Annotated in this window: 38 protein-coding genes; 17 read left to right on the top strand and 21 right to left on the bottom strand. The window is 67.5% G+C overall.

All coding sequences use genetic code 11. The features are described 5' to 3' along the window. Positions 1 to 115: 115 nt before the first annotated feature. The 3 genes from SP5_RS02050 to SP5_RS02040 all read right to left on the bottom strand — a co-directional run bounded on the left by SP5_RS02050 (position 116) and on the right by SP5_RS02040 (position 5,136). Complete coding sequence (locus SP5_RS02050) at positions 116 to 2,509, bottom strand: hypothetical protein (RefSeq protein ID WP_042483385.1); 2,394 nt, start codon at positions 2,507 to 2,509, stop codon at positions 116 to 118. A gap of 210 nt (positions 2,510 to 2,719) precedes the next feature. Then, positions 2,720 to 3,583: a glutathione-dependent disulfide-bond oxidoreductase gene (gene yghU, locus SP5_RS02045; RefSeq protein WP_042483382.1), complete on the bottom strand. Its 864-nt coding sequence runs from the start codon at positions 3,581 to 3,583 to the stop codon at positions 2,720 to 2,722. Between the two features lie 74 nt (positions 3,584 to 3,657). Next, on the bottom strand, positions 3,658 to 5,136 hold the full coding sequence (locus tag SP5_RS02040) for an ArnT family glycosyltransferase (protein ID WP_042483408.1): 1,479 nt from the start codon (positions 5,134 to 5,136) through the stop codon (positions 3,658 to 3,660). Positions 5,137 to 5,440: 304 nt separating this feature from the next. Here SP5_RS02040 and SP5_RS02035 point away from each other — a divergent pair, with 304 nt between their 5' ends. The 5 genes from SP5_RS02035 to SP5_RS02015 are packed head-to-tail and all read left to right on the top strand — an operon-like array spanning position 5,441 to position 10,960. Next, positions 5,441 to 6,340 carry a glycosyltransferase family 2 protein gene (locus SP5_RS02035; protein WP_241823576.1) on the top strand — a complete coding sequence of 300 codons (900 nt, stop codon included), beginning with the start codon at positions 5,441 to 5,443 and terminating at the stop codon, positions 6,338 to 6,340. Beyond that, positions 6,315 to 7,115 carry a ChbG/HpnK family deacetylase gene (locus SP5_RS02030; protein ID WP_042483379.1) on the top strand — a complete coding sequence of 267 codons (801 nt, stop codon included), beginning with the start codon at positions 6,315 to 6,317 and terminating at the stop codon, positions 7,113 to 7,115. The genes SP5_RS02035 and SP5_RS02030 overlap by 26 nt, the downstream gene beginning before the upstream one ends. Positions 7,116 to 7,159: 44 nt before the next feature. Beyond that, positions 7,160 to 7,681, top strand: coding sequence for an RNA polymerase sigma factor (locus SP5_RS02025; RefSeq protein ID WP_042483377.1), 522 nt, complete (start codon positions 7,160 to 7,162; stop codon positions 7,679 to 7,681). Next, positions 7,678 to 8,625, top strand: coding sequence for a FecR family protein (locus SP5_RS02020; protein ID WP_042483373.1), 948 nt, complete (start codon positions 7,678 to 7,680; stop codon positions 8,623 to 8,625). Before SP5_RS02025 ends, SP5_RS02020 begins: the two co-directional genes overlap by 4 nt. A 31-nt stretch (positions 8,626 to 8,656) precedes the next feature. Beyond that, entirely contained in the window at positions 8,657 to 10,960 is a 2,304-nt protein-coding gene (locus SP5_RS02015; protein WP_052811369.1) for a TonB-dependent receptor, read from the top strand. On the opposite strand, the gene SP5_RS02010 is transcribed toward SP5_RS02015, so the two are convergent. The 18 genes from SP5_RS02010 to SP5_RS01925 form a co-directional block, all read right to left on the bottom strand. Continuing rightward, on the bottom strand, positions 10,938 to 11,834 hold the full coding sequence (locus SP5_RS02010) for a glycosyltransferase family 2 protein (protein ID WP_042483368.1): 897 nt from the start codon (positions 11,832 to 11,834) through the stop codon (positions 10,938 to 10,940). The genes SP5_RS02015 and SP5_RS02010 overlap by 23 nt on opposite strands. Further along, positions 11,831 to 12,745 carry a polysaccharide pyruvyl transferase family protein gene (locus tag SP5_RS02005; RefSeq protein WP_042483365.1) on the bottom strand — a complete coding sequence of 305 codons (915 nt, stop codon included), beginning with the start codon at positions 12,743 to 12,745 and terminating at the stop codon, positions 11,831 to 11,833. The genes SP5_RS02010 and SP5_RS02005 overlap by 4 nt, the downstream gene beginning before the upstream one ends. Then, the gene (locus SP5_RS02000) at positions 12,742 to 13,818 is read right to left on the bottom strand and encodes a glycosyltransferase (protein WP_042483362.1); all 1,077 of its coding nucleotides are present in this window, start codon (positions 13,816 to 13,818) and stop codon (positions 12,742 to 12,744) included. The genes SP5_RS02005 and SP5_RS02000 overlap by 4 nt, the downstream gene beginning before the upstream one ends. Next, a complete protein-coding gene (locus SP5_RS01995) occupies positions 13,815 to 14,726 on the bottom strand; it encodes a glycosyltransferase family 2 protein (protein ID WP_042483359.1) in 912 nt (303 codons plus the stop codon). Before SP5_RS01995 ends, SP5_RS02000 begins: the two co-directional genes overlap by 4 nt. Continuing rightward, positions 14,723 to 15,868, bottom strand: a complete 1,146-nt coding sequence (locus SP5_RS01990; protein ID WP_042483358.1) for a glycosyltransferase — start codon at positions 15,866 to 15,868, stop codon at positions 14,723 to 14,725. Before SP5_RS01990 ends, SP5_RS01995 begins: the two co-directional genes overlap by 4 nt. Further along, positions 15,865 to 17,880, bottom strand: a complete 2,016-nt coding sequence (locus SP5_RS01985) for an HAD-IIB family hydrolase (protein WP_042483355.1) — start codon at positions 17,878 to 17,880, stop codon at positions 15,865 to 15,867. Before SP5_RS01985 ends, SP5_RS01990 begins: the two co-directional genes overlap by 4 nt. A 137-nt stretch (positions 17,881 to 18,017) precedes the next feature. Next, the gene (gene budC, locus SP5_RS01980; protein ID WP_042483352.1) at positions 18,018 to 18,782 is read right to left on the bottom strand and encodes a meso-2,3-butanediol dehydrogenase; all 765 of its coding nucleotides are present in this window, start codon (positions 18,780 to 18,782) and stop codon (positions 18,018 to 18,020) included. Positions 18,783 to 18,901: 119 nt separating this feature from the next. After that, positions 18,902 to 19,954 (bottom strand): patatin-like phospholipase family protein, encoded by a 1,053-nt coding sequence (locus SP5_RS01975; protein WP_042483348.1) that lies wholly within the window; start codon positions 19,952 to 19,954, stop codon positions 18,902 to 18,904. A 131-nt stretch (positions 19,955 to 20,085) separates the two neighbouring features. Continuing rightward, positions 20,086 to 21,996, bottom strand: coding sequence for an alpha-L-fucosidase (locus tag SP5_RS01970; protein WP_042483344.1), 1,911 nt, complete (start codon positions 21,994 to 21,996; stop codon positions 20,086 to 20,088). 23 nt (positions 21,997 to 22,019) lie between these two features. After that, a complete protein-coding gene (locus tag SP5_RS01965) occupies positions 22,020 to 24,332 on the bottom strand; it encodes a GH92 family glycosyl hydrolase (protein WP_042483341.1) in 2,313 nt (770 codons plus the stop codon). Next, a complete protein-coding gene (locus SP5_RS01960) occupies positions 24,329 to 25,753 on the bottom strand; it encodes a glycoside hydrolase family 125 protein (protein WP_042483340.1) in 1,425 nt (474 codons plus the stop codon). The genes SP5_RS01965 and SP5_RS01960 overlap by 4 nt, the downstream gene beginning before the upstream one ends. Continuing rightward, on the bottom strand, positions 25,750 to 28,266 hold the full coding sequence (locus SP5_RS01955) for a glycoside hydrolase family 3 C-terminal domain-containing protein (protein WP_042483337.1): 2,517 nt from the start codon (positions 28,264 to 28,266) through the stop codon (positions 25,750 to 25,752). Before SP5_RS01955 ends, SP5_RS01960 begins: the two co-directional genes overlap by 4 nt. Further along, on the bottom strand, positions 28,263 to 30,848 hold the full coding sequence (locus SP5_RS01950; RefSeq protein WP_042483333.1) for a beta-mannosidase: 2,586 nt from the start codon (positions 30,846 to 30,848) through the stop codon (positions 28,263 to 28,265). The genes SP5_RS01955 and SP5_RS01950 overlap by 4 nt, the downstream gene beginning before the upstream one ends. 293 nt (positions 30,849 to 31,141) lie before the next feature. Next, on the bottom strand, positions 31,142 to 32,155 hold the full coding sequence (locus tag SP5_RS01945) for a DUF3667 domain-containing protein (protein WP_084220523.1): 1,014 nt from the start codon (positions 32,153 to 32,155) through the stop codon (positions 31,142 to 31,144). An 82-nt stretch (positions 32,156 to 32,237) separates the two neighbouring features. Beyond that, complete coding sequence (locus tag SP5_RS01940; RefSeq protein WP_042483326.1) at positions 32,238 to 33,869, bottom strand: Na+/H+ antiporter; 1,632 nt, start codon at positions 33,867 to 33,869, stop codon at positions 32,238 to 32,240. Between the two features lie 316 nt (positions 33,870 to 34,185). Further along, positions 34,186 to 35,214: a glycosyltransferase family 4 protein gene (locus SP5_RS01935; protein ID WP_042483323.1), complete on the bottom strand. Its 1,029-nt coding sequence runs from the start codon at positions 35,212 to 35,214 to the stop codon at positions 34,186 to 34,188. A 19-nt stretch (positions 35,215 to 35,233) separates the two neighbouring features. Continuing rightward, positions 35,234 to 36,121 (bottom strand): UDP-2,3-diacylglucosamine diphosphatase, encoded by an 888-nt coding sequence (locus tag SP5_RS01930; RefSeq protein ID WP_157013545.1) that lies wholly within the window; start codon positions 36,119 to 36,121, stop codon positions 35,234 to 35,236. Positions 36,122 to 36,402: 281 nt separating this feature from the next. Further along, on the bottom strand, positions 36,403 to 39,186 hold the full coding sequence (locus SP5_RS01925) for a TonB-dependent receptor (protein ID WP_042483320.1): 2,784 nt from the start codon (positions 39,184 to 39,186) through the stop codon (positions 36,403 to 36,405). Between the two features lie 286 nt (positions 39,187 to 39,472). On the opposite strand from SP5_RS01925, the gene SP5_RS01920 reads away from it, so the two are divergent. The 12 genes from SP5_RS01920 to SP5_RS01865 all read left to right on the top strand — a co-directional run bounded on the left by SP5_RS01920 (position 39,473) and on the right by SP5_RS01865 (position 55,759). Continuing rightward, positions 39,473 to 40,219 (top strand): copper homeostasis protein CutC, encoded by a 747-nt coding sequence (locus tag SP5_RS01920; protein WP_157013544.1) that lies wholly within the window; start codon positions 39,473 to 39,475, stop codon positions 40,217 to 40,219. A 116-nt stretch (positions 40,220 to 40,335) separates the two neighbouring features. Further along, positions 40,336 to 41,073 (top strand): GntR family transcriptional regulator, encoded by a 738-nt coding sequence (locus SP5_RS01915; RefSeq protein ID WP_042483397.1) that lies wholly within the window; start codon positions 40,336 to 40,338, stop codon positions 41,071 to 41,073. Next, entirely contained in the window at positions 41,066 to 42,106 is a 1,041-nt protein-coding gene (locus SP5_RS01910; RefSeq protein ID WP_042483317.1) for an SIS domain-containing protein, read from the top strand. Before SP5_RS01915 ends, SP5_RS01910 begins: the two co-directional genes overlap by 8 nt. Next, positions 42,103 to 43,242 carry an N-acetylglucosamine-6-phosphate deacetylase gene (nagA, locus tag SP5_RS01905; protein WP_042483313.1) on the top strand — a complete coding sequence of 380 codons (1,140 nt, stop codon included), beginning with the start codon at positions 42,103 to 42,105 and terminating at the stop codon, positions 43,240 to 43,242. The genes SP5_RS01910 and nagA overlap by 4 nt, the downstream gene beginning before the upstream one ends. Continuing rightward, positions 43,239 to 46,142, top strand: coding sequence for a beta-galactosidase GalA (gene galA / locus SP5_RS01900; protein ID WP_042483310.1), 2,904 nt, complete (start codon positions 43,239 to 43,241; stop codon positions 46,140 to 46,142). The genes nagA and galA overlap by 4 nt, the downstream gene beginning before the upstream one ends. A 55-nt stretch (positions 46,143 to 46,197) precedes the next feature. Then, complete coding sequence (ptsP, locus tag SP5_RS01895) at positions 46,198 to 48,648, top strand: phosphoenolpyruvate--protein phosphotransferase (RefSeq protein ID WP_042483307.1); 2,451 nt, start codon at positions 46,198 to 46,200, stop codon at positions 48,646 to 48,648. Continuing rightward, the gene (gene nagE, locus SP5_RS01890; RefSeq protein WP_174435495.1) at positions 48,645 to 50,348 is read left to right on the top strand and encodes an N-acetylglucosamine-specific PTS transporter subunit IIBC; all 1,704 of its coding nucleotides are present in this window, start codon (positions 48,645 to 48,647) and stop codon (positions 50,346 to 50,348) included. The genes ptsP and nagE overlap by 4 nt, the downstream gene beginning before the upstream one ends. Positions 50,349 to 50,493: 145 nt before the next feature. After that, complete coding sequence (locus SP5_RS01885; RefSeq protein WP_245613367.1) at positions 50,494 to 51,255, top strand: IclR family transcriptional regulator; 762 nt, start codon at positions 50,494 to 50,496, stop codon at positions 51,253 to 51,255. A gap of 163 nt (positions 51,256 to 51,418) precedes the next feature. Then, positions 51,419 to 52,504 carry a DUF475 domain-containing protein gene (locus SP5_RS01880; RefSeq protein WP_042483387.1) on the top strand — a complete coding sequence of 362 codons (1,086 nt, stop codon included), beginning with the start codon at positions 51,419 to 51,421 and terminating at the stop codon, positions 52,502 to 52,504. A 177-nt stretch (positions 52,505 to 52,681) separates the two neighbouring features. Continuing rightward, positions 52,682 to 53,374, top strand: a complete 693-nt coding sequence (locus tag SP5_RS01875) for a Crp/Fnr family transcriptional regulator (RefSeq protein ID WP_042483305.1) — start codon at positions 52,682 to 52,684, stop codon at positions 53,372 to 53,374. Next, a complete protein-coding gene (locus SP5_RS01870; protein WP_042483303.1) occupies positions 53,371 to 53,571 on the top strand; it encodes a hypothetical protein in 201 nt (66 codons plus the stop codon). The genes SP5_RS01875 and SP5_RS01870 overlap by 4 nt, the downstream gene beginning before the upstream one ends. Before the next feature lie 70 nt (positions 53,572 to 53,641). Further along, the gene (locus tag SP5_RS01865) at positions 53,642 to 55,759 is read left to right on the top strand and encodes a M3 family metallopeptidase (protein WP_042483301.1); all 2,118 of its coding nucleotides are present in this window, start codon (positions 53,642 to 53,644) and stop codon (positions 55,757 to 55,759) included. Positions 55,760 to 55,859 lie beyond the last annotated feature (100 nt).

Raw genomic sequence — 55,859 nt, 5'->3', positions numbered from 1 at the left:
CTCCAGCCTGAGCACAGTCGAAGGCCGGGGAATCCCCGGAGCGGGGTGGCTTTGCCTTGAATCCCACGAGCCCCTCCCCTTTCGGGGAGGGGGGGGCATCTCATGCCATTCCGCTTTATGGCCTCTGGACCAGCGTAAACACCACCCCCGGCGCATCCCGCAGCGTCACGTACAGCACCCCATTCTGCATCGGCGGCACCGTCAACCGCGCCGCCGTGAACCCCGGCGGAACGCTCACTGCTGCGCCCATGTCGACACTCGCCGCCACCCGGTCGATCAGGAACAGGTCGCGCCCCGCCATCTGGCATCCGTCGGCGGCACAGGTGATCGCATCGATCCCCGGCAGCCTCACCAGCGTGGCGAGCGGACTCCAGTCGCCCTTGATGCCCCCGCGCACCACCCGGTAGCGTAAGGCCCCCGCCGCCGCCGGACCCAGCCGTGCCGGATCGAGTGTCGCAACAGCGATGTCGGGCGAGGACAGCCGCACGTCGTGTCCGCCCTCCAGCGTCACCGACGCGCTGCCATCCGCCGTGCCGACCTCGATCGCGTCGGTCGGGGCCAGCCGGGTGCCTTCGCCTGCCCGAACCGAGAAGGTCAGGCGGCTATTGTCGGGCAGGATCGTCTCGTCCTTGGTGGCCAGCGTCACCGCGCCCGCCGCCGCCTTGGGGGTCAGGCTGCGCGCGATCAACGTCGCGGCGGGGCGGGGCGGGGCGGTGGTGATCGGCACCGACAGGGTGCGCCCATCGGTCAGCCGGACTTTCGCGCTCGTGCCCGAGGGCGGGCGACCATCGGCGGCGGTGGCGACCAGCCGGTCGGTATCGCCCTCACGCGTAAGGCCGTCGGGCGAGAGACGGACGTCACCGATCTCGACCCCGGCAATCTCATCCAGCCGCTGTCCGGTCAGCGTCGCGAAGCGGTCTCCCCTGGCCAGCGTCACCGTGTCGATCCGGCTGGCCGGTGAAAAGGCGCGCAAGCCGACCGTGCGCGGCGCGGCGTCGCCGATCTGCTGGACCTCCAGCGTCACGTCGCCCGCCCGCGCCGCTTTCAACGGCAGGGTGACGGTGATCCCGTCCGCGCCGCGCAAGGTGAAGGGCACCGACTGCGGGGCGGCCGAGCCGCTGCGCATCGTCACGCCGGTCACGCAGGCGGCGGCCGGGCCGGTCAGCGCGACGCTGTTGTCACGCCCGACGACCAGGCTCTGTCCGCTGTCGTCCGTGCGCCACTCCCCGCTGCCCGGGAATTGCAGGGTGAAGTTCGGCCCCTCGAAACTGTCGAAGCCCCAGTCGCCGTGCAGCTTGGCGGACACCTTGCCGGACAAGGCGCCCGAAGGCAGCGGATCGGTCAGGACATAACCCCCGCGATCGGCGCGCGCGCGGACGGGCAGGTCGAGCCGCTTGCCGTCGGCGGTGGTGATCGACACCATCATGTTGCGCGCGAACGCGGTCGAGTAGATCAGCGGCGCACCCTCGACCGGCAGGACCAGGCCCGGCCGCGCCCCGCAGAGCGGGACGTCGCCGGTGACGCGCAGACGCGGCGGACTGACCGCGTCGATGGCGGGCATGGCGGCGACCAGCACCGATTTGGGCTTGGCGAAGGAGGGCGCGGCGTTGAGCAGCAGCGCCATCCGGTCGCCGTCGCGCGTCGCCAATGTGGGCAGATAGCCGAATTGCGGATTGCCGAACGCGCCGAACACCCGCGCAATGTCGCGGACCACGGCGATATAGGGGCTGTAATAGCCCAGTCCGGCTTCGCGCGTATAGCTGACCTGCAAGGCCAGATCGGTCGGCGCGCCGATCAGCGTGTCGGTCATCGAGCTGCTATGGATGTCGGCCAGTACCAGATTTTCCTGGTTTTCGAGCAGACAGGCGGCCTGCAACTCGATCACCTTGGCCAGGCAGTCGGGGTTCAGCTTGATCGCTAGGCTGTTCGACAGAGCGGGCGCTAGGGTGCGCAGGAACTCGGGGTGGCTGTTCTCCTGCGCGCGGATCGCCGCGACGAAGGCGTTCAGCCGCGAACGGTCGAGCGAGGCCTGGTTCAGGTCCTGCACCGCGCGAACGAACTCGCCCGGCCGGTCGCGCACCGCATCGACGATGGTGCCCGATGCGCCACCCGTCTCCGGCACCAGGAACAGCGCCATCTGCCGTGCGCCCTTGGGCACGGTCAGGGTCAGGCGGCGGTCCTTGTCCTTGGGCTTCCAGGTCTCGGCCGACTTCACCCAGTCCTTGGGCGGCGGGTTGGTCGCGCCGCTCAGGAAGGCGGAGAAGAGGATGTAATGCGCCCGCTGGTCCTGCGGCAGGTCCGCCTCGATCGTCAGCCGGTCGCCGGTGGCGAGGTTGGGCACCTCGGCGATGGGCAGTGTGCGGTCGCCGCGCGTGACGGAAATACGCAAGGCTGGCCCCGGCAGGTCGAAGGGTGCGGGGTCCGCGGCGCATAGCGGGCTTTCGACCAGGGCGGCCGCCGCGAGCGCCACCGCCATCAGCGGGCGCGGAAAGGGAAGGCGAGGGAGCATGGCGGGACTTAAGGCGCAGTCGGCGGCAGGGATCAAGCCATTCGCGGCAGATGACATGCGGGCGTCACGTTGCAAATCCTCCCCGCTTGCGGGGAGGGGGACCATGCGCAGCATGGTGGAGGGGGCGTGCAGCACATGATGCGCCTCGCGAAGATCCCCCTCCGTCAGCCCTTCAGGCTGCCACCTCGCCCTTGCAGGGGAGGACAAGTTTCAACCGAGCTTGTCCGCCGTCTTCGTCTCGAAATCGCTGGCGTCATGACGCTCGGCCAGCTGTTCGGAGGGCTCGCCGAAGGTGCGGTTGACCATCCGTCCCCGCTTCACCGCTGGTCGGGCGGCCATCTCGCGCGCCCAGCGCAGGACATGGGGGTATTCCTGAACCTGAAGAAACTCGGCGGCGTTGTAGAGATCACCCAGCACCAACTGCCCGTACCAGGGCCAGATCGCCATGTCGGCGATGCTGTATTCGTCGCCCGCTACGAAGGCGTTATGCTCCAGCTGGCGGTTGAGCACGTCGAGCTGGCGCTTGGCCTCCATCGCATAGCGGTTGATCGGATATTCGATCTTCACCGGCGCATAGGCATAGAAATGGCCGAAGCCGCCGCCCAGGAACGGCGCGCTGCCCATCTGCCAGAACAGCCAGGACAGGACTCGCGCCTTGGCCGCCGGTTCGGTCGGCAGGAACGCGCCGAAGCTTTCCGCCAGATGGGTCATGATCGCGCCGGACTCGAAGATGGCGAGCGGCTCGGCCCCCCGCCGGTCGACCAGCGCCGGAATCTTGGAATTGGGATTGACCGCGACGAAGCCGCTGCCGAACTGGTCGCCATTGGCGATGCTGATCAGCCAGGCGTCATATTCCGCCCCCGCATGACCGGCGGCGAGCAGTTCCTCCAGCAGGATCGTGACCTTCACCCCGTTGGGCGTGCCCATCGAATAGAGCTGGAGCGGATGCTCACCGACCGGCAGGTCCTTGTCGTGCGTCGCCCCGGCGACGGGACGGTTGATGGCGGCGAAGCGCCCGCCGCTCTCCTTGTCCCAGGTCCAGATGGCAGGCGGGGTATAGGCGTCGTCGCTCATGGCTCTTGGCTCCAGCTTTGTCCGGCGCGGGAGATGGGCGGCGGCGATGGCAAAAACAACCGCGACCGTGCCTTTTATTTCGCTGGCGGAACGGGCAGGTCGCGGCGGACGTACAGCAGTTCATGCCGCTCCTCGCGCGGGACCGTCATGACCAGCCGATAGTCGCGTGCCAAAGCGCCGGAGACCTGGGCCTGCGTCGCGGCATTCCAGGGCGAGAAGGGATCGTCGAGCGTCACGATGGCGGGCGGACGCCGGGCGAGGATGCGGGCGACCTCGGCGCTTTCGTCGATCCCGATTGCGCCGCGCTCCGCCTCATAGGCCAGCGAGGAGGGAAAGGCGTAAGCGGTCGGAATGCAGCCGCCCGACAGATGGTAAAGGCTGGAGTCGCCCGCAAAGACATAAGGGCATTCGCGCCCGTCCACCGCCGCCATCGCCTTCGCCATGCGGCGGATGCCGTCGCCCTCGCCCGGGTCGTTGGTGGCGGAGTGGAAGACGAACAGCGCGGCCCCGATCGTGAACACCGCAACCACCGCCTTTCGGCTGAGCGCGAAGGCCGGGGCGGCGGCGAGCGCCAGCGGGGCGACCAGCGGCAGGGCATAATGGTCGAAAAACGCCCCGATCATCGCAAAGGCCACCAGTGCGAAGCCCAGCCAGATGCGGGTCAGCGTCAGCGCCGGATGCTTCGGCCCCTGGCGCCAGCTATAGAGCGCACAGGCGATCAGCGGCAGCAGTTGCCCGCCGATCCCGGCAAGCCGCCCGATGATCTTGGCCGCCGGATAGCCGCGCCGCAGCGTGATCGAGGTGAAATTGGCGAACCAGAAGGCGTCGAATGCCGCTGTATCCCCAAGCCAGAAATACAGCACGACCAGCGCGGTGGGCAGCAGGCCGAGCACCATCCAGGCCAGTGCCGCCAGCACCACAACCACGACGCCCGCCCGCGCCCGCCAGAGATACCAGAGATGCGCAAGGCCGAAAAACGCCCCCTCGACCAGCGGGGTATATTTGATCTGGATCGCGATGCCCGCCAGCAGACAGGCGATGGCGCCGCTGACGATGATCGCGCCGACCGCGCGCCGCTCGGCCAGGCGCGGCAATTCCAGCGTCAGCACCGCAGCGGCGGTCATCGCCAGATTGTAGAAGACCGGCGACTGGCCGCTTCCCCCGCTGAGCAGCGGCAGCCACAGGATATAGGCGGCCCCCGCCGCCAGTCCCGCCGGGAAGCCGAGCCCCATGCGCCGCGCAGCCAGCCAGACGAGCCAGCCGGTAGCCGCGGTGCAGGCCGCGCCGACCAGCTGATAGGCCAGGAACCCGTCACCCGGCAGCAGGCGGAAGCTGGCGAACAACAGGAACAGCCCCGGCGGCTTGCGGTCCCACAGATCGATATAGAGCCGTGCGCCGTGCAGGATGCGATCGCCGACCAGCAGATAATATTGCTCGTCGACATGGGCGACCGGATTGCCGAAGTCGCGCATCCGGGTCAGCACGGCAAAGGCCAGCAGGACCAGCGCCGCGCCGATCGGTCGGTTCAGGAACAGATTGAACCTAAGCGGCATCGAAAAAGCCGGGCGGGCGGGCGTCATTTCCGTCATCACGAACCCTGTTGGAGAATGGGCGACAGGCGGAACGAAGCCCCACGGATCCGCCCGGTGCGGCTCGCCCATGTCATCGACACCGGGGCCTTCGCAAAGAAAATCGACATGGTTCCCGGCCGAGTGAAAATATTTTCAGCCACCATGTCCGGTTTGGCGGGGATTGCTCCGTCTTAGCCATGAACATCTCTGGCTGCGGCGCTGGCCGCCGCCGGGCGGGGGCTTCGGCCACCGGGTGACTTGGTCGTTTTAAGGGCGGGGTGGGGTAATGCTGCTCGATGCGGAAGGCGCGGCTTGGCGGAATGCCAAAGCCTGGGCTCAGGCGGGGAAGACGGAACGGACGGGCGCCTATGTCGCGCCGTGCTGGACCGTGGTCGTGCCCTTTTTCAACGAAGAGCGCGATCTGGCGGCCACGCTGGAGAGCCTGGCGGCGCAGACGGTGCGGTTCCGCCTCGTGCTGGTCGACAATGGCTCGCTCGACGCCAGCGCGCGGGTGGCGACCGATACCTGCGAGCGGCTGGGGCTTGATCATATCCTGTTGCATCAGGGCCTGCCCGGCAAGATCAACGCGCTGCACCTCGGCCTCGACCATGTGCATACGCGCTTCGTCGCGACCTGCGATGCCGACACCTATTATCCGGCCGATTATCTGGCGCAGGCGCAAGCCCTGCTGGAGCGGCCGGGCTGCGTCGTCGCCGGGGCCTATTTCATCGCCCCCCAGGACGGGGAAGCGGAGCGTCGCCGCGAGTCCGCCGCGATCCGGCTGGCGGCGCGCTTCCTGCCGCGCCAGTGCCATGCGGGCGGGGCGGGCCAGGCCTTTCGCACCGAGGCGCTGAAGGCGGCGGGCGGGTTCGACGCGCGCCGCTGGAATTACGTGCTGGAGGATCATGAGGTCATCCACCGCGTCATGCGCCACGGCACCATGGCCTATGCCGATGGCTTCTGGTGCGTCCCCTCCGACCGCGAGCGCGACCGGGAGTCGATCCGCTGGACGCTGACCGAGCGGCTGGTCTACAGCGTGGCGGCGCCGTTTGCGGGGGACTGGTTCTTCTACGATTTCCTTGCGAAGCGACTGCGCGCGCGGCGGCTCACGACCGAGCGGATGCGCGAGCGGGCCTATCAGCAACTGGCGGGGGTCGTGGGTGAACCGGCTTATTCTCTGCGCTGACGATTTCGCCTTTTCCACCGACGACAGTCTGGTCATTGCCGAGCTGTTGCGCTCGGGAAAACTGAACGCGACGAGCTGCATGACCCTCCGTCCGAACTGGATGGAGGACAGCGTGATGCTGCGTTCGGTGCCGCAGAGCGCGCAGATCGGCCTGCACCTGACCCTGACCGAGGAAGCGCCGATCCACCCCAATGGCTTTACCCGCGACGGGTTGATGCCGGGGATCGATCCGCTGACGCGATTGGCGTCGCGCGGGCAGCTCGATCCGGCCGAGATCACGCGCGAGGTCGAGGCGCAGTTCGACCGTTTCGAGGCGGCGATGGGCCGTCCGCCCGCCTTTGTCGACGGGCATCAGCATTCGCACGCGCTGCCCGGCGTTCGCCCGATCGTGCTGGCGATCACCCGACGGCGCGCGCCCGACGCGTGGGTGCGTACCTGCGAGGACCGGCTGATCGGCTTGCTGGGGCGGCCCTGGCGCGGCAAAGCGATCGGCAGCGCCTATCATTCGCGCGGCCTGACCCGCGCGGTGGAAGCGGAGGGCCTGCATTGCAACGAGGGGTTTGCCGGGCATTACGGGTTCGACGGGCGCTTTGCCGAGGCGTTGCCGCGCTTTCTGGACCATGGCGGGGCGGAGCATCTGGTGATGTGCCATCCCGGTGCGGGCAAGCGGGCGGGCGACGTGATCGCGGCGGCGCGGCGCGACGAAGCCGATGTCTTGCGCGCCGTTTCGGTGTCTGACATGGCGGCGCAACGCGGGCTGGCCTTCGCCGCCTGACACGAGGGCGGTCTTTGGGTAATCAGGGTCTGGAAGGCCGGTTCATGGAGGCGCGCCCGCTGCTGCGTCGCCTGCTCGCCGCCCGGCTTGGCTCGCCCGACGAAGCGGAGGATGCGCTTCAGGACCTGTGGCTGCGCGTATCGGGGCTGGACGCCGGACAGATCGAGCAGCCCATTCCCTTTCTCTGCCGCATGGCGACCAATCTGGCGACCGACCGCCGCATTGCCGCTGCCCGGCGCGGCGTGCGGGAGGGGGCGTGGGAAGAGGTCCAGCCGCAATCCGCCGAATATGCCGATCCCGAACGGATCGCATCGGGCCGCAGCGAGCTGGCCCAGGCCCATGCGATGATCGCCCGGATGCCCGACCGGATGCGCGAGGCCTTTACCCTGTTCCGCTTCGAGGAACGGCCGCAGCGCGACATTGCCGAACGGATGGGCATCACCGTCAGCGCCGTCGAAAAGCTGCTCCGCCGCGCCTATCAATTTTTGCAAGAAAATCGTGAATTGGAGGGTGCGGATCAGGCGTGTCGGCGTCGTCCTGACAGTGGAAGGAGCGGGGACGAGTGACGCGGGAGGAACAGGCGATCGACTGGCACGTCCGGCAGCGCGACATGAGCGCGGCCGAATGGGATGCCTTTGCGACCTGGCTGGAGGACAGCCCGGCCAATGCGCGCGCCTATGACGCGGTGGCGATGGCCGATGCCTTGCTGGTCGCCCCCGTGGCCGAACCGGAACCCGTCATTGCCGAGCCACCGCTGGAGGCCCCGGTCGCTGCCAACGACAACAGGGGGTGGGGTCGTTGGTGGTTGATGGGCGGCGTCGCGGCCGCCGTCGCGCTGATCGCGGGGCCGGTGCTGATGCAGGCGCACCCCGACATCCGGGTCGAACAGACCCGGCCGGGCGAGACGCGGGTCATTGCCCTGAACGACGGCACGCAGGTCGAATTGGCGGGGGGATCGCGGCTTCGGCTCGACCGCAACGACATGCGGGTCGCGACGCTGGAGAGCGGACAGGCGCTGTTCCGCGTTCGGCACGACGCCTCCGCTCCTTTCGAACTCCGCTCCGGCGACGTTGCCATCCGCGATGTGGGGACCGTGTTCAACGTCCGGCGTGAGGGGGCTCGGCTGGATGTGACGGTTGCGGAAGGGGCGGTGGCGCTCGCACCCCGCGGGCAGACGGTGCAGTTGACCGCCGGGCAGGGGGTACGGCTGGACGAGGCGCGGGGCAGATTGCGCCGCGTGCGGGTCGATCCGGCGATGGTCGGCGGCTGGCGTCGCGGCCTGCTGGATCTGGACGGCGATACGGTCGACACGATTGCTGCACGATTGCAATCCGCCTATGGCATGCGGATCGCGGTGGAGGGGCCGTTGGCGAAACGCAGCGTCACCGGGCTGGTCCGGGTGACGGGCGACGCCAGCCGGGACGTTCCACGTCTTGCGAAGCTGATCGGAGCGGAGTGGCGCCAGAGCGGTGGGGACTGGATTTTGCGGGCGTCGGACGGGGTTCATTGAACGCGGCCTGTTGGTCGCGACTGCCCTTGCCTTGCCCGTCGCCGGTCGGGCGCAGGCCATCGGTGCAGCGGCATCAGGTCGGATCGTCCTGGCCCCGGCACGGCTCGATTTCGCGCTGCGCGAACTGGCGCGGCAGGCTGGCATCACCGTCGTCGCCACCGATCCCCGCCTGGGGGAGGTCCGCACCCGCGCGCTGACCACCGGCGCGCCGCCCGCCAGAGCCTTGGCGCAATTGCTGCGCGGGACCGGCTATCGTGCCATCGCGATCGATGCCGTCAGCTTCCGTATCGTCGGATCGCCGCGTCCCCCATCCGCCAGCCGTCCTCCGCCCGCCGTTCCACCGCCTGTCGGCCGGACCGGCGACATCATCGTGACCGCCAGCAAGCAGGGCACCGAGCTGGCCCGCTATCCGGGCAGCGTATCAGTGATCGGGCGCGGCGTGGCGCTGCCCAACGGATCGATCGACCTCAGCGATGTCGCAGGCCAGACGCCGATCCTTCAGACCACCGCGCTGGGGCCGGGGCGCAACAAGCTGTTCATCCGGGGCATTGCCGACAGCAGCTTCAACGGTGCGACCGAGTCCACCGCCAGCCTGTATCTCGACGAAGTGCAGATTGCCTTTGCCGGACCCGATCCGGGGCTGAAACTCTACGATATCGGTGAGGTCGAGATTGCCGAAGGGCCGCAGGGCGCGCTGCACGGCTCGGGCGCGATCGGCGGGATCGTTCGCCTGACCTCCAACCCGGTCTCGCTGACCCGCGACGGCGGACGGATCGAATGGGGTGGCGCGCTGACCGGGGGCGGGGCGGCGAGCAACGACGTGGCGGCGGTCGCCAACAAGGTGCTGCTGGCGAATACGCTGGGCGTCCGGCTGGTCGGTTATCACGCGGTCGATGGCGGCTATATCGACAATCTGCGGACCGGCGCGCGCAACATCAACCGGGTCCTGACCAGCGGTTTGCGCGGCACGCTGGCCTGGAATGTCGGGGGCGGCTGGCACGCCGAGCTGGGCGGCGGCACCCAGTCGATCGTGTCGCGCGACGCACAATATGTGCTTGGCGAGGACGCGCTGGCCAGCCGCTCGGCGATCGCCCAGCCATTCTGGAGCGATATGCGGTTCGGGCGGCTGCTCCTGTCCAAACACTGGGCAAGCGGGCTGCAATTCGTCTCGGCCTCGGGCCTGGTGAAAGGCGCGTCGTTCGAGCAGTTCGATGCCAGCACCATCCTGCCGCGCGGATCCTATCAGCTGAACAGCGGCAAGACCCTGTTCTCGCACGAAAGCCGTGTGTCGCGACGGCTGCCCGGCGGCGGGTCCTGGGTGGTCGGCATCAATTTCGTGTCGGACCAGTCGGTGATGGGGCGGTCGCTGACCCTGCGTCAGGGGGTGCGGCCGGTGATCGGCGTGACCAACGTCACGCGCAGCGGTGCGGTGTTCGGCGAGGCGACGCAGCCCGTAACCGGCCGCTTGTGGCTGACGCTGGGCGGGCGCGTGACCGCCGCGCGGGTCGACGGCGAACCGTCGATCACGCCGCGATCCAGGAATTTCGTACGAGGGCGGTCGACCACGCGGGTCGATCCGACCTTCGGATTTTCCTGGGCGCTGGGCGGCGACTGGACCGCGTTCGGGCGGTATCAGTCCGGCTTCCGCACCGGCGGCCTGGCCGTCGCGGCAGGTGTCGGGCGGGTTGCGAACTTCGAGGCGGACTCGATCCAGATGGTCGAGGCGGGCCTGCGCCATGTGCGTCGCGGCGCGACCGGACTGTCGGCCTCGGTCAGCCTGTCGCACGCGCGCTGGAAGGCGATCCAGGCCGATCTGCTCAACCGGTCTGGGCAGCCGGTGACGAGCAATATCGGCGACGCCCGCGTCGACGCGCTGGAGGGCTGGATCGAATGGGTGCCGCAGCGCGACTGGCACCTGACCGCGGCGATGTTCGTGGCAGACAACGAGGTCACGGGTTCGACCGCCGCGCTCAGCCGCGCCAGCAACCACCGCCTGCCGGAGACGCCCAGCATCTCGGCCCGGCTGGGGCTGGTCCGCAATGTCTCGCTCGGCCGCGATACGGTGCTGTCGACGCGCGGGGAGCTGGCCTTTGTCGGTCCGTCGGTGCTGGGCGTCGGTGACATGTTCGACGTGCGGCAGGGCGGTTACGGTGTCGCCAATCTGGGACTGACCGCACGGCGGGGCGGTTATGCTCTGGCGCTGACGCTCGACAATCTGCTCGACGAGCGGGGCAATCGCTTCGCCTATGGCAATCCGTTCCTGCTGGGGCGGCGCAATGTCTCGACGCCGCTGCGTCCGCGCACCGTGGGGGTCAGGCTGAGCGCGGATTTCTGAACGCCGTGCGGCCATAGGCGGCAAGGCCCGCCAGCACATGGCGCAAACGAAAGGCGTGGAAATGCCGGATCGTCGGCACCGGCCCGGCAAAGCGCTCGCGCAGGTTGCGGACGTCCGCCGCCAGCCAGCGGCGGACCCGGCTGTCGGTCATGACATGCTTGGCGTAAAGCGCTCCGTCGCCAAAGCCGTATCCCGCGAGGAGCGCGACGGCTTCGTCCTCCCGGCGGCGGCCATGATGATGGTCGACCACGAAGCCGGGGTCATAGCGGATCGACAGGTCCAGCGCCTGCGCGCGCAGCAGGAAGTCGGTATCCTCGGCGGCGCGGAACGGCGCACCCGCCCCGAAGCGTTCGTCGAACGGCCCGACCATGTGGCCGACATCGGCAGTGAAGGCCAGATTGGCGCCCATGACGAAGCCGCCGGGAAAGCTGCCCGGCTCGGCGATCATCGGATGATCCTCCAGCTTGACGGTCAGCAGCAGGTCGGCGGGGTCGCCGCGCAGGATACGCCCCCCGATGATGACGGGGGCGGGCTGCCCCGCAAAGGCCCGGGCCGCCTGCGCGAAATAATCGGGGTGCAGTACGCAGTCATCGTCGGTCATCGCGACGATCCGCCCCCGCGCCGCCCGAAGCGCCCGGTTGCGGGCGCGGGCCAGGCCGGGCAGCGGTTCCGACAACAAACGCACGGGAAAGGGCCTGTCTATCGCCCAGTGCCGGATCACCGCCGCCGTGGCGTCGGTCGAGCCATTGTCGACCAGGATCAGTTCGACCGCGCCGCTACCCGGATGCCGGGCGGCGGCATCGACCGAGGCGAGCGTGGCGGCGAGACTGCGGCAGCGGTTGCGGGTGCAGATCAGCAGGCCGATATCGATCATCCCGCGATCATCTCCGCCGCCTCCTGCGAAGACCGGGCCTGTCGGACGAGCGGGCTTTGCGCCGTCCATGCGCTTATATAGGCGCAGACCTTGCCATAGTCATTGTCCAGCACGACGTGGCGGACGCCGAGCAGCAGGGCCAGAATATGGCCGTGCAGGCGATCGGTGACGATCCGCTCCCCGCGGGCGAGCAGCTTCAGCCCGCGTTCGACGCGCTCCCGTGCCCGCTCGGTCGGAGCGGACGCCGCCACCGGCGGTTCGTCGAGCCAGTCCAAGGCGACCGTATCAGGCAAGCTCAACAACGGCGTGTCGTCACGCGCCGCGCGTTCGGCGTCGGAGCGGAGCAGCATCAGCGCGCGGCAATCCGCCGAAACCGGTCGCTCGATGCGGCCCAGGCCGAAGGCGGAGTCGGGGGCGAGCGTACTGGGGCAATGGAAATGGCGGCGGGCCAGGTCGAGGCTTGCCGTGTCGCGGACATACAGGTGAAAGTTCGGATGCCTGTCCACCAGCGCGGCGAAGCGGTCGCGATGGGCTGGGTCGCGAAAGTGGATCGACTGGGGCAACTGGACGATCCGGCGATCGGGAAAGCGTTCGATCAGCTGTTCGCGAAACTGCTGGTGATGCGGCCAGATGTCGCCCAGATTCCCGCCGCCATGGATCAGGATCGGCCCGGTGGGGCAGGCGGCGCGGAAGGCCGCTTCGTCGAAATCGTCCCAGCGGCAGACATAGGCCGGATCACCCGAGCCGACCGCGTGAAGCAGCGCGATCTCCCCCAACCAGATCGCGCTGTCCCCCACATTGGGATGGTCGGGGAAATCGACCAGCGCATAGGGCTCTCCCGGCGTGACATGGCGGCGATACAGGTCGAGCAGTCCCTCTCTCTGGCCTGCGATCACATCATCCTCGCTCACGCCGCGATGGCACTCGGCAAGGCGCCCCGGACGCTGGCGTAAAGCGCCTCGCAACGGTCGAGCCACAGGTCGCGGGCGAAATGCGCCTCTACCCGGCGACGGGCGGTGTGGCGCGGGATGGCCATGGCCCGGATCAAGGCGTCGGCCAGCGCGGTGACATCCCCGGCCGAGGCGATGCATCCGGCCTCGCCCACGACTTCGCGCGCCGCGCCTGCATCGAATGCGGCGACGGGCAGGCCGCACGCCATCGCCTCGATCGCGACCAGCCCGAACGGCTCGTCCCAGCAGGGGGTGAAGAGGAACACCGATGCACGGCCCAGTTCCCGCGCCAGGCCCGTGCCGTCGAGATGCCCGCCATAGCGGATGCCGCCGCCCAGCAGCGGCTCGACCTCGGCGGCGAAATAGTCCGGGTCCTCGACCGCGCCGAACAGGGTCAACGCGACGCCCGCTTCCCGCGCGGCGCGGACGGCGAGATGCGTGCCCTTGTTGGGGGTGATCCGCCCGCACCACACCGCTTCGCCATTGCCCTGCTCGGCAAAGGGCCAGGCGGCCGGGTCGATGGCATTGTGCAGGACCGAGGCCTCGGGCGGCGCGCCGTTCGGCCACCAGGCCTGCAACTGGCGGGCGGAGGTGACGGTCAGCCTGTGGGTCGGGCTGGGGCTGATCGACACGAAATGGTGGAGCGCGTCATAGGGCGGCACGTGCAGCGAAGTGACGGTCGGGACCTGCGCAGTCCGGCGTTGCTCCAGCGGGAAGCGGTGCAGGCTGTTGTTATGCACCACGTCGAACCCGCCGCGCGCGATCCGGTCGCAGGCGGCGGCATAGCCCGCATCGACATGCGCGATCAGCTCGGGCTTGCCGCGATGCTCGGCCCAGGGGAAGATGGCTTCGTAATGGACCGGCAGGACCGGATCGAGGGTGAAGCGCGGGTCGCTGTCGCCACTGGCGAACAGCACCACCTCATGCCCACGCGCCGCCAGCCCCTCGGCCAGATACCAGCCATGCGCTTCCATGCCGCCCAGGAAAGGCTGGCGGATCGGCTGGCGGACATGGGCGAGAAGGGCGATCCTCATGCCGCGACCCGGGCAGCCTCGCGCTCCTCCAGCAGACGGATGACGCTGGCCGTATTGGCATAGGGCTGGTGGCTCTGTTGTCCGGTCAGGGCGAGGTCGTCCTCGTCGGGACGCCGCAGGATCTGGATGGGGCGGCCGGGCGTATCGTCGATCAGGCCCATCAGGCGAAAGGCGTGCAGCCAGTGGCCCATGGTGCGGTATCCCCATTTCGCTTCGAACAGCTCGGCATTGCGGACCACGCTGTCGATATGGTGGACCGGCGGCATGTGGTGCGGGTGATATTGATGATAGGCCAGCCCGCCCTTGATCCAGGCGATCGGCACGCCCGCCTTGTCCACCACCTTGCCGAAATCGGTATCCTCGCCGCCATAGCCCGCATAGCGCTCGTCGAACCCGCCGGTGTCGAGGAAGGTGTCGCGCCGCATCGCGAAGTTGAGCGACCAGAAGCAGCGATAATCCTCGCACCGCTCGATGCCGTGGGGCGGCGGCCCGCGCCGGTCGGAGTGGCGGACCGCCACCCCGGCGAAATCCTCGTACCGCCATTCGCCCGCCGTCGCGCCGCCGGGCAGGTACATGACCTCGCCCATCAACAGCCCGTCTTCCTGATCCAGGTAGCGATCATAATCGGCCAGCAGGTCGGGGGTCGGGATGCAGTCCATGTCGAGGAAGACCAGCTTGTCACCGACCGCCGCCTTCGCTGCCATGTTGCGCGCGGTCGCCAGCGGCAGGCGCGGGCCGGACACCATCATCTGGCGGATGGGAAAGGACGCGTCCGGCAGGTCATAGGGCGTGTCCTGAATGACCGCGACGATCAGCTCGGCAGGCAACATCGTCTGGCGGGTCAGGCCGATCACGACATTGCGCAGATGTTCGGGGCGGCCCCCGGCGAGCGTGACGACCGAGATCATGAATGGGCTCCGGTGGATTGGGTCAGGGAAGATGGGTTCATATCGATCGGCCAGAGCCGGGTGGACAGCGCCTCCAGCCAGTCGGCAGCGGCCTGGGCAGGCGCGTCGGCGATCATCGCGCGCTGCAGGACGGGGCAGTGCTGGCCGAGGGTTTCGGTCAGCGCCGCATTCCAGGCCTGGGCCGAGGAGGGGAGATGCGGACGGACACAGGCCACGCCGGCCGTGGCCAGCGCCTCCGCCTTGCGATGCTGTTCGTCGAAATACCGCCATTCGGGAATGGCGAGCCAGGGCCGGGCGGCGGCCAGTATCTGCTGGCAGGTGGTGTTGCCGGTCGAGGCGATGACGAGGTCGGCGGCGGCGACATGGTCCGCCGGATTGTCGACCCAGCCGCGATGCTCGATATTGGCAGGCTCGGTGGCATGCCAGTCGCGCGCGACCGGGCCGATGGTGATCCAGCGCGCACCGGGGCGGCTGCGTGCCCCGACGCCGAGCGGGGCCTGGGCGAAGCCGCCCCCGCCGCCGCCCGACAGGACCAGGATCATCTCCTCGTCCGCGCCCACGCCGATCCGCTGGCGCGCCAGCTCGCGTTCGGGGATGCGGGTGTCGACACCCAGCCCGCCGACGAAGCAGGTCTTGGCGCGCATCGCGGGGTCCCATTCGGGCTGGGCCAGCGCCTCGTCGAACGCGGCGAGCAGCCCGGCGGCGCCGTCATAGGCGGCGCGGTGCCCGGCATCGCTGCGGTCGCCATGCTGGAGAATCTTCACATGCGGAACCGAGCAGATACGCGCCAGCTGTGCGATCTCGGCCGACACGTCGCAGATCATCAGCGCGGGGTCGGCGCGGTCGAACCAGCCCGCGATCACCGCCATGGCATGGCGGATGCCGGGCCAACCGAGCGGCGCGCAATGCAGCGTCTCCGGCGTCGGCACCGTGTCCATCGCGCCCGCCTCCAGCCCGGTCGGCTCGAAGAGCGAGGGGATGGTGACGATCTCGACCTGCGGCGGCAGCGGGGGGAAGATGTCGTCGCGCGCGCAGAAGATGGTGACGGGGCGCTCGGGCGGCAGCGCGTTCAGGATGGCGGCGCAGCGCTCGGCATGGCCCCGCCCCTGATGATGGACGAAATAACCGAAGGGGCGCGTCACGCCGCCGTCGCCTGCGTCGGCATCGGCGCGGTCAGGCCCAGCCGCTCCAGCCCCTCCATCACGCCATTGGCATGGTGCGCGGTGACCCGCATCAGCCCGTCACGCTCGGGCAGGTCGGCCAGTTCGTGCCCGGCATTGCCCACGACGATCGCATGGCCGCAGGCGTCCAGCATATCGACGTCATTGCCGCTGTCCCCGGCCGCGACGCACGCACCCATCGGCAGGTCGAGCCGTTTCGCATAGGCCGCGACCGCCGCCGCCTTGCCGCCCAGCGGCGCCAGCACGTCGATCAGCCGTCCGTGCGAAAAGACGGTCTTGGCGGAAAGCCCCTGTTCGGCCAGCGTCTCGCGCACGCGCGCGGCATCCTCGGCGGTGCCGAAATAGCTGACCTTGTGCGGTCCGGCCGTGTCGCGCGGCTGCGGGCGCAGGCGTAGCGGCTTGAGCGCGGCGACCACCGCCTTGCGGTCCCAACCCTCGTTCAGGCGCGTGGCGAACTCGGGGCACTCCTGCCACCCGCGCTGACCCTTCAGCATGATGCGCGTGCCGACATCGGTGATGAAGGCATCGGGTTCGGGAATGCCCCACTGCGACAGGATGATCCGCGCCATCGCGAAGGACCGGCCGGTGGCGACGACGAAGGGAAGGTCGCTCGCCTGACGCCATGCCGCGAAGTCGTGCGCGCCGACACGGCATCCGGTCAGCGTATGATCGATATCGCTGGCGAGCAGGCCGGGGGTGCGCGGCAGATGGGCGTAGAGCGCGGTCGATTCCATGGCGTAACGGTCCCAGGCATAGAGGGTGGAGCCCGATCGGCCATTCGCGCTCATCCGCTTATGGGTGTCGGGATCGGAAAGGATGGACAGGCAGGCGGTCGCGATGGCGTCCTCGTCGCGCGGCTCGACCAGCAGGCCATGGTCCAGCGCGGCGACGATCTCGCTGGGGCCGCCATGACGGGTCGCGACCACGGGCACGCCCGCTGCCGCCGCTTCGATCAGGGTCAGGCCAAAGGGTTCGTGCAGTGCGGCGTTGACGAAGACGCCGCCCGTCGCCGCGCGCTCATAGAGTGCGGCGACGTCATCCCCGTCATGCCGTGGCGGCAGGGCGATGCGACCGCGAAGCGCGGCTGTGTCGGCCAGCGCCAGCAACTCGGCCAGTACGGCGCGTTCCTCCGCCGATCCGGGACCGTCATGCTGGCCCGCCAGGATCACCAGATTGGCGGCCTCGCGCAATTTCGCCGAGGCCGCATAGGCACGGGCGAGCGCGCCCAAATTCTTCTTGGCGACCGGCCGGGCGATGGCGAGTATTATGGGCTTGGCCGGATCGTCGAGCCATTCGTCCAGCCGGTCGGCGAGCGTCGGGCCATCGGGGCGACCGCCCTCATGGTTCGGCACGCCCGGCGCGATGCGATGGATCCGTCCGCCAGCGGGAATGCCATAGGCCTGGACCTGGCGTTGCGCCTCGTCCTCGGTCGAGACGATCAGCGCATCGGCGCTGGCGATGGCGGTACGTTCGGCGGCGATGCGGCCGTCCAGCGCGGGCGAGGGGCCGTGATGGCGGCGCTTGTCGATGCCCAGCGCATGGGGCGTATAGACGAAGGGGATGGCAAAGCGCCGCCGTGCCTCGGCCGCCACGGCGGCGGCGTCGGAGAAATGCGCATGGATGACATCGGGCAGGCGCGGCAGTCGGGCGAGGTGCGCGCAGAAGGATTCGGTAAAGGCGGCCAGGTCGTCGGCCAACGCGTCCTTTTCCAGATAGCGACGATTGGCGGTGGCGATCCGATCGATGGTCAGCTTGGGCGAGAGCCGCTCGGTGGCGCGGGCATGATCGAGCGGCAGGCCCGGTTCCTCAAACAGCCGGGTAACGATGGAGACTTGATGCGTATCAATATTCATTGCCTGCGCGGCGGCAGCGTCCAGGATATAGGCAATATGGCCGCCCGTATCGGCGGTGATGCCATAATGGACAGGTGGCGATTTCAGGCACCCACCCAGTGCCAGATGCAGGATAAACAATCTCGCCCCTTTCGTTATGGAGCGACAACGTTATAAATATTGATTGGCTCCCGACCGGATAGAGGAAAGATTGCAGTCGACTGACATGATTGTCAGTTTGTCCAGGGTTTCTTGATCAGTATCAATAATGGCAAAGCTCAGCTGAGCGGTGGCTGTCCGTTCGAGGCGCTCAGGCCACCGTCGACGGGCAGGTTCACGCCGGTGATGAAGCGCGCATCCTCGCTTGCCAGGAACGCGATGGCCCCGGCGATGTCCTCGGGTTGCGCACCCCGGCCCATCGGAATGCGCTCCTCGAACTTCGCAATCAACTCGGGCTGTTCCTTCATGCCCGCCGTCAGTGCGGTGTAGGTCAGTGACGGATTGACCGCATTGACGCGCACGCCATTCGCCGCTTCGTCCATCGCCAGCGCGCGGGTGAAGTTCGTCACGGCCCCCTTGGCGGCGCAATAGAAGCTGTGATTCCAGTCGCCGCCCAGCCCGGACACCGACGACATGTTGATGATGCAGCCCCTGGACTGGCGCAAATGCGCGATCGCGGCGCGGGCCATCTGGACCACGCCGTAAAGATCGGTTTCGATGACCTTGGCAAAGGCCGAGAAGTCGCCCTCGTCCAGTTTGCCGAGATGATCGACGCCCGCATTGCTGACCAGCACGTCGATCCGTCCGAACCGCGCGATGGCCAGAGCGACCAGGGCCTCGCAATCGGCCATCTTGGATACATCGGTTTCGCGCGTCGCGACCGTCGCGGGAGCGAGTTCGTCGGCCAGCTTGTGCAGGCCCGCACCGTCCGTGTCGCCCAACACCAAGGTCGCGCCCTCCTGTGCGAAGCGGCGGGCGGCCCCTTCGCCGATGCCCGACGCGGCGCCGGTGACGATCACGATCTTGCCTTGGAACCTCGCCATGTCGGGCGCTCCTGTCCTTATATCACTGGTCCGCCCATCCCGGCCTGTCAGAACAGGCACATCGGGCCAGTGTTCCGCCCGCCATCACTGTAAAAACGCAAAAGGCGGGAAAATGCGGTTCAGCGCCGCACCATATCCTCGGGCAGCCCCTTGAAGGATGATGCGCGGCCCAGCGTGTCGCGGTTGGCGGACAGCCAGCCTTCGGCTTGTGCGCGGCCCATTTCGCGCAAATCCTGTAGCACCGACCAGCGTGTGTCGACCTTGCTCGTCCCCGATGGCCCCGCCAGTTCGTCCGGCGGCGACAGCAGGTGCAGGTTGACCCGCGCGATCGCCCGCATCCGCGGATCGCGCGAGGTTTCGGCGCGGGCGACATCCTGGATTTCGGACAGGGCGCGCAGGTCGCGGCGCAGACAGGCGTTGAAGCTGATATCGCTGACCCGGCGCATGACCTCGCCGACCGAGCCGCCGATATCCTCGACGGTGAAGGGCGTGATCTGGACGATCATCATGTCGGTCGCGCCGATCGCCTCGGTCAATAGCGGTTCCAGCGCGGGGTTGGCGGTGAAGCCGCCGTCCCAATATTGCTCGCCCTCGATCTCCACCGCCGCGAACAGCTCAGGCAGGCAGGCCGAGGCCATCAGCGCGTCGAGCGTCACGTCCTCGCCGGTGAACAGCCGCGCCGATCCGCTCGCGATGTGGGTCGCGGCCACATAGAAGGGCAGGCGCGTCTGGCGGGCGAGCAGGTCCAGGTCGATGCTTTCCGCGACCGCCTGTCGCAGCGCGCGCATATCGCGAACGCCGGGCAGGAAGGGCGCGACATAGCGGCTGGAGAGCTTGGCGATGTCCAGCGACTTACGCAGCAGCGGCTCGAAAAACGGACCGCCCAGCGCGCCGACATCGAGCGGGGCGAGCGGCGAGGCATCGGCGACATGGCCCCATAGCCGCTCCAGCGCCGCCTTTGCCCCGGCCGCGCCCCCGGTCGCATAGCCCGAAACAACCGCCGCGCCGTTGATCGCCCCCGCGCTGGCGCCGCTGACCCCGACGATCTCGATATCCTCGTCCAGCAGCCTCTCGACCACGCCCCAGCCATAGGCACCGTGCGCGCCGCCGCCCTGCAGCGCGAGGGCGATGCGGGGGCGGGGCGGGACCTGGGGTTCGAGACGGTCGGTCATGGCGTACCTCCTTCTGCGTTGCGTCATGTTGCAACGCACAAAAGGCAAATGCCATCCCGTTTCGGCGGATTTTTTGTGGGAGTGTGTGATCGATGAACCCGTTCCTCCCCTGCAAGGGGAGGAAATTGGGCCTACCGCTTGGTGAAGCCGCCGATCCCCGCGATCGCCAGCTTGGCGGCGGGCTTGGACATTTCCGCGAAGGTCAGCCGCAGATAGCGGACGGGCCGGACGCTGGTGAAGGGCAGGCGCTGGGTGGAAAGGGCATAGGCGATGTTCGAGAACTCGCCCGCGCCCGCCGGGGTCCAGCTCTTGCCGTCGACGCTCGTCTCCGCGACGTAACCGCGCGGCGGGGCGGCGTCGATCATGACCTGGCGCGAGGGGGTCAGGCTGAAGCCCGCGACGTCGCGCACCTGGCCCATGTCGACGGTCACGCTGGCCGGCTTGCCCGCCACGGGCGCAGGCTGAACCCAGATGGTCTTGGCGTCGTTGTCGAGCAGCTTTTCGGCACCCGGCGCCGTGGCCGAGACGATCGTCCAGCCGGTCGTCGCCAGCACGGTCGGATCGCTCGATACGATGGCGGGGACGGGGACCGGCGCGACGCTCTGGAACAGCGAAACCTCGCTGATCGCCGGGCAGACCGGCGCGTCGACGATGCGCAGGCGGACGCGGCGCGCGGTGACGGGTTGGGGCAGGCGGATGATCCGCTGCGCGCTGATGCACTCATGTTCGGCGAGCTGCTGCCACTTGCCGTTCACTTCCGCATCGACCGCGAAGCGTGTGACCCGCACGCCGAGCGGCAGATATTCGCGGATGCGGATCAGATCGAAACGGCGACCCGGCGGCAGATCGAGCGTCAGGCTGGGCGTGGTCACGCCGTCGGGGGCGGACCAATAGGTGTCGCGCTGGCCGTCCAGCACCTTGGCAGCCTCATAGCCCTTGCCGCGGACATGGCTGGCGCTGGCCACCGACCCTTGCGCCAGATCGGTCGCGAAGCTGGCGCGGATCGCGTCGCCGAAGCTCTTCAGGATCTTGACGTCCTGATCGGGGATGCGCCCGCGCCGGTCGGGCGGCAGGTTCAGGTTCATATTGGTGCCGCGCGCGACCGAGGTGTCGAAATAGCCGACGAGGTTCTCCGGCGAGCGGACCTTGGAGTCCTCGTCCGCATGATAGAACCAGCCGGGCCGGATCGAGGTATTGGTCTCGGCGGGCCACCACAGCGCTCCGCCGCGCACGCCCGAATTGCCCTCCGACTGGACATAAGGGTGGTTGGGCATGGTCGGCCAGCAGGGATCGCCCGCGATCCCGTCCTCATTGCCGACCCAGCGGATATCCGCGCCCAGCGGATCGAAGGTGCAGGCCATGGGCTGATACTGGTGGACCAGCGCGATGATCGAGGGCCAGTTGTAATATTTGGGCGCATCGATCTGCCGCGTCTCGCGCGCCCCGCCATAATAGCCGTCACCGCCATTGGCCCCGTCGAACCAGAATTCGAACAGCTCGCCATAGCCGGTGCAGAGTTCGACCACCTGCTTGCGGAAATAGTCGACATAGGACGGGCGGCCATAATCGGCCCGGTTGCGATCCCAGGGCGAGAGATAGATGCCGAAGGCAAGCCCGGCGCGCTTGCAGGCGTCCGACATTTCGCGGACGATATCGCCCTGGCCGTTCTTATAGGGCGAGTTGCGGATGCAATGCTCGGTCAGCTTGGTCGGCCACAGGCAAAAGCCGTCATGATGCTTGGCGGTGAGGATGATACCCTTCAGATTGCCCGTCTTGGCCGCCCCGACGATCTGGTCCGCGCTGAAATCGGACGGGTTGAACATGCTGGGGTCTTCGTCGCCATAGCCCCATTCCTTGTCGGTGAAGGTGTTCATGGCGAAGTGGATGAAGGCATATTGCTCGCGCTGGTGCCAGCGCCACTGCCGCGCCGAGGGGACTGCGCCATAGGGCGCGGGCGCACCGGCCTGCCCCTTGGCGAAGGCTGGCGTGGCGGAGGCGACGAGCCCGGAGGCGAGGACGGCGCGGCGGGAGAAATCGGTCATTGTCGGGTCGGCTCCGGGAGGGATCAGGCGGGCTGGTGGTCGAAGGAGGGCGGGCGATCCTTGGGATCGCGGCCAAAGGCGGGGTTCGGCCTGGCCCCCATGGTGAAGGACAGGGTGCCGCCCTTCGACAGGGTGGCATGGTCGATCCAGCTCTTGGTCCAGGGGCGACCGTTCCACGTCACCGACTGGATATAGGGCATGTCCGGGCCATTGCCCTTCGCCTCGACAACCAGCGTCTTGTTGCCGCCGACCGTCACCTGCGCACGGTCGAACAGCGGACCGCCGAAGACATAGGCGCCGCTGACCGGATCGACCGGATAGAAGCCCAGCGACGAGAACAGGAACCACGCGCTCATCTGGCCGCAGTCATCGTTCCCGATGATGCCGTCGGGCGCGTTCTTGTACATCTCGGTCAGCAGGCGGCGGACCATCCGCTGGGTTTTCCAGGGCGCGCCGACATAGGCATAGAGATAGGCGGCATGCTGGTCCGGCTCGTTGCCGTGCGCATACTGGCCGACCAGCCCCGAAATGTCGGGTGGCGCATTTTTCGGGAGCGTCGAGGGCGCACTGAACAGCTCGTCCAGCTTGGCCTCGAACTTCGCGTCGCCGCCCATGTGACGGATCAGGCCATAGACGTCATGCTGGTTGAGGAAGGTCGCCTGCCAGCCATTGGCCTCGGTATAGTCGCGCCACCAGGGCTTGGGCATATGGCCCAGCTGGACGGGGTCGTAATCCTTCCACCAGCTGCCGTCGCTGAAGCGGGGGCGGGCGAAGCCGATCGAGGGATCGATGACGTTGCGCCAGTTGCCCGAGCGCTTGAGCAGGCGATCGGCCTCGGCCGTCTTTCCCACCTTGCGCGCGATGTGCGACGCGGCCCAGTCGTCATAGGCATATTCCTGCGTCCGGCTGACGCTTTCCCACCATTTGTCGGCGGGGACATAGCCCTTGGCGTCGTACAGGTCGCGACCCTTGGAGTTGTCCATGTCGGGCGCGGCGAAGTCGAAGCTGCGCTTGGCGATGCCCGGCCAGGCGGCGGCATAGTCGGCGGGAATGCCCTTCACCATCGCCTCGGCCATGATCGGCGTGCCGTGCCAGCCGATCATGATACCCGTCTCCTTGCCCTGCAGCGTCCAGACCGGCGGGCCATAGGCGCTCTGCTGGGTCTGGCGGATCACGTCCTCGATCAGCTTCTGCGCCTGGGCGGGCTGGGTCAGGATCAGCCAGGGGTGAAGCGCCCGGTACGTGTCCCAGGTGGAATAGGTGCTGTAGGCGGACTGCCCGGCCAGTACGGTATGAACCTGCCCGTCCAGCCCGACATAGCGGCCGTCCACGTCCGAAAAGAGCGTCGGCGCGATCAGCGTGTGGTAATTGGCCGAGGCCATGATCGTCTGCTGGTCGGGAGTGCCGCCCTCGACACGAACGCCACCCATCGTTTCGGCCCAGCGGGTCATGGCGGCGCGGCGGGTGCGGTCGAAGTCCCAATGCCTGGCCTCGGCGGCGAGGTTCGCCTTGGCACCTGCGACGTCGACCGCCGAGATGCCGCAACGGATCAGCAGCGGCGCGTCGCCCAGTTCGTCGAAGAACAAAGCGGCCTTCAGGCGGTTGCCCTTGACGGCGGTGCCGTTGGCGGGCGCGTCGCCATCGCCATAAAGCTGGATACGGCTGGGCTTCTTGGACAGCTGCATCGCAAAGAAGATGCGCCGCCCCTTGGCCCAGCGGAACACGCGGCGGGTGCCGGTGATCGTACCGTCGGCCTCGATGGTCAGTTCGGCATCGGTGATCAGCGGCTTGGCATCGCTCTTGTCGAGGACGAGATGCGACAGGTCGACCAAGACATGACCCGGCCCCTTGGGATAGGTGTAGCGGTGCCAGCCGGTCCGCTCGGTCACGGTCAGCTCGGCGAGGACGCCGGACTCCAGCTTCACCCGGTAATAACCCGGCTCGGCCTGTTCCTCGGTGTAACGCTGGCGATAGCCTTCATCGGGATTGGAGAGCGGCCCCGCGACCAGCTTCAGCTCGCCGCGCGTCGGCACGACCAGCACGTCGAGCATGTCGCCGATGCCGGTGCCGGACAGGTGCGTATGGCTGAACCCCATGATCGAGCTATCGCCGTGATGATAACCCGAGCAGGTATCCCAGCGCTCGACATCGGTATCGGGGCTCAGTTGCACCATGCCGAAGGGCATCACCGCACCGGGATAGGTATGGCCGTCGCCGCCGGTGCCGACGAACAGATTGGGACGGGCGACCGGCATCGGCACGGCGGCGGCGACGCCTCCGATCGGCAGGCTGGCGAGCGCGGTCCCGGCGAGGAGCGAGCGGCGGCTGAGGATCATGCGAACGTCTCCCGCAAAACTTCCGGCCTTGTGGCCGCGACATGGACGATCAGCTCGCCGAACAGGCCATTGGCCCAGGCGAACCAGTCGCGTGTGAACTTGGCGGGATCGTCGATATCGACCCCTTCGTGAATGAAGCCCGTATGCCCGTGCGACCCACGGATCATCGCCAGGCTCGACCGCAGCAAGGTCGGATCGGTCGAGGTCAGCGCGCGGGTGATGATCGACATCGGCCAGACCTGGCCCGGACCGGTGTGCGGGCCGCCGATGCCGGTCAGCGCCTTGCCCTCGAAATACCAGGGATTGTTCTTGCTCCAGCATGCCGCGAGCGTCCGCTGCCACAGCGGATCGGCCGCATCGACGCAGCGGAGATAGGCCAGGCCCGACAGCGAGGGCACATTGGCGTCGTCCATGAAGACGGCATTGCCATAGCCGTCGACCTCATAGGCCCAGACGCGTTCGCCGCTGGGCAGGGTCATCGTGCCGAACTGCTTGAGTGCGGCCTCGACCTCGGTGGCGAGCAGGGTGGCGTCCTGCGCCAGGGCGGGTTCGCCGACCGCGTTCGACAGCGCGGCGAGTTCGCGCAGCGTCGTCATCGCGAACAGGTTGGCGGGCACGAACTGGCCGTACAGGCACGCATCGTCCGACGGGCGGAAGCCCGAATGGATCATGCCGTTGGGACGCGTCGGCAGGCCGGTGCCGCGATAGAGCGTCTCGGTCGGCTCGGGCGCGGAGCGGCGGAAGCGGTAAGGGCCGGGGCCTTCTTTCCGCTGCTGCTCGCGGAAGGTCTTCACGATCAGGCGCGCCGAGGCTTTCCACTCGGCGTCGAACGGCGTGGTGTCGCCCGTCTCGCGCCAATAGCCATAGGCCAGCCGGATCGCGTAGCAGAGCGAGTCGATTTCCCATTTCCGCTCGGCGACGCCGGGCTTCATCTCGGTATCGTCGTGCAGTGCCCAGCCGAGGTTCGTCTTGGCGGTCGGGTCCTGCATGAAGGCGTTGGCGTACGGATCGATCAGGATCGATCGCGCCTGCCGTCCGATCAGCCCGCGGAACAGCCGCCCCAGCGCCGGATCGCGCTTCACGAGGTGCAGATAGGGCCGCAGCTGCGCCGCCGAGTCCCGCAGCCACAGGCAGGGAATGTCGCCGGTGATGACGAAGGCGTCCAGCTTGCCGCCCACGTCACCGAGTGACAGCACCGTAGTGTCGAGCGTGTTGGGATAGCAATTGCCGAACATCCAGCGGAGTTCGGCATCGGCGATCAGCTTCGAGACGCGGGTGATCTCCGCCTCGACCGCCTTCGATACGAAGCGGCGGTCGGCGACGGCGGGGCGCTTGCTGATGAAGCCGGGCGCGGCGGCGAAGGCCGGGGCGGCGGCGAGTGCCGCGCCCCCGGCGATCAGTTCACGACGGGTCGGGGTCATTTGGGCAGGTCCTGCGCCTGGCCGGTGACGGTGAACTGGGTCCATTGCCCTGCACCGTCGCCGGGTTGGCCACCACCGATATAGAGCTTGTAGGTGCCCGGCAGGATGCGGCGGGTGCCGTCGCGCCAGACCTGGCTCATCATGCGCGGGTCGATGGTGAAGCGCGCGGTGCCCGCCTGACCTGGCTTGAGCGCCACGCGAGTGAAGCCGACCAGCTGGCGTTGCAGCACGGGGTCGGTCAGCACCAGCTTCTCGTCGGTGGCGGGCGGGACCAGATAGGCCTGGGTCACTTCCTCACCGGCGCGCTGGCCGGTATTGCGCAGCTGCACCGCGACATCCACGGGCTGGCCGACCGCGACATTGGCGGTGACGGTCGGCTGGCCATAGTCGAACTTGGTATAGCTCAGGCCGTGACCGAAGCCCCAGGCGGGCTTGCCGGTGAAGTAGCGATAGGTGCGCTCCTTCATGCCGTAATCGGCAAAGGCGGGCAGGTCGGCGGTCGAGTGATAGATGGTGACGGGCAGGCGACCCGACGGGTTGACGTCCCCGGCCAGAATCTCGGCCAGCGCGGTGCCGCCCTCGGTGCCCGGATAAAAGGCCGCCAGCGTCGCGGCGGGCTTGAAGTCCCCCAGCGATACCGCCGACCCGGAGACGACGACCGCGACCACCGGCTTGCCCGTCGCCTGAAGTGCTGTGAGCAGCTTGCGCTGTGGCTCGGGCAGGACGATCTCGGTCCGGTCGCCGCCCGCGAAGCCGGGGACCGAGACGCCCAGCGCCTCGCCCTCCAGATCGGGCGACAGGCCGACGACCGCGACCAGCACGTCGGCGGTCCCGGCGACCTTCAACGCCTCGGCGGTCAGCGCCTCGGCGGGGGGGAGCCATTGCAGGCGCAGGCCCTCATCGCCGCCCTTATGGTCGATCTCGACCCGGATACGGCGCGGGGCCGAACCGTCGATGGTCGTTTCCAGCTTCTTGCCGCCGATCACATCATCCACGACCAGCCGGTCGTCGATATAGAGCTTCACCGCGTCATGCGCCGGGCAGGCGTGCCAGCAGGCGGGGCCGTCGAGCCGCAGCTTATACTGGCCCGGCCCCGGCGGGGTCAGCGTGCCTGTCCAGCGGCGCTGGAAGGGCGCGGTCTTGGTATAGTTGAAGTCGATGCGGCGGTCCTGCCCCGCAACCGACCACTGGCCGTTCGCGCCCATCGTCTCGACCGTCAGGCCGGTCTTGCCGTTCGCCGACAGCGCGGTTTCGGGCACGCCGACGAACGCGCCCTCGGCCAGCACCGAGCCTTGCGCATAGCGGACATCGCGGCCGAACTTCGCGCGGATGCCGTCGAGCGGGGTGACGGGATTGATCGCGGTGCCGTGGTAATTGCCCTCCAGCACGCCCAGATCGTCAGCATCCGCACCGAACACCGCGAGTCTCTTACCCTTGAGCGGCAGCAGGTCGTTCGGATTGTCGAGCAGGATGATGCCCTTGCGGGCCGTCTCCAGCGCCAGCGCGCGGTGGGTGGGCGTGCCGACCTCGCTCGCCTTGATCCGGTTCCAGGGGCTATCCACGGTCAGCATCCGCCGCACCGCCAGCGCGCGGGCGAGCGCGGTATCGATCTCACCTTCGGTAATCAGGCCGCGCTCGACAGCCTGGGGCAGCGAGCGATAGGCGTTGCCGCAGTTCAGGTCGGTGCCCGCGCGCAGCGCCGCCGCCGCTGCAGCAGGCGCATCGGGCTGGGCATGGTGGAACATCCAGATATTGCCGACCGCATCGCAGTCCGACACGACCAGCCCGTTGAAGCCCCAGTCGGTGCGCAGCCGCTGGGTCAGCAGCATCGGATTGGCGCAGACCGGCGTGCCGTGAATGGCGTTATAGGCGCACATCAGCGACAGCGCCTTGCCCTCGGTCACGGTCGCGCGGAAGGCGGGCAGGTAGGTCGCCTCCAGATCGCGCGGGCTCACCATCACGTCGAAACTGTCGCGCCCGCCCTCAGGACCGGAATGGACCGCCATATGCTTGACGGTCGCGATGACCTTCGGATGCTTCAGGTCGGGGCCTTGCAGGCCGCGCACGAAGGCGATGCCGATGCGGCTGGTGAGGAAGGGGTCCTCTCCGTACGTTTCCTGGCCCCGGCCCCAGCGCGGATCGCGGAAAATGTTGATGTTGGGCGACCAGATGGTCAGCCCCTGATACAGGCCGCGATCGGCATTCAGCGGCTGCGAATTGAACTTCGCGCGTGCCTCGGTAGCAACGACATCACCGACCTTCTGGATCAGCGTGGGGTCCCAGGTCGCGGCCATGCCCATCGCCTGCGGGAACACGGTCGACGGCCCGTTGCGCGCGATGCCGTGCAGCCCCTCGCTCCACCAGTCATAGGCGGGCAGGTTCAGCGCAGGCTCGGCCGGGGCCTCGTTGACCAGTTGCGCCGCCTTTTGCGCGATGGTCAGCTTCTGCGCTTCCGGGGGAAGGGCGGGGGTGGCGGCCTGACCGGCGGCGGCGAGGAGGAGGAAGGGGATCACTGGGCGTCCTTCGGACCGAGGGTGTAGATTTTCAGCTCGCGCGCCAAAGTGGCGGCGTCCGCGTCGCTCTGGATGGTGAGCGTGATGCTCTCGCCGGGCAACAGGTCGAATCCGTCGTCGGACGGTTCGGCGGCAATGGTGCCGAAATTGACCTGTACCTGCCGCGCGAGGTTGCGTGTCGTCAGCGTCAGCTGCTTGCCCGACCAGCGCGCGGTGATGCCCGGCGCGGGGTAGGCCATGTCGCGCGGCACCTTTCGCTCGATGATCTGGCGGGCGATGACCTTTTCGCCGTCGAACAGTTCGGCCACGGCATAGCTGCTCTGCGGCGCGGCGTTCGCGAACAGCGTCGCGTCGGGGATCATCGCGACATCGCTGGCCGAGGCGGCAGCCATGGTCACGCTGCCCGATTGCGAGCCGAGCTTGCGGCCGTCCATGCCGTATCCAGTGACCCGCCAGCCGAGCGGCTTCGGCGCCGTGGCGTCGGACACCAAGGCTATCCGCGTCGCGCCGGGTTTGGTCTCCGCGACGATGGTCTGGGGCGCGAAGAAGCGGCGGACCTCGTGCTGGAGCATCTTGTCATGCCCGGTCCAGTCGATGCTCGACCAGCTGATCGCGGGCCAGCTGTCGTTGAGCTGCCAATAGAGCGAACCCAGCGTCACCGGGCGGCAGGCGCGGTGATGACGCGCGGCGAGGCCGATCGCACGCGCCTGCATCGCCTGGGACAGATAGACGAGATCGGCGAAGTCGCGCGGGTCGCGCAGGTTTTGCTTCAGATAGAAGGTGATGCGGTCATTGCCTTCGCCTGCCAGGAACTTCTGATGCGCCTTCATGACGGGGCTGTCGATGCGGAAGTCCGCCGGATCGGCGAAGGTCGCGATGGTCGACAGGTCCGGGAAGGCCTGGAAGCCGTACTCGGACATGAAGCGCGGGCAGCTGTCGGTATAGCGCTCGACCGGCTTGGAACCCGACCACACGTCCCAGAAATGGCGGTCGCCATCCTTGTCGGTGTCGGTCGGCCCCTCATAATCGGTCGAGGGCGAGCCTGGCCAATAGGGGATGCCCGGCGAGTTCTTGATGACTGCATCGCGCAGCACGCGGTCGAACAACACGGCCATGCCGGTGCCGATCCGCTCCTGCTCGTCCGGGCCGACCGCCTTCTTGAACGCCTTGCGATCCGACCAGTTTTCCCAACCCGACAGCACTTCGTTATTGCCCGCCCAGATGACCAGCGAGGGGTGCGATTGCAGGCGCGCGACCTGTTCCTCGGCCTCGATACGGACATTTTCGCGAAACTTCGCGTCGGGGGGCGTCACCGCGCCGCCGAACATGAAGTCCTGCCAGACCATCAGGCCCAGCTCGTCGGCGGCATCGTAGAAGCTGTTTTCGGGATAATAGCCGCCGCCCCAGATGCGGACGATGTTCATGTTGGCGGCCACCGCCTTTTCCAGCATCTGACGCTCGGTCGCGGCGGCTACGCGCGACGGGAAGGCGTCGAACGGGATCACGTTGGTGCCCTTCGCGAAGATGACGTTGCCGTTGATCTTCAGGCCGAAGCTGCCGTCCTTGCGGACCAGCTCGACGGTGCGCAGGCCGGTGCGCTTCTCGACCGCATCCGCGCCCGCCAGCGCGGCATTGACCGTGTAGAGCGGATGCGCGCCGAAGCCGACCGGCTGCCATCGCTGCGGCTTTGTGATCGCGACGGGGACGACCACATCGTTCTCGCCCGGCTGAAGCGCGACATCACGGCGCACCTGGATGCGCTTGCCATCGGGGCCGGTGACGGTCACGTCCATCCGCCCCGTCTGCGCACGGTCCGCGACGACCGAGGCGCGGGCGAGGATGCGCGCCTCGGCATCGGTCAGCGCCTCCTGCTCGATGCGCAGATTGTCGATGCGCGCGGCGTCCCAGGCCTCCAGTCGGGCGGGGCGCCAGATGCCGATATCGACGATACGCGGTGCCCAGTCCCAGCCATATTGGTATTTCGGCTTGCGGATATAGGGGGAGGTCTGAACGCCCTTGGGTTCGTCGCCATAGGGTGAGTCATATTCGCCGGGCAGCGGATGCTTCTCGGCCAGCACCATCGGCTGGAGCGTCTTGATCGGCGAGGCGAAGGTGACGACGATCTCGTTCGCACCCGCCTTCAGCAGCGGCTTGGCATCCGCGCGCCAGCGGCGATGCGCATTGTCCGCGGACAACAGGCGCTGCCCGTTGACCGTGACGGTGCCGAACGTATCCAGCCCGTCAAACACCAAATCCAGGTGGTCGCGGCGCAGCATCTCCGGCGTCACGTCCAGATTGGTGCGATACTGCCACCCGGTCAGGCCCGCCCACTGGATCGGGGCCTCGTTCGCGCCCTTATAGGGATCGGGGACGATGTTGGCGGCGATCAGGTCCTGCTGCACGCTGCCCGGCACGGTCGCGGCCATCCAGTTCGCTGCCTGCGGGTGCGCGCTGGCGGCGCTGGCGTCCTTCGGGTCGATCCGCACCTGCCAGCGGTCGAGCGTCGCCACCGTCTTGGGCGCAGCCAAAGCGGGGAATGGCAGGGCGAGCGCGGCCAGGATCAGACCAAGACGATGTTTCACAGCGATTTCCCCGAAAACAACATCGCTGCGCCGGGTCGGGCCGACCGCGTGCAGGATGCAGGACTATGGCTTGGACCAGACAGGGGCGCATGGCGCGGACGCGCGACGACGGCGGGGCAGGTCCCCGATCGCGCCAGGCTCTTTCTCGCCATCCGTCACCCCCGTCATCACCGGCTTGTCGTGCGCCGGTATTCTCATGGTATGTTTTGGTATCATGGCGAGGTGAACGGGGGGCGTCCACCCATTTTCTGGTACGATCGTCTATCCCGTTGCGCGTGCAATGGATTGGCGGGTCAGTGCGCCATGCCCAGCGCCAGCAGGCCGATGATCCAGATCAGCAAGACGGCCGCCGCCATCACCGAGACGACCAGCGTCATCAGCAGACCCGATACCGGACCCAGGCGATAGGCGCCGCGAATCTGGAGGAAGAGATGCACCGGAAAGGCGAGCATCAGCAGCGCCACGCCCGGCAGATGCGCCAGCTTCGTCCACAGGATCATCACGACCATCAGCAGGCTGACGAAGCTGAGCGAATAGGTGACGAACACCGCATGGTCGAACATCGCCAGCCCGCGCTTCCACAGAAAGAACAGGCGCATGAACGGCATCGACAACAGGATCAGCGCCCAGGAAAATTTGTAACCGTTCGCCTCCATCTTGAAGAGGAGGAATTCGGGATCGCGAACGGCATGGACGATCTTGGCATCCAGCGATTTCCAGCCGGTGATGACCTGTTCCTGATGTTCACCCGGACCGGAATGGGTTTCGTTTCCGGCGCCCAGCGTCATGGCGCTGGCGGTGAAGTCCATGCCTTGCTTCTGGTCGACCAGCTCCGCCCGTTCCTTATCGAGCAGGGCGGTGTCACGTTTGGCGGCGACGGCCGCGGCGCGATCGCGGTCGATCGCCGCGATACGCCGGTCGACCTTGGCGACCTCGGCGCGCAGCTCGGTTGCGGCCTCCTGCGTGCCGGGCGCATGGAAGGTCGCGAAGCCCCCGAGGGCCGAATAGGCGATGTACAGTAGGAAGACACTGAACAGATAGAGCGCCAGCGGGGACAGGAAACGCCGTCGCTCTCCCGCGATATAGCGACGGGTCAGTTCCCCCGGCCTGGTGACCAGCATCGCCATCGTCCGCCACACCTGTCCCTCGATATGCAGGACACCATGGCTGAAATCATGCCACCATGCGCCCAGCGTGCGGTGGATGTGCGACGACTGGCCGCAGGCGTGGCAATAATGGCCGACCAGCGCCGTGCCGCAATTCAGGCAGGCCCTTGCCTCTTCCCCCCGCATTTCTTCCCCCCGCATCTTACCCCCTTGTCGATGCAAACCCCGTTGACGAGACACGATAATTCGCGGCCCGACGCAAGGCGAAAGATCGCGGCGGCGGTCAGGCTTGCGCCGACAGGCGGGTGTCGACCAGATCGAGTTCGCGACCCAGCCGCTGCGCCGTCTCGGACCCGATCGCCCGCGTGTTGAGCAGCTCGAACACGACCCGCCGCTCGGCCCGGATCGCGGCCAGCCGCATCCGCCTTTCGACATCCTCCAGTCGCTTGGCATCGGGATCGATATCACCCTCCAGCGTGTCGATCCGGCTGCGATAGCCGTCCATCAGGCGCGAGGCGATCTCGACATATTGGTCGGCATCGTCGCGGCCCTCGGCCATTTCGTGCTGGAGCCGCTCCAGTTCGGCGATGGCGGCCTTGGCGGCGGCGACGCGGGTATGGTCCAGTTCGCTCATGCCGTCCTGCACGGGCAGGGCGAGGCCGCGCAGCAGCAGCGGCAGGGTCAGGCTGGCGATGACCAGCGAGGACAGGATGACGCCGCACGCCAGGAAGATCACCAGGTCGCGCGCCGGAAAGGGCGTGCCGTCGCCCAGCGTCAGCGGCAGGGTCAGTGCGCCCGCCAGCGTGATCGCGCCGCGCGCGCCCGCCACCGACATGGCGGTGATGACCCGGCGCGGCGGGCTGGTCCGGCCCGGCGTCCCGCGCTGCCGGAACAGGGTCAGGCGCAGCGCGACCCAGGTCCAGGCGAAGCGAAGCGCCCCCAACCCGGCGACGATCGCCAGCACATAGAGGCCCAGCCACCATAAGGAGTCATGCCCGGTCAGCATCACCGTGTCGCGCGCGCCCGCGAACACCTGCGGCAACTGCTCGCCCAGCAGCACGAAGATGATGCCGTTCAGCGTGAATTGCAGCATGTCCCACACCGCCTGCCGCCGAATGCGGGTAGCGGCCTTCGCCCCCGACGAGACATTGGTGAAGGACATGGCGATACCCGCCGCCGCCGCCGCCAGCACGCCCGAGCTTTCGACATGTTCGGCGACCAGATAGGCGGCAAACGGGATCAGCAGGCTGACCAGGATGTTCGAGCCGCTGTCGTCGCCGAACCGCCGCGCGAACAGGCTTTTGGCTGTGATCGTGCCCCAGGCGATGGCGACGCCCAGCCCGACGCCCGACACCGCCATCCACACGAAGGTCAGCCCGGCATTCGTCAGCGAAAAGGCCCCGGTCAGCGCGGCGGCGACGGCGAAGCGCAGGCAGACCAGACCCGAGGCGTCGTTCAGCAGCGACTCCCCCTCCAGGATGTGCATCATCCGCTTCGGGATCGGCACCTTCTGCGCGATGGCGGACACCGCGATCGGGTCGGTCGGCGACACCACGGCGGCCAGCGCGAAGGCGACCGCATAGGGCATGGCGGGGATCATCCAGTGGATGAACAGCCCCATGCCCAGCACCGTCAGGAACACCAGCCCCAGCGCCAGCCCCAGGATCGCCCCCGCGTCGCGAAACAACTCGTCCTTCGGAATGCGCCAGCCGTCGAGGAACAGCAGCGGCGGCACGAAGAGCAGGAAAAAGATTTCGGGATCGAGTTCGACCCTGATCTGCGCGATCCCGCCGATCACCGCGCCGAGCGCGATCTGGACGAGCGGGCGGGGCAGCGCCGAGGGCAGCAGGCGGGATACGACCCCGCTCAACACCACGGCGAAAAGCAAGAACAGGCTGAGCGTGACGATGTCCAATCGGGGACCTTTCGGGTGCAGCGGTTGGAGTGGCCATGGCGACGAGCGGCACGACCGGCATATCAGCGACAGGCGAGGGGCAAGGCCGACACGAATCGCGCGAAGCCCGATCATGACATGTAGGGGAAGGGGCGTTCAACCCGTTAAACGGGTTTTATGGGGTGATCTGCGTGTAGCCCGCTCCTCCCCGGCACGGGGAGGGGGACTGCCGCGAAGCGGTGGTGGAGGGGGGATGGCCGCAGGGGGTGACCTCTGCGGAAGCCCCCCTCCGTCAGGCCTGCGGCCTGCGACCTCCCCTTGCAGGGGAGGAAAAAGCTCATGCCGCCGCCCTCAGGTCGCGGCCGATCGGGGCGAGAGCGGAAAGGAACTGCTCCGCGCTGGCCCGCCACGAGAAGCCCTGACCATAGGCGGCGCACGCGCCCCGATCGAGCGTCAGCGCTGCGGCGATGGCCCGGTCCAGCGCCTCGTCCATCACCCCGACCCCGGGGGTGAGCACATCGAGCGGCCCCTGGACCGGCTGGGCGGCGACGGGCGTTCCGCAGGCCAGCGCCTCGATCATCACCAGCCCGAACGTGTCGGTGCGGCTGGGGAAGACGAAGACGTCCGCCGCGCGGTAGATGGCAGCCAGGTCCTCGCCGAACTTCGCGCCTAGGAAGCGGACGTCGGGATATTGCGCGGCCAGGCCTGCACGGGCCGGGCCGTCGCCGACCACTACCTTGGTGCCGGGGGTCTTTGTTTCGAGAAACGCCGCGATGTTTTTCTCGACAGCGACACGGCCCGCATAAAGCTGCACCGGGCCGGGCAGTTCCATGACCATCGCGTCACGCCGCCCCTCGGCGCGGAACAGCGCAGTATCGACGCCGCGTCCCCAATGCCGGTTCTGCGGCAGGCCATGCGCGGCCAATGTCGCGGCCACGCTGGGCGTCGAGGCCAGGATCGCGGTCGATGGCGCGTGGAACCAGCGGACATAGCGCCAGACGAATTCCGGGCTGACCGCCTTTACCCGTGCTGCGACATATTCGGGGAATTGCGTGTGATAGGCGGTGGTGAAGGGCAGGCCGTGCGACAGGCACCAGCGCCGCGCGAGCAGGCCCAGCGGCCCTTCGGTGGCGATATGCACGGCGTCCGGCTGAAACCCGCCCAGCGTCCGCCCGACCGCGCCGGGGGCCGGCAGGGCAAGGCGGATTTCGGGATAGGTGGGGCAGGGGACCGAGGCGAAGCGATCGGGCGATAGGACGCTCACCTCATGGCCCATCGCGCGCAGTTCGGCCGAGACGGATTGCAGCGTACGGACCACGCCGTTGACTTGGGGGCTCCAGGCGTCGGTGACGATCGCGATCCGCATCCGGCCTTGTCCTTCCCGATCAGGCGGCGATGGCGGCGGCGGCGATCGGCTTGCTTCGCCGCGCCTCCATCTCTTCGCCCCACTGCAGGATTTCCATCGTGCCGTCGAAATGCTCGACCAGCGCGGTGCAGCCTTCCACCCAGTCGCCGTCATTATAATAGGTGACGCCGTTGATGTCGCGGATCTCGGCAGTGTGGATATGGCCGCATACCACCCCGTCGACGCCGCGCGCGCCCGCCGCATGGGCGACGACTTCCTCGAAATGCGAGATGAAGGCGACGGCGTTCTTCACCTTGGCCTTGGCGTGCTTGGACAGCGACCAGTAGGGACGCTTCATCCACCGCCGGACGATATTGACCCAGCGGTTCACCTCCATCAGCGCGGTGTAGGCGAAGTCGCCGACATGGGCGAGCCAGCGATGCGCCAGCGTGATCGCGTCGAACTCGTCGCCGTGCAGGACCAGCAGGCGGCGACCGTCCGCTGTCTCGTGGATCGCCTTGCGACAGATGGCGATGCCGCCGAAATCCATGCCGGTGAACTGGCGGAAGATCTCGTCGTGATTGCCGGGGATATAGATGACGCGGGTGCCGCGCTTGGCGCGCTTCAACAGGCGCCAGACCACGTCATTATGCGCGGCGGGCCAGTAGAATTTCTTCTTCAGTCGCCAGCCGTCGATCATGTCACCGACCAGATACATGGTCTCGCTGTCCACATGATCCAGAAAGTCGATCAGCATCTCGGCATTGCAGCCGCGCGTGCCGAGATGGACGTCCGAGATCCAGATGGTGCGGTAACGGCGGCGTTCGTTGCCCTCCGGCTCGGGCGTCACGGGCGCGCGGGGGATGAAGTCGAGGATGGCGGCGTCTTCGTGCAACGAACCATCGATCGGAATGCTGGTGATCGGCATCGGCATAACCCCACGCTTGGCGTTGGGTATGTCATGCCTGTCATCTGTGACGTGCGCGTCGCAGATCGGTGACAGAGGCAAAGCAGTTTCGTGACGTGTCAAAGTCAGCGGTAAAGAAAAGCCCGCCGATCCTAAGATCGACGGGCTGTTGTCTTGCACGCCCCTCCCGCAAGCGGGAGGGGATGGGGGGGCAGGAATCTCACCGAGCCCAGCGCATGTGGCCTTTCCCTCCCCAAACCCCTCCCGCCTGCGGGAGGGGCTTAAGAAGGAGGGAGGATGGCTTAGAAGCGCACCGCGACCGAGGCGGCATAGGTCCGGCCGTTCTTGTAGAAGGCGGTCGGACGGTCGGGCGTCGCATTATACTGGTAATAGGTCTCGTCCAGCAGGTTCTGCGCGTTGACCGACAGCGTGATCTCCTTGGTCAGGTTCACACCTGCCGAGAAGTCGAGCTGGCTGTACGGCGCCACCATTTCGCGCGAGCCGAGACGGCCGATCGTGCGGAAATAGCTGGAGCGGTAGTTGTAGCTCAGACGCGCCTGGAAGATCCCGCTTTCGAAATAGGGGATCACGTTGACGGTGTGGCGCGACAGATAGGGCAGGTTCAGCGCCGCGCCGGTCGTGTCGACCGACGATGTCGAGCTGTCCTGGTACGAATAATTCGCCTGGATGCCGAAGCCGCCCCAGATTTCGGTCTGGCCGGAGATCAGCGCGCCATTGACCTTCGCCTTGCCGCCGTTGATCGGCTGGTTGACGTTGTACGTCGTCAGCGCACCCGCCAGCGTATTGAAATACACCGCATTGGTGCGGGTGTTGATGATATAGTTCGAGATGTCGCGACGGAACAGCTCGACCGCGACCAGCGAGCCGGCGCGCGGATACCATTCCGCGGTCAGTTCGTAATTGGTCGACTCATAGGGCTTCAGGTTCGGATTGCCGCCGCCGCCGTCGCGGGTGACGTTGTTGAGCGACAGCGACGCCGCCAGATCCTCGTAGCGCGGACGCGAGATCACCCGGGCGACCGCGCCGCGCACGATCACCTTCGGGCTGATCGAATAGGCGATGTTCACGCTGGGCAGGAACTTCAGATAGTCCGTGGTGGTGGTGGTGGGCACCGGTACCGGGTTGGGCAGGTTGCTCTGCGTCACCGCATATTGCGACTGGTCGCGGGTGTAGACCAGACGACCACCGATATTGCCGCGCAGGCCGCCCTGGTCGAAATTCGCCTGGACGTACGATGCCATGACGGTTTCGCGCACGCGGGTGGAGGCGCCGATCTTGTTGACCAGCGGGCTGTTGATCGCCTTGGACAGGATGTCGATCACTGCCTGGTCCGGCAGGTTCAGATACTGGGTCGCATTGCCCGAACCGCCGGTGCCGTCGAACACGCCGCCCGGCGTGGCGAGCGTGGTGACGCCGAACTGGTTGGCGGTCATCGACGTGGTCAGGTAGGTGTTGATGCCACGCGCATCGAGCCGGTTGACGTGATCGGTCACGCGGCTGCCCAGCAGGATCTGGGTGAACGGGCCGAACTCGACCGGAATGGTCGCGTCATAACCGCCGAAGATATCGCGGTCGGTGGTGACGCTATAGTCCAGGCCGCCGATCTGGGCGGCGCGCAGGTTCTGGCCGTTGATGACGACCGGACGGCCCTCGATCGTGGCGTCGTTGTTGTTCGGGTTGGTGAAGTAGTTGGCGGGGTTGGTCGGATCGCCGACATAGTTGACCGTCGCCGACTTCGGCCCGAACGCGTAGCTGAACGGCAGCTTGGTCTGCACGTTGAACAGATATTCGGGGTTGCGGCCGCCGGTCGCACGCGACCAGCCGCCCGCGAAGCTGACCTTCGCGCCGTCATCGCCTTCCCAATCGGCGAAGAAGTTGAGGTTGTCGGTCTTCAGCTTCGACTTGCGGACCAGCGTGTCGAGCTGCGACGACTGGTTGGTCGCGGCACCGAAGCTGGCCGAGTTGACCACGCCGTTGCTGATATTGGCGGTCTGCAGCACATTGCCGGTCCACGCACCCGGAATGGTGTACATCGACTGGCTGTAATTGTTGTAGTTGCCGTCGATGTGCAGCCCGTTCAAGGTCAGCGTCAGGTTGGGGGCCGGGCGATACTGGATCGTGCCCGACACGCTGGCGCGTTCGCGGGTCTGCTGGAAATAGGCATAGTTGATGCCGAAGGGCGACGCGGCCTTGTACAGGTCGGCGATGGAGCCGCCGGTGATCGTCGCGTTCGGGCTCTTCAGGCTCAGCGCGCCATTGGAGCAGTTGACGAACGGGCTGTTATACGGACAGGCGGTTCCGGGCGCCGCCGCGGCTGCATTGTCATAGCCGAAGAACTCGACACCGGCGCGGGTCAGCTTCTGCTTGTCATAGGTCGCGGCGACCAGGAAACCGAAATTGTCGGCTTCATTGTGCCAGCTGTACAGGCCCGATCCGCGGATATTGCCCTTTTCCGAACGGTCATTGTACGAATAACCGCCCGAGGCGAAGACCGAATTGGGCTTCAGGTCGAGCGGGCGACGGGTGCGCACGATGACCGTGCCGCCCAGGCTGCCTTCCTCGATACGCGGTTCCGGCGACTTGTAGACCTCGAGGCGATCGACCAGTTCGGGCGCGAGCAGCGAATAGTTGAAGGTCCGGCTGGACGGATCGTTGTCATTGCCGCCCCAGTCGGCCGAGGCCAGCGCATGGCCGTCGAGCAGCATGCGGTTCAGCGCCGGGTCGGTGCCGAGGATGGCGACCTTCTCGCCCTCACCGAAGCGGCGGTCGATGCTGACGCCCGGAATGTGCGACAGCGATTCCGCGACGTTGCGGTCGGGGAACTTGCCCACGTCCTCTGCGGTGATGACGTCGACGACGGCGTTGGCCTCGCGCTTGACGTTGATCGCGTTGCGCAGGCTGGACCGGATGCCGGTGACCACGACGTCACCCGTGTCGGCCTGGTCGCTGCCCGGTGCGGTCTGGGTCGGTGCGTCGGCGGACGGCGTCGCGGTCTGTGCAAAGGCGGTGCCCTGGATACCGGCCAGTGCGGTCGCCGTCAGGATCATGCCGCGGAAGCTCAACATGGTGAAATCCCCCAAAAATCTTTCGCCGCTCCACCGCGCGCGCTTTTATTGTTGTCTGGGGATGGCTGGTGGCGTCCTCCCCGGCCGGCTTTTTATATGATATGCCGGAACTACCAACTTGTAACCAAACTGACATTGGTCCGTAAACGGAAAAAATGTGACGTTCTCGTCATGAGACCATTGGGCTGGCGCATTGTCCGGCGTGCTGCTTAAATGACGCATCCGTGAAAGATCCGCGCGGCAGTGGTCCGGGCGGGCGGGGCAAATGGGCCGGGGGAAGTTCAAGATGGTCATGTCACCAGTCCGGGCCGGGGCGCCGCTGCTGGAGATTTGCGTCGATGACGCGGATGGCGTGGCGGCGGTCGTGGCGGCGGGAGCCGACCGGATCGAGCTTTGCGGCGCGCTGGCCCTGGGCGGGCTGACGCCCTCGGCGGCGCTGGTCGCTCATGCGGTGGAGTCCGGCGTGCCGGTGCATGCGATGGTGCGGCCGCGTGACGGCGATTTCCGCTATGACTGTGCCGATATGGCACTGGCCACCAAAGAAATTCGTCACATGGTGGCGATGGGCGTGGCGGGGGTCGTGGTCGGGGCGATGGCGGACGACCGGCGGCTGGACCTGGACGTGCTCGCTCGATGGCGGGAGGCAGCGGCCGGAGTGGCGATCGTGCTGCACCGGGCGATCGACCTGGTGGCGGACCCCGTCGAGGCGGTCGGACAGGCGGCGGCGCTGGGCTATGACCATATCCTGACGTCCGGCGGTGCGGCGACGGCCGAGCAGGGTGCGGAGGTCATCGCAAAGATGGTCGCGGCGGCCGATGGGCGCTTGTCCATCATCGCTGGATCCGGCGTCTCGGCGGACAATGTTGCGGCGTTGCTCGCCCGGACCGGGGTCGATGCGGTCCACGCCTCGGCCAGCATGCGCGAGGATTGGGGGGATTCGCGGGTGCTCGACATGGGTTTTGCCATGGGGCCGAGGCGTCGGACGAGTGCCGATCGCATCGCGGCAATCCGACGGAAGATAGGGGAAGGATAAAAGCCAATGTATGCCAAATATAATACCTATTGCTCGCTTGGTTCGGCTGCGATAAGCCTGTCGATGAAGCGGGGCGTGGCATGAGCGACGCCCGGGCAAAGGGGGATGGCGCGGCCATGACATTCTCGGCGCAGGTCGGCTCCTTCCGAAAGGGGAACCCCGCGCCGTTATACCTCCAGCTCCAGCAGTTGCTGCGTGATGCGATCACCAGCAATATCCTGGCCGAGGATGACGCGATCCCCGCCGAGCGCGATCTGGCGATCGAATATGACGTGTCGCGGATCACGGTGCGCAAGGCGATCGGCGGGCTGGTCGAGGAAGGGCTGCTGACGCGCAGGCGCGGCGCCGGGACCTTCGTCGCGGGTCGTGTCGAGAAGAGCTTCTCCAAACTGTCCTCCTTCTCGGAGGACATGATCGCGCGCGGTCGCACGCCGAGCAGCCAGTGGGTCAGCCGTGCGCCGGGCACCGTGACGCCGGAAGAGGCGTTGTCGCTGGGCCTGTCGCCGGGTGCGCCGGTCTATCGCTTCCAGCGTGTGCGCTTCGCCGACGAGGTGCCGATGGCGATCGAGGTGTCGACCATCGCGGGCTTTGCGCTGCCGTCGATCGAGGCGGTCGACCGGTCGCTCTATGCGGCGCTGGAGCGGACCGGCAACCGGCCGGTGCGCGCGCTTCAGCGGTTGCGCGCGGTGCCGTTCGGGGCCGATCATGCCAAGATGCTGGATGTCGATCCGGGCCATGCGGGCCTGTTGATCGAACGGCGCGGATTTCTACGCGATGGACGGGCGGTGGAATATACCCAGTCCTTCTATCGCGGCGATGCCTATGATTTCGTCGCGGAGTTAACCGATGTCTGATGTGATGACCGCCGGTAGTGCGGGGACCAGCACCCTGATGGGAGCGGAAGCGGGGGAGGCGCCGGAAGCGATCGCCCGGTTGCTCGCGCGCAATGCGCCGACCGTCAAGGCGCTGGCCGAGCGGCTGCGTGCCGCCCCGCCGCCGGTGATCATCACCATTGCGCGTGGGTCGTCGGACCACGCCGCGACCTATGGGAAATATATCCTGGAGACCAAGACCGGCGTGCCGGTCTCGTCGGCCGCTCCGTCGGTCGCGTCGATCTTCGAGACGCCGATGAAGGTGCAGGGTGCGCTGGTCATCGCCATTTCGCAGTCGGGGCGCAGCCCGGACCTGCTGGCGACGGTCGAGGCGTACCGGGCGGGCGGCGCGCATATCGTGGCGCTCGTGAACGATGAAGAGTCGCCGCTGGCGATCGGCGCGGACACCTTCCTGCCGCTGTCGGCCGGTCCGGAAAAGGCCGTCGCCGCCACCAAATCCTGCCTGACCGCGCTGGCGGGTCTGGCGCAGCTCGCCGCCGTCTGGGCAGGCGACGAGACGCTGGAGGCCGCCCTCGACGATCTGCCGGGTCAGGTCGAACAGGCGCTGGGCCTCGACTGGTCCCCGGCGGTCGAGGGGCTGCGCGAGGTCAGCCAGATGTTCGTGCTGGGACGCGGTTACGGCTATGGCGTGGCGCAGGAAGCCGCGCTGAAGCTCAAGGAAACCTGCTCGATCCAGGCCGAGCCGTTCAGTGCCGCCGAAGTGCGCCATGGCCCGATGCGCATCGTCGAGCCGGGCTATTCGGTGCTGGGCTTCGCCACCTCCGACGTGGCGGGCGAGGATGTGAAGGCGGTCGCCGACCAGTTCGCCGCGCGCGGTGCCAAGCCGTTCGTCGCGGGGCAGGGCGGTGCGCTGCCCATGGTGGCCGAGCATCCCGCGCTGGAGCCGATCGCGATGCTCGCCAGCTTCTACCGCATGGTCGAGGCGCTGGCGCTCGCCCGTGGCATGGACCCCGACTCGCCGCCGCATCTGCAGAAAGTGACCCGCACGCTATGACCCGCTTCCGTTTCGTCAACGGCCATGTCGCGACTTCGGGCGGCGTCCTGCAGGGTGCGGAGATCACCGTCGACGGCGATCGCATCGCCTCGATCGGTTCGGTCGAAGGTTCGGCCGACACGATCGACCTGAACGGCGGCTGGGTCGTGCCCGGCTATATCGATACGCAGGTCAATGGCGGCGGCGGCGTGCTGTTCAACGACCGGCTGGACGTGGATGGCATTGCGGCCATGGCGGCGGCGCACGCTGTCTATGGCACCACCGCGATGCTGCCGACCCTGGTCAGCGAGACGCCCGACAAGATCGCCCGCGCGCTCGACGCGATCGACGAGGCGATCGAGGCCCGGGTGCCTGGCATCGTCGGCATCCATGTCGAGGGGCCGGTGCTGAACCCCGCGCGCAAGGGCATCCACGACCCGACGCGCTTCCGCGATCTGGACGAGGAGATGCTCGCCGTCCTCACCCGCCCGCGCAAGGGCAAGGTCATGCTGACCATCGCGCCCGAGCGGGTGCCGGTCCCCACCATCCGCCGTCTGGCGGAGGCGGGCGTGCTGGTGAGCGCGGGGCATAGCGAAGCCAGCTACGAACAGGCTGTCGAGGCGTTCGGCGCGGGCGTCGTCGGCGTCACGCACCTCTATAACGCGATGCCCGCCATGCAGCAGCGCGTACCGGGTCTGGCGGGCGCGACGCTGGACGATCCGCGTCCGTATAGCGGTCTCATCATCGACGGCTTCCACGTCTCCGCGCCGATGTTGCGGCTGGCGGTGAAGGCGCGGCCGTTCGAGAAGCTGATGCTCGTCACCGATGCCATGTCGTCGGTCGGCGCGGTGGAGAAGGACTTCGTCCTGCACGGCCGTCATATCGACGTGTCGGGCGGCAAGTGTACCTATGCCGACGGCACGCTGGCAGGCTCGGACCTCGACATGGGGTCGGCGGTCGCCAATGCGGTCGAGCAGCTGCGCATCACCGTCGACCAGGCGGCGGTGCTGGCCGCCACCAACCCGGCGGCGTTTCTGGGCCTGTCGCATGAGCGTGGGGCGCTGGCGACGGGATTGCGCGCCGACTGGGTGGTGCTCGACGCCGCGCTCAAGCCGGTCGAGACGCGCATCGCCGCGGCGGAGCCGGTCGCGGCATGACGGTCGCGCGCCGCGACCTTCTGCTGGGCAGTGCGGTGGTGGGGCTGGCGGGCGGCATTGCGCCGGTCCCGGCCTTCGCCGCCAGCCGCCGCCCGGCGGACGGCGCGGGCGCGCTGCCCATGCCCGAGCCGGTGGACCAGCTTCCTCCCGCTTTGCCGGTGCAGGATGCGGCCCGCGTCCTGATGGATCGCGGCTGGCTGTTCCACGAAGGCGATGTCGCGCCTGCGCCGCTCGACACGCACAACGCCACTTACCTGTCGGTCAAGGCCGGGAATGCACGCGGCGCGGCGGCGGTCGATTATGACGACAGCGACTGGCAGGCGGTCGACCTGCCGCACGACTGGGCCTCGTTCCAGCCCTTCGTCAAGACCGCCAATGTCGCGCAAGGCTATCGCCCGCGCGGGATCGGCTGGTATCGGCGCAGCTTCCGGCTGGATCCCGCCCAGCGCGGTCGCCGGATCGAGCTGGAATTCGGTGGCATCGCGACCTTCGCGACGATCTGGGTCAATGGCAGCGTCGTTTCGCACAATTTCTCCGGTTATAACGCCGTCCGCATCGACCTGACCCCGTTCGCGCGCTTCGGGGATGAAGCCAATGTCGTCGCCGTCCGTGTCGATGCGGAGGCGATGGAGGGCTGGTGGTATGAGGGCGCTGGCCTGTACCGCCATGTCTGGCTGGGCGATTATGCGCCGGTGTCGATCGCGACCGACGGCGTGCATGGCGATCCGCGCAAAGGCGCGTCCGGCTGGCATGTTCCCGTCACCGCGACGTTGACCAGCATTGTCGAGACCGACAGCCCGGTCACGGTCGAGGCGCGGCTGCTCGACCCGCAGGGCAAGGTCGTCGCGCAAGGACAGGCAAAGGCGACGGTGCCCGCGCTGGACGAAGGCAAGGCGGTGCTCGACCTGCCGGTCGCCGACCCCATGCTCTGGTCGGTCGAGCGGCCGATCCTCTACACGCTCGACGTGCGGCTGCTCCGCGACGGACAGGTGGCGGACGAGCGGCGGGTGCCGATCGGCTTCCGCACGATCCGCTTCGATGCGGCCAACGGCTTTTTTCTCAACGACCGCCCCGTCAAGCTGAAGGGCGTCTGCCTGCATCAGGATCATGCGGGCGTCGGCACTGCGATCCCCGATGCGCTGCTCGGCTGGCGGCTGGAGCGGCTGAAGGCGATGGGCTGCAATGCCATCCGGTCCAGCCATAATGCGCCGACGCCGGAACTGCTCGACTGGTGCGACCGGCTCGGCCTGCTGGTGATGAACGAGAACCGGCAGTTCAATCCCGCGCCCGAATATCGTGCGCAGCTGGAATGGCTGGTCCGGCGCGACCGCAACCACCCCAGCGTCATCCTGTGGTCGGTCTTCAACGAGGAGCCGATGCAGGGCACGCCTGCGGGCGTCGAGATGGTCAAGCGCATGGCGCACTGGGTCCGCGCGCTGGACGACAGCCGCCCGGTGACGGCGGCGATGAACGGGGCATTCTTCAATCCGATCAACGTCGCGCAGGTCGTCGATGTGACCGGGTTCAACTATTATCAGGGCGATTACGACCGCTATCACCAGCTGAACCCGGCCAAGCCGATGACCAGTTCGGAGGATACCAGCGCCTTCATGACGCGCGGCGCGTTCGAGAGCGATCCGGCCCGCCACATCGCGTCGAGCTACGACGTCGAGGCGGCGAGCTGGGGCGATACGCATCGCGGTGTCTGGAAGAAGATCGCCGAGCGCGCCTTTGTGGCGGGCGGCTTCGTCTGGACCGGCTTCGACTATCATGGCGAGCCGACGCCCTATGAATGGCCGACCATCGCCAGCTTCTTCGGTATCATGGACCTGTGCGGCTTTCCCAAGACCGCCTTCGACATCCACCGCGCCGCCTGGGTCGATGACCAGCCCGTGGTCGCCATCGCGCCGCACTGGAGCTGGCCGGGTCGCGAGGGCAAGCCGACCAAGGCCCTGGTCCTGTCCAATGCCGAGCGTGTCGTCCTTCGCCTGAACGGCAAGACGGTGGGCGAAGCCGCAGTCGACCGGCTGATGGGTAATGAGTGGACCATCCCCTACGCGCCGGGCCGGATCGAGGCGATCGCCTATCGCGGCGGTCGCGAGGTCGCGCGCGCGGCGCATGAGACGGTCGGCGCGGCCATAGCGCTGCGGCTGACCCCGGCGCGCACCGTGATGGCGGGCGATACCGAGGACGCGCAGGCGATCACCATCGATGCGGTCGACGCCAGGGGGCGTCACGTTCCGACCGCCAATCTGATGACCCGCTTCACCATCGAGGGCGGGGCGATTATCGGCGTCGGCAATGGCGATCCCAACAGCCACGAGTCCGAAAAGGGCAACCAGCGTTCGCTGTTCAACGGTCTGGCCCAGATGATTGTGCGGCCCGATACCGGGCGTGGGCGGATCGTCATCCGCGCGACGGCGGACGGGCTGAAACCGGCGACGCTGAAGCTCGACCGGCTGGGCGTGAAACCGCGTGCGCAGGTCGCGGTGATGAGCGGCGATATGGACGTGCGCGAATGGCGGCGCTCGCCGCTGCTGGCGACCAGGCCTGCGCCCGATCTCGCGCCCGCCGCGAGCGATAATAATGGCTGGGCCTTTGTCCAGGCGGGCACGCCGACCCCGGCGGAAGGGGCTGGCTGGCGTGTCTATCGTGCGGTCGTGACACCCCGGCGGGCGGTCGCGGCACGCGGCGGCGAACTGCGGCTGGCCTCGGTCGGCGGCATGGCGAGCCTGTGGGTCGATGGCCAGCTGGTCGCGGAGAAGCGCGATCCCAAACCCGGCCCCATGACCGCGCCGCTTCCGGCGGGCGCGGGCAAGCGGACCATCGCGCTGATCGTCGCGGGGATGGGCAATATCGATAGCGGCCTGCTGGGCCGGGTGACGATCGATCCGCGCTGAATGCGTCGGCGATCGCTCACGGGGAAGGAATGCAGTTTGGCGAAAGTGACGTGCGATGAGTGACCTGACCGTTTATGCGCCGCTGGCCGGCTGGGTGACGCCGCTCGCCGACGTGCCGGACCCGGTCTTCGCCGAAAAGATGCTGGGCGACGGCATGGCGATCGATCCGGTCAACGACGCGCTGTGCGCGCCCTGCGACGCGACCGTGCTGACCGTGCACGAGGCGGGCCATGCGGTCACGCTGCGCAGCACCGACGGCTATGAGCTGATCTGTCATATCGGCATCGACACCGTGTCGCTGGGCGGCAAGGGGCTGACGCCGCAGGTGCAGGCGGGCGCCAGGGTGCTGGCGGGCCAGCCGCTGATCCGCTTCGACCTCGACTATCTGGTCCAGAACGCGCCTGCCGTCGTCACGCCGATCATCGTCGCCGATGCCACCCGCTATGCCGTCGAGCCGATCGCCAAGGGGCTGGTGGCGGTCGGTGATCCGCTGTTGCGTGTCGTGCCGCTGGGCGGTGAGGCGGAGGTTGGCGACACCGGCGGCGAAACGCTGATCGAAGAAACGGTCGTCGCGCTCTCGCACGGCCTGCACGCCCGCCCCGCCGCGCGGCTGGTCGAGGCGGTGCGGCGTCACGATGCGCGCGTGACCCTGTATCATGGCGACCGCCATGCTTCGGCGCTGAGCGCGGTCGGCCTGCTGGGGCTGGGTCTGGGCCATGGCACAACGGTTCGGATCGAGGCGAGCGGGGCGCAGGCCGCCGCCGCCCTGGCCGAGGTCATCACCTTCCTGAACGACGCCACGCCCGAGGAAACGCCGGTGGACGTGCCCGAGCCGGTACGCGGCGAGGGGCCGGGGCTGGGCGGTGTCCCCGCCGCGCCGGGCCTTGCGGTCGGGCCGATCCACCGTCTGGCCCGCGCCGCCATTCCGGTCGAGACGCTGGCGGGGACGGGCGAGGAAGAGCGCGCGCGCCTGAACGGGGCGCTCGATACGGTGCGCGAGGGGCTGGCGCAGGCCGCCGCCGCCGGTGGCGCACGTGGCGGCGTGATGGCGGCGCACGGCGCGATGCTGGCCGACCCGACGCTGACCGACGCCGCGCTGGCTGCGATAGGCCGGGGGCTGAGTGCAGGCGTGGCGTGGCAGGAAGCAATCACCGAACAGGTCGCGGTCCTGCTGTCGAGCGGCGACCGTCGTATTGCCGAGCGCGCCGAAGATCTGCGCGATCTTGAACGCCATGTCCTCGCGGCACTTGCGGGCCTGCCCATCGAAGGGCCGAGCGTCCCCAAGGGTGCGATCCTGGTCGCCGAGGATCTGCTGCCCAGCCAGGTCGCCGCGCTCGACGCGGCCGTCGTGGCGGGCATCGCGCTGGTCAAGGGCGGGCCGACCTCGCACGCCGCGATTTTGGCGGCGGGCATGGGCCTGCCCATGGCGGTCGCGTTCGGCGAGCCGCTGGCCGCGCTGGAGGATGGCCGGGTGATCGTGCTCGACGCCGATCGCGGCCTGATCGATCCCGAACCCGATGCCGAGGCGCAAAGCGAGGCGCGCGACACCATCGCCCGCCGCAAGGCCGAGATGGAGGCCGCCCGCGCCGCGCAGGGACCCTGCCGCATGGCCGATGGCACCCGGATCGAGATGTTCGCCAATCTGGGCTCGGTCGCCGATGCCGAGGCGGCGGTGGCCGAGGGCGCGGAGGGCTGCGGCCTGCTGCGCACCGAATTCCTGTTCCTGGAGCGAGAGACCGCGCCGACTCGTGACGAGCAGGCCCGCGATTACCAGGCGATCGCCGATGCGCTGGGCGACCGGCCGATGATCGTCCGGCTGCTCGATGTCGGCGGCGACAAGCCCGCGCCCTATATGGACCTGCCCGTCGAGGAGAATCCGGCGCTCGGCCTGCGCGGCATCCGCGTGTCGCTCGCCGATCCGCAGCTGCTGGAGGATCAGGTCGGCGCCATCCTGGCGGTGCGCCAGCCGTGCCGGATCATGGCGCCGATGATCGCCAGCCTGTCCGAGCTGGAGGCGGTGCGCGCAGTCGTCGACCGGCACGGTCGCGAGGCGGAGGTCGGGGTCATGATCGAAACCCCGGCGGCCGCGATTTCCGCCGATATTCTCGCGCGTAAGGCGGACTTCTTCTCGATCGGCACGAACGATTTGACCCAATATACGCTGGCCATGGATCGCGGCAACGCGGCGGTGGCGGCGGGGGTCGACGGGCTTCATCCGGCGGTGCTTCGCCTGATCGGCACGACCTGCGACGGCGCGGCCAGGCATGACACGCCGGTCGGTGTCTGCGGCTCGCTCGCCGCCGATCGTCTGGCGGTGCCGATCCTGCTCGGCCTGGGCGTCACCGAATTGTCGGTGCCCCCGGCGCGGGTGGCGGCGATCAAGGCATTGGTCGGCAAGCTCGACATGGTGAAATGCCGTGCCGCCGCGATTGCCGCGCTGGCGCTTCCCTCGGCGGCGGCGGTCCGCGCGCACATCACGACTATGCTTCAGGAGATCGGCGCATGAGCTCGCCCATGGCCACCATCCAATCGCTCGGCCGGGCGCTCATGCTGCCCATCGCGGTGCTGCCGGTCGCGGGCCTGTTGCTGCGGCTGGGCCAGCCCGACATGCTGAACATCGCCTTCATGGCGAATGCGGGCAATGCGATCTTCGACAATCTGGGCCTGTTGTTCGCGGTCGGCGTCGCCACCGCCTTTGCCCGTGACGGCAATGGCGCGGCGGCGCTGGCGGGCATCACCTGCTATCTCGTCACCATCAAGGGTGCCGAAACGCTGATCGTGCCGCCCGCCGGGACCGGGGGCGGGCTGGCCAAGGATATCGCCGCGACCGTCGAGGCAGCGTGGCGGACCAAGTCGGTCCATCGTTTCGACGTGCCGGTCGGCATCGTCGCGGGGTTGATCGGCGGCAATTTCTACAACCGCTTCGCCACCATCAAGATGCCGGAATATCTGGCCTTTTTCGGTGGTCGTCGCTTCGTGCCGATCATCTCTGGCATTGCGGGCCTGGGGCTGGCGGCGTTGCTGGGTATCGCTTTCGGGCCGGTCAATGCGGGCATCGACGCCCTCAGCCAGGGCATCGTCCAGGCGGGCGGGCTGGGGCTGTTCGCCTTTGGCGTGCTGAACCGCCTGCTGGTCGTTACCGGCCTGCATCACATCCTGAACACCGTCGCCTATTTCGTGGTCGGCGATTATCAGGGCAAGACGGGCGACCTGACCCGCTTCTTCGCGGGCGATCCGACCGCGGGCGCGTTCATGAGCGGCTTCTTCCCCGTCATGATGTTCGGCCTGCCCGCCGCGTGTCTGGCCATGTATCATGAGGCACTGCCGGAGCGGAAGAAGGCGGTCGGCGGCATGCTGTTCAGCCTGGCGCTGATGTCGTTCCTGACCGGCGTGACCGAGCCGATCGAGTTCAGCTTCATGTTCCTGGCGCCGGTCCTCTATGCCTTCCACGCCGTCCTGACCGGCCTTTCGGAAGCACTGATGAACGCGCTGGGCGTGCGGCTGGGCTATACCTTCTCGGCCGGTCTGTTCGACTATGTCATCAATTTCGGCAAGGCGACCAAGCCGCTGATGCTGCTGCCGATCGGCGCGGCCTATGCGCTGATCTATTACGGCGTGTTCCGCTTCGCGATCCGCCGCTGGAACCTGCAGACGCCGGGCCGTGAACTCGAGGCGGCGGCAGAGGGCGAGGCGACCGAGATCGCGGGCGGACGCGGCGCCTCCTTCGTCGCGGCGATGGGCGGCAGCGCGAACCTCAGCGAGATCGCGGCCTGCACCACCCGCCTGCGCCTGATCGTGGTCGATCCGGCCCGGGTCGACGAACCTGCGCTCAAGCGGCTCGGCGCGCGGGGTATCCTTCGTCCCTCGGCCAGCGGCGTTCAGGTCGTACTGGGTCCGATTGCCGACGCCGTGGCGATGGAAATGCGCGCGGCCGTCGAATCCGGGCCGATCGCCGCCACCGCTCGTACGGCGGCGCCAGTGACGGCCGCGCCGGTCCAGACGGTGACCGCCACGGCGCTGACCAGTCTGCCGGATATACTCGTCCGGGCGATGGGTGGCGCGGACAATATCGTTTCGGCCAGCCACCATGCCGGACGGTGGCGCGTCGTACTTGCCGATCCGGGGCGTCAGGCCGGAACGACGCCGGACGAGGCTCGGGCGATCGCAAAGGTCGCGCCCGACATCGTCCACATCCTGGTTGATTAAATTGCTGTCATTCTGGTGTTAATCATATTGCCGCCTGAAGCGCAGCCTATATAGCCGCGCGTAACGGTTTATGAAACGGATAACGGTCGCGCTTGGACGATGACCGAGACGGAGGGAATTGTTGGTCAGCGAACCGTCAGAAGCCTTGGACGATAAGCGGCTCTACCGCGCCCCGGCGCTGGAAAAAGGGCTCGATATCTTGGAGCTGCTGGCCGCCGAGGACTTTCCCTTGACGATGAGCGCGATCGTCACCCGTCTCGGCCGGTCGACGGGCGAGCTGTTCCGCATGATCCAGGTTCTGGAACATCGCGGCTATGTCGCGCAGGGGCCGGACGGCTATGTCATGACGTCGCGCCTGTTCCATCTTGGGTTGAAGCGTCCGCCGGTGCGCAGCCTGATGGAACAGGCGTTGCCGGAGATGCGGATGCTGTCCGACCGTATCGGCCAGTCCTGCTACCTTGCCATTCCCTCCGGCGCGGCGTCGTCGGTCATCGCGCGGATGGAGGCCAATACCTCGGTCGGCTTTTCGGTGCGTGTCGGTTATCGCCGCCCCATCCATGAAACTCCGTCGGGTCATGTACTCTACGCCTTCCAGTCCGATCAGACCCGGACCGAATGGGACGACCTGTTCGATCCGCCTCTGTCGGATCAGCGTCGTGCGGAATTGATCGCGACGACCGAAGAAATTCGTGGTCAGGGCTTTGCGCGGGCGGACAGTGCCGAACTGCCCGGCATGGTCGAACTGGCCGTGCCGATCATGCGTGGGGACCGCGCCGTCGCCGTACTGACCGTGCCCTTCATCCGCATCACCGATGCGACGGTGGATGTCGACCAGGCGCTGGCGACGCTGCGCGCAACGGCGACGCGCATTTCCGAACAACTGATCGGTAACGACGCCCGTATCTGATGGCCGTATCCGGCGGCGGCGTGATCCCGACTTGTCGCGCCGCATCTTCGCGGCGATAGGGCCGCTCCCCGATTGAACAAATCCGACGAGCCGGACTTTAGAACCGATCGTCGGACCACCAACGCGTGTGATCGATCGGACAGGTACGGGGGACCATCAGTTGCTGTTGAAATATTACAAGGGATCGTTTCTGTTCACAACGCTCTGTCTGGCCATCGCGGCCTGGCTGGGCTTTCAAAGCACGGGGACGGTCCCCGGCACGCTCGGCATCCTGTGGATCGTGCTGGTTCTCGGCGTGCTGGAAGTGTCGCTGTCCTTCGACAATGCGGTCGTCAATGCGACCGTCCTGCGCGACATGGACGACAAATGGCGCCACCGCTTCCTGACCTGGGGCATCGTCATCGCCGTGTTCGGGATGCGCATCGTCTTCCCGCTGGCCATCGTCGCGATCGCCGCGCATCTGGGACCGATCGAGGCGGTGAAGCTCGCGGCGGGGGATCCGGTTCGCTACGAACAGATCATCACCTCGGCCCATGTCGGCATTTCGGGCTTTGGCGGCAGTTTCCTGGCCATGGTCGGCCTGAACTTCTTCCTCGACGACGAAAAGGAGGAGCATTGGCTGCCCGTTATCGAACGCCCGCTGGCCGCGCTGCGTGACATTTCGGGGCTGGCGACCGGCATCGTCCTGCTGGCGCTCTATGCCATTTCGCGCTTCATCCCGGCAGAAGAAGCGATGACCTTCATCATCTCGGGCATCTTCGGGCTGCTGACCTATATCGCGGTCCATGCCATTGGCGTTTTGCTGGGCAGCGACGGCGATGCCGCGACGGGGGCGGCCGCGCGATCGGGCTTTGCGGCTTTCCTGTATCTGGAAGTGCTCGACGCCAGCTTCTCGTTCGACGGGGTGATCGGCGCGTTCGCGCTGTCGAACAACCTGTTCATCATCGCGCTGGGCCTGGGCATCGGGGCGATGTTCGTCCGTTCGATGACGATCATGCTGGTCGATCACGGCACGCTCGCGCAATATCGCTATCTGGAGCACGGGGCCTTCTACGCCATCGTCGCACTGGCGACGATCATGCTGTTGTCGGTGCGCTTCCACATTCCGGAGACGATCACGGGGCTGATCGGTGCGACGCTGATCGGCCTGTCCTTCTGGGCATCGGTCCGCAGCAACCGCAAGGAGCCGCAGGACCCGTCGCATGGCGGCGATCCCGTGCGCGCGGCGGGCAAGCCGATCGGCGACTGAGGCGGCGATCGTGTCGGGTGCGGAACACTTTGCCCATGCGGGGGATTTCTCTTCCGAACGCTGGGCGAGGGATAGGTCATGTCGGTTTCCGCAATCGATACGCGACGGCAGCAGAGGCGCACCGACGACGGGCGGTGCCTGACGGAATTATTCCTGAAAGGGCGGGGCCGGGACACCATGACGGCCGATGACGTCGCGATGCTGGAGGACAGTATCGAGGAGGTTCGCGCCATCCCCGCCCGCACTATCGTCATCCGTCGGGACGAGCGGGTCCGTTACAGCAGCCTGCTGTTGGAAGGCGTGATGTGCCGGTATATGGACGACCGGCAGGGCAACCGCCAGATCGTCGCCTTTCACGTCCCCGGCGATTTCGTCGACCTGCACGGCTTCGCCATGCGCCATCTGGACCATGACGTCGCCACGCTGACCCCAGTACGGGTCGCGCTGGCAGGGCATGACCGGCTGGAACGGATCGTCGCGGACTATCCCCGGCTGACCCGATTGCTGTGGTTCTCGACGCTGCTCGACGCGGCGATGCACCGGGAATGGGTGTTCCGGCTTGGGCGGCTGGAGGCGGATGGGCGCGTCGCGCATCTGTTCTGCGAGCTTCACGCACGGCTGGCCATGGTCGATCTGGTTCGCGACGGCGTATTCCGTTTCCCGGTGACGCAGATCGATCTGGCCGAGGCGGCGGGGATCACGCCGGTCCACCTCAATCGTGTCCTTCGCTCCCTGCGCGAGCGGGGACTGATGACCTTCCGCAGCGGTGAGGCGCACATCCTCGACCTCGACATGCTGGCGGCGCTGGCCGATTTCGATCCCGGCTATCTCTATGGCGGCGGCCCGACCCTGGAGAAGCAGGGCGCATGACCCCGCTCGGTGATCCCGGCGGCCCCTATCACGGCGTCCATGATGATGCGGGCGTGGCGACCGCCGAGTGCGGGATCGTGATGCTGGACGGGCCGAATGGCGTGGCGGTGGCGATGACGCCTGCCGCCGCACGCGCCACCGGCGAAGGGCTGGTGGCGGCGGCCAGACTGGCGGAGGCGCAAGGAAGCGAGGGGTAGGTCACAAGGCTTTACCCGCCGAAACACGGGCTTATGGTGATGACGCGCGTTTCATGACCGGGAGTTCACATTGCGTCATCTGTCCCTCGCCGCCGCTCTGGCGACTCTGTTGAGCACGTCCGCGATGGCGTCTCCGCCCCAGGCCGTACAGGCCCCCGCCGCCAATCCGCTGATCGCGCCCTGGACCGGCCCCTATGGCGGGGTGCCGCCCTGGGACAAGGTGAAGCCCGAACTTTTCCCGTCCGCCTTCGAGGCGGCGCTGGCCGAGCGTCGTGCCGAATATGATCGCATCGCCAACAACCCGGCCAGGCCGAGCTTCGCCAACACCTTTGTGCCGATGCAGAATGCCGGGCAGACGCTGAATCGCGTGATGACGTTGTTCGGGGTGATGACGGGCAACATGAACACGCCCGCCTATCAGGCGCTGGACCGCGAATGGTCGCCCAAGCTGTCCAAGGCGTCGGACGAAATCACCTTCAACCCCAAGCTGTTTGCGCGGATCGAGGCGATCTACAAGGCGCGTGATACGTCCGGCCTGGACGCGCAGCAGAAGCGGCTGGTCACGCGCACCTATGACAGCTTCGTGCGGCAGGGCGCGAAGCTGACGCCCGCGCAGAAGGAGGAGCTGTCCGCCTTCAACCAGAATCTCGCGATCAACTTCAGCGAATTCTCGCAGCGGCTGCTGGCCGATGAGGGCACCGCAATCATCGTCACCGACGAGGCGCGGCTGGCGGGCCTGCCCGATAGCGTGAAGGCGGTGGCCAAGGCCGCCGCCGCCGAGCGCGGGCAGCAGGGCTGGGCGATCGTCAACACCCGCTCGGCGGTCGATCCGGTACTGACCTTCGCCACGGACCGGGCGCTTCGCGAGCAGGTGTGGCGCGCCTTCACCAAGCGCGGCGACAATGGCGATATCAACGATACCAAGGCGACCATCGCCCGCATCGTCCGCCTGCGTGCCAACCGCGCGCATCTGCTGGGCTTCAAGACCCATGCCGACTGGCGGATGCAGGACACGATGGCCAAGACCCCGGCCGCCGCGATGGACCTGATGATGCGCGTCTGGCCCGCCGCCAAGGCGCGCGTCGCCGAGGAGGTCCGCGACATGCAGGCCATTGCAGATAAGGAAGGGGCGAAGATCACGATCGCGCCCTGGGACTATCGCTTTTATCAGGAGAAGGTTCGCAAGAGCCGCTACGACCTCGACCAGGCCGAGCTGAAGCCCTATTTCGAGCTGAACAATATCATCCAGGGTTCGCTCTATGCAGCGAACCGCCTCTACGGGCTGGAGTTCAAGGAGATCACCGGCACGGTCCCGGTGTTCGAGCCGAACATGCGCGTCTGGCATGTCACCCGCAACGGCAAGGAAGTCGGCCTTTTCTATCGCGACGATTTCGCGCGGACGGGCAAGCGTTCGGGCGCTTGGGCGAACACCTATCGCGGCCAGCGCAACCTGCCGCCGGTGCAGAATGTCCTGTCGTCGAACAACAACAATTTCGCCAAGGGCGCGAAGGGCGAGCCGGTCCTCATCAGCCTGGACGATGCCGAGACGCTGTTCCACGAATTCGGCCACGCGATCCACGCGATGCTCCAGAACGTCACCTATCCGGGGCTGGCGGGCACGCCGCGCGACTTTGTGGAATATCCCAGCCAGGTGAACGAGCATTGGCTGCTGACCCGCGACGTGCTGGACAAATACGCCCGCCACTACAAGACCGGCCAGCCCATGCCGCAGGCGCTGCTCGACAAGATCGAGGCGTCGGAGACGTTCAACCAAGGTTTCGCGACGACCGAATATCTGTCCTCGGCAATCGTCGACATGAAGCTGCACACCATCCCCGACGGGGTGGTCGATCCGGCGGCGTTCGAGGCGACGACGCTGCGCGAGATCGGGATGCCGAAGGAGCTGGTGATGCGGCACCGCCTGCCGCAGTTCAATCACCTGTTCTCGTCGGACAGCTATTCGGCGGGTTACTACAGCTATCTCTGGTCGGAGACGATGGACGCCGACACCTTCGCCGCGTTCGAGGAGGCGGGGAGCCCGTGGGACAAGGCGACGGCGGATCGCTTTGCGCGGATCCTGTTGTCGACGGGGAATGAGACGGACCGCGCGGAGGCGTATCGCGCGTTCAGGGGGCGTGACCCGGATGTCAACGCGCTGCTGAAACAGCGCGGCTTTCCGACAAAGTAGCCCCTAGAGGGGGATGACATGGCGTTGATCTGAGCCTTGCCCCTCCCCTTCAGGGGAGGGGTTGGGGTGGGGCCTCACCACAGGCCCAGCTTATGCGGAA

The organism is Sphingomonas parapaucimobilis NBRC 15100 (genome assembly GCF_000787715.1).
In the GTDB taxonomy this organism is placed as follows: Bacteria; Pseudomonadota; Alphaproteobacteria; order Sphingomonadales; family Sphingomonadaceae; genus Sphingomonas; species Sphingomonas parapaucimobilis.
The sequence above is the reverse complement of the archived record's forward strand: the minus strand, read 5'-3'. Positions and strand labels throughout refer to the sequence as shown.

Coding starts and splice junctions, on each gene's coding strand:
- SP5_RS02040 (WP_042483408.1), bottom strand. CDS start 5,136: ATGCCGCTTAGGTTCAATCTGTTCCTGAACCGACCGATCGGCGCGGCG.
- SP5_RS02035 (WP_241823576.1), top strand. CDS start 5,441: ATGCTGCTCGATGCGGAAGGCGCGGCTTGGCGGAATGCCAAAGCCTGG.
- SP5_RS01930 (WP_157013545.1), bottom strand. CDS start 36,121: ATGCCGATCACCAGCATTCCGATCGATGGTTCGTTGCACGAAGACGCC.
- SP5_RS02010 (WP_042483368.1), bottom strand. CDS start 11,834: ATGATCGATATCGGCCTGCTGATCTGCACCCGCAACCGCTGCCGCAGT.
- SP5_RS01965 (WP_042483341.1), bottom strand. CDS start 24,332: ATGATCCTCAGCCGCCGCTCGCTCCTCGCCGGGACCGCGCTCGCCAGC.
- nagE (WP_174435495.1), top strand. CDS start 48,645: ATGAGCTCGCCCATGGCCACCATCCAATCGCTCGGCCGGGCGCTCATG.
- ptsP (WP_042483307.1), top strand. CDS start 46,198: ATGAGTGACCTGACCGTTTATGCGCCGCTGGCCGGCTGGGTGACGCCG.
- SP5_RS01945 (WP_084220523.1), bottom strand. CDS start 32,155: ATGCGGGGGGAAGAAATGCGGGGGGAAGAGGCAAGGGCCTGCCTGAAT.
- SP5_RS01920 (WP_157013544.1), top strand. CDS start 39,473: ATGGTCATGTCACCAGTCCGGGCCGGGGCGCCGCTGCTGGAGATTTGC.
- SP5_RS01935 (WP_042483323.1), bottom strand. CDS start 35,214: ATGCGGATCGCGATCGTCACCGACGCCTGGAGCCCCCAAGTCAACGGC.
- SP5_RS01870 (WP_042483303.1), top strand. CDS start 53,371: ATGACCCCGCTCGGTGATCCCGGCGGCCCCTATCACGGCGTCCATGAT.
- SP5_RS01915 (WP_042483397.1), top strand. CDS start 40,336: ATGACATTCTCGGCGCAGGTCGGCTCCTTCCGAAAGGGGAACCCCGCG.
- SP5_RS01960 (WP_042483340.1), bottom strand. CDS start 25,753: ATGACCCCGACCCGTCGTGAACTGATCGCCGGGGGCGCGGCACTCGCC.
- yghU (WP_042483382.1), bottom strand. CDS start 3,583: ATGAGCGACGACGCCTATACCCCGCCTGCCATCTGGACCTGGGACAAG.
- SP5_RS02050 (WP_042483385.1), bottom strand. CDS start 2,509: ATGCTCCCTCGCCTTCCCTTTCCGCGCCCGCTGATGGCGGTGGCGCTC.
- SP5_RS02025 (WP_042483377.1), top strand. CDS start 7,160: ATGGAGGCGCGCCCGCTGCTGCGTCGCCTGCTCGCCGCCCGGCTTGGC.
- SP5_RS01995 (WP_042483359.1), bottom strand. CDS start 14,726: ATGATCTCGGTCGTCACGCTCGCCGGGGGCCGCCCCGAACATCTGCGC.
- SP5_RS01975 (WP_042483348.1), bottom strand. CDS start 19,954: ATGACCGACCGTCTCGAACCCCAGGTCCCGCCCCGCCCCCGCATCGCC.
- SP5_RS01875 (WP_042483305.1), top strand. CDS start 52,682: ATGACGGCCGATGACGTCGCGATGCTGGAGGACAGTATCGAGGAGGTT.
- SP5_RS01910 (WP_042483317.1), top strand. CDS start 41,066: ATGTCTGATGTGATGACCGCCGGTAGTGCGGGGACCAGCACCCTGATG.
- SP5_RS02000 (WP_042483362.1), bottom strand. CDS start 13,818: ATGAGGATCGCCCTTCTCGCCCATGTCCGCCAGCCGATCCGCCAGCCT.
- nagA (WP_042483313.1), top strand. CDS start 42,103: ATGACCCGCTTCCGTTTCGTCAACGGCCATGTCGCGACTTCGGGCGGC.
- SP5_RS01925 (WP_042483320.1), bottom strand. CDS start 39,186: ATGTTGAGCTTCCGCGGCATGATCCTGACGGCGACCGCACTGGCCGGT.
- SP5_RS01970 (WP_042483344.1), bottom strand. CDS start 21,996: ATGACCGATTTCTCCCGCCGCGCCGTCCTCGCCTCCGGGCTCGTCGCC.
- budC (WP_042483352.1), bottom strand. CDS start 18,782: ATGGCGAGGTTCCAAGGCAAGATCGTGATCGTCACCGGCGCCGCGTCG.
- galA (WP_042483310.1), top strand. CDS start 43,239: ATGACGGTCGCGCGCCGCGACCTTCTGCTGGGCAGTGCGGTGGTGGGG.